Origin of the sequence: Streptomyces sp. NPDC005761 (assembly GCF_040630635.1) — a bacterium.
Lineage (GTDB): Bacteria > Actinomycetota > Actinomycetes > Streptomycetales > Streptomycetaceae > Streptomyces.
This window is the reverse complement of record NZ_JBEXXX010000002.1, coordinates 1-57671: the sequence shown is the minus strand read 5'-3', so window position 1 is coordinate 57671 and position 57671 is coordinate 1. Positions and strand designations below refer to the sequence as shown.

48 protein-coding genes, 1 tRNA gene and 1 pseudogene (1 of these 50 running past the window's edge) are annotated in these 57671 nt (G+C 70.7%); 26 read left to right on the top strand and 24 right to left on the bottom strand.

Features of this window, described 5'->3' with window-relative positions; genetic code table 11:
• From ABZ434_RS02375 to ABZ434_RS02365, 3 genes are all read right to left on the bottom strand, one after another.
• On the bottom strand, positions 1-1405 hold the 5' portion of the coding sequence (locus ABZ434_RS02375; protein ID WP_359131502.1) for a Stp1/IreP family PP2C-type Ser/Thr phosphatase. It extends 89 nt beyond the left edge of the window; only the first 1405 of its 1494 coding nucleotides appear in the window; the start codon lies at positions 1403-1405; its stop codon lies beyond the left edge, outside the window.
• Positions 1406-1534: 129 nt separating this feature from the next.
• Positions 1535-2050, bottom strand: a complete 516-nt coding sequence (locus ABZ434_RS02370) for an FHA domain-containing protein (RefSeq protein ID WP_266780367.1) — start codon at positions 2048-2050, stop codon at positions 1535-1537.
• A gap of 10 nt (positions 2051-2060) precedes the next feature.
• Entirely contained in the window at positions 2061-2954 is an 894-nt protein-coding gene (locus ABZ434_RS02365) for a DUF3662 and FHA domain-containing protein (protein WP_359131500.1), read from the bottom strand.
• A gap of 314 nt (positions 2955-3268) precedes the next feature.
• On the opposite strand from ABZ434_RS02365, the gene ABZ434_RS02360 reads away from it, so the two are divergent.
• Positions 3269-3351: transfer RNA gene (locus tag ABZ434_RS02360), tRNA-Leu, on the top strand.
• Positions 3352-3543: 192 nt separating this feature from the next.
• Here the strand turns inward: ABZ434_RS02360 and ABZ434_RS02355 are convergent.
• Positions 3544-4155: an NAD(P)H-dependent oxidoreductase gene (locus ABZ434_RS02355; RefSeq protein WP_359131499.1), complete on the bottom strand. Its 612-nt coding sequence runs from the start codon at positions 4153-4155 to the stop codon at positions 3544-3546.
• 123 nt (positions 4156-4278) lie between these two features.
• Between ABZ434_RS02355 and ABZ434_RS02350 the strand changes: the two genes are divergently transcribed.
• The 4 genes from ABZ434_RS02350 to ABZ434_RS02335 all read left to right on the top strand — a co-directional run bounded on the left by ABZ434_RS02350 (position 4279) and on the right by ABZ434_RS02335 (position 7776).
• Entirely contained in the window at positions 4279-4626 is a 348-nt protein-coding gene (locus ABZ434_RS02350) for a helix-turn-helix domain-containing protein (RefSeq protein ID WP_359131497.1), read from the top strand.
• 232 nt (positions 4627-4858) lie between these two features.
• Positions 4859-6313: a DUF2252 domain-containing protein gene (locus ABZ434_RS02345; protein WP_359131496.1), complete on the top strand. Its 1455-nt coding sequence runs from the start codon at positions 4859-4861 to the stop codon at positions 6311-6313.
• 58 nt (positions 6314-6371) lie between these two features.
• Positions 6372-7385, top strand: a complete 1014-nt coding sequence (locus tag ABZ434_RS02340) for a J domain-containing protein (RefSeq protein ID WP_359131493.1) — start codon at positions 6372-6374, stop codon at positions 7383-7385.
• A 46-nt stretch (positions 7386-7431) separates the two neighbouring features.
• A complete protein-coding gene (locus ABZ434_RS02335; RefSeq protein ID WP_359131492.1) occupies positions 7432-7776 on the top strand; it encodes a rhodanese-like domain-containing protein in 345 nt (114 codons plus the stop codon).
• Positions 7777-7931: 155 nt separating this feature from the next.
• Here the strand turns inward: ABZ434_RS02335 and ABZ434_RS02330 are convergent, their stop codons facing one another.
• The 6 genes from ABZ434_RS02330 to paaA form a co-directional block, all read right to left on the bottom strand.
• Entirely contained in the window at positions 7932-9176 is a 1245-nt protein-coding gene (locus ABZ434_RS02330) for an acyl-CoA dehydrogenase family protein (protein ID WP_359131491.1), read from the bottom strand.
• A 130-nt stretch (positions 9177-9306) separates the two neighbouring features.
• Complete coding sequence (locus ABZ434_RS02325; protein WP_359131490.1) at positions 9307-10365, bottom strand: 2Fe-2S iron-sulfur cluster-binding protein; 1059 nt, start codon at positions 10363-10365, stop codon at positions 9307-9309.
• Entirely contained in the window at positions 10366-10872 is a 507-nt protein-coding gene (paaD, locus tag ABZ434_RS02320) for a 1,2-phenylacetyl-CoA epoxidase subunit PaaD (protein WP_359131489.1), read from the bottom strand.
• Complete coding sequence (paaC, locus tag ABZ434_RS02315) at positions 10866-11567, bottom strand: 1,2-phenylacetyl-CoA epoxidase subunit PaaC (protein ID WP_359131488.1); 702 nt, start codon at positions 11565-11567, stop codon at positions 10866-10868. Before paaC ends, paaD begins: the two co-directional genes overlap by 7 nt.
• The gene (gene paaB, locus ABZ434_RS02310; RefSeq protein WP_359131487.1) at positions 11564-11854 is read right to left on the bottom strand and encodes a 1,2-phenylacetyl-CoA epoxidase subunit PaaB; all 291 of its coding nucleotides are present in this window, start codon (positions 11852-11854) and stop codon (positions 11564-11566) included. The genes paaC and paaB overlap by 4 nt, the downstream gene beginning before the upstream one ends.
• Positions 11851-12882 (bottom strand): 1,2-phenylacetyl-CoA epoxidase subunit PaaA, encoded by a 1032-nt coding sequence (paaA, locus tag ABZ434_RS02305; RefSeq protein WP_359131486.1) that lies wholly within the window; start codon positions 12880-12882, stop codon positions 11851-11853. The genes paaB and paaA overlap by 4 nt, the downstream gene beginning before the upstream one ends.
• A gap of 114 nt (positions 12883-12996) precedes the next feature.
• Between paaA and ABZ434_RS02300 the strand changes: the two genes are divergently transcribed.
• Genes ABZ434_RS02300 through ABZ434_RS02290 form a run of 3 tightly spaced genes read left to right on the top strand, consistent with a single transcriptional unit; the run spans position 12997 to position 15808 of the window.
• Entirely contained in the window at positions 12997-13812 is an 816-nt protein-coding gene (locus tag ABZ434_RS02300) for a DUF5819 family protein (protein WP_359131485.1), read from the top strand.
• Positions 13809-15086 carry an HTTM domain-containing protein gene (locus ABZ434_RS02295; protein WP_359131484.1) on the top strand — a complete coding sequence of 426 codons (1278 nt, stop codon included), beginning with the start codon at positions 13809-13811 and terminating at the stop codon, positions 15084-15086. The genes ABZ434_RS02300 and ABZ434_RS02295 overlap by 4 nt, the downstream gene beginning before the upstream one ends.
• A 59-nt stretch (positions 15087-15145) precedes the next feature.
• Positions 15146-15808: a TrmH family RNA methyltransferase gene (locus tag ABZ434_RS02290; RefSeq protein ID WP_359131870.1), complete on the top strand. Its 663-nt coding sequence runs from the start codon at positions 15146-15148 to the stop codon at positions 15806-15808.
• A 291-nt stretch (positions 15809-16099) separates the two neighbouring features.
• Here ABZ434_RS02290 and paaN read toward each other — a convergent pair whose 3' ends face one another.
• A complete protein-coding gene (paaN, locus tag ABZ434_RS02285; protein ID WP_359131483.1) occupies positions 16100-17800 on the bottom strand; it encodes a phenylacetic acid degradation protein PaaN in 1701 nt (566 codons plus the stop codon).
• 123 nt (positions 17801-17923) lie between these two features.
• Between paaN and ABZ434_RS02280 the strand changes: the two genes are divergently transcribed.
• On the top strand, positions 17924-18517 hold the full coding sequence (locus ABZ434_RS02280; protein ID WP_359131482.1) for a TetR/AcrR family transcriptional regulator: 594 nt from the start codon (positions 17924-17926) through the stop codon (positions 18515-18517).
• 230 nt (positions 18518-18747) lie between these two features.
• Here ABZ434_RS02280 and ABZ434_RS02275 read toward each other — a convergent pair whose 3' ends face one another.
• Entirely contained in the window at positions 18748-19269 is a 522-nt protein-coding gene (locus ABZ434_RS02275) for an Lrp/AsnC family transcriptional regulator (protein ID WP_359131480.1), read from the bottom strand.
• 247 nt (positions 19270-19516) lie between these two features.
• Between ABZ434_RS02275 and pdhA (ABZ434_RS02270) the strand changes: the two genes are divergently transcribed.
• From pdhA (ABZ434_RS02270) to ABZ434_RS02240, 7 genes are all read left to right on the top strand, one after another.
• On the top strand, positions 19517-20680 hold the full coding sequence (pdhA, locus tag ABZ434_RS02270) for a pyruvate dehydrogenase (acetyl-transferring) E1 component subunit alpha (RefSeq protein ID WP_359131479.1): 1164 nt from the start codon (positions 19517-19519) through the stop codon (positions 20678-20680).
• Positions 20677-21708, top strand: coding sequence for an alpha-ketoacid dehydrogenase subunit beta (locus tag ABZ434_RS02265; protein WP_359131478.1), 1032 nt, complete (start codon positions 20677-20679; stop codon positions 21706-21708). Before pdhA (ABZ434_RS02270) ends, ABZ434_RS02265 begins: the two co-directional genes overlap by 4 nt.
• Positions 21708-23114: a dihydrolipoamide acetyltransferase family protein gene (locus ABZ434_RS02260; RefSeq protein WP_359131477.1), complete on the top strand. Its 1407-nt coding sequence runs from the start codon at positions 21708-21710 to the stop codon at positions 23112-23114. Before ABZ434_RS02265 ends, ABZ434_RS02260 begins: the two co-directional genes overlap by 1 nt.
• 134 nt (positions 23115-23248) lie before the next feature.
• A complete protein-coding gene (locus ABZ434_RS02255) occupies positions 23249-24097 on the top strand; it encodes an NTP transferase domain-containing protein (RefSeq protein ID WP_359131475.1) in 849 nt (282 codons plus the stop codon).
• A complete protein-coding gene (locus ABZ434_RS02250; protein ID WP_359131473.1) occupies positions 24094-25974 on the top strand; it encodes a molybdopterin-binding protein in 1881 nt (626 codons plus the stop codon). The genes ABZ434_RS02255 and ABZ434_RS02250 overlap by 4 nt, the downstream gene beginning before the upstream one ends.
• Before the next feature lie 20 nt (positions 25975-25994).
• Positions 25995-27068 (top strand): potassium channel family protein, encoded by a 1074-nt coding sequence (locus tag ABZ434_RS02245; RefSeq protein WP_359131868.1) that lies wholly within the window; start codon positions 25995-25997, stop codon positions 27066-27068.
• A 242-nt stretch (positions 27069-27310) separates the two neighbouring features.
• Positions 27311-28300, top strand: coding sequence for an NAD(P)H-quinone oxidoreductase (locus ABZ434_RS02240; protein ID WP_359131471.1), 990 nt, complete (start codon positions 27311-27313; stop codon positions 28298-28300).
• A 420-nt stretch (positions 28301-28720) separates the two neighbouring features.
• On the opposite strand, the gene ABZ434_RS02235 is transcribed toward ABZ434_RS02240, so the two are convergent.
• The 6 genes from ABZ434_RS02235 to ABZ434_RS02210 form a co-directional block, all read right to left on the bottom strand.
• Positions 28721-29269 carry a bacterial proteasome activator family protein gene (locus ABZ434_RS02235; RefSeq protein ID WP_359131470.1) on the bottom strand — a complete coding sequence of 183 codons (549 nt, stop codon included), beginning with the start codon at positions 29267-29269 and terminating at the stop codon, positions 28721-28723.
• Between the two features lie 131 nt (positions 29270-29400).
• A complete protein-coding gene (locus tag ABZ434_RS02230) occupies positions 29401-32244 on the bottom strand; it encodes an ABC transporter permease (RefSeq protein ID WP_359131468.1) in 2844 nt (947 codons plus the stop codon).
• A complete protein-coding gene (locus ABZ434_RS02225) occupies positions 32241-33008 on the bottom strand; it encodes an ABC transporter ATP-binding protein (RefSeq protein WP_359131465.1) in 768 nt (255 codons plus the stop codon). Before ABZ434_RS02225 ends, ABZ434_RS02230 begins: the two co-directional genes overlap by 4 nt.
• 144 nt (positions 33009-33152) lie before the next feature.
• Positions 33153-33764, bottom strand: coding sequence for a PadR family transcriptional regulator (locus ABZ434_RS02220; protein ID WP_359131463.1), 612 nt, complete (start codon positions 33762-33764; stop codon positions 33153-33155).
• A gap of 85 nt (positions 33765-33849) precedes the next feature.
• Positions 33850-34125 carry a hypothetical protein gene (locus ABZ434_RS02215; RefSeq protein WP_359131461.1) on the bottom strand — a complete coding sequence of 92 codons (276 nt, stop codon included), beginning with the start codon at positions 34123-34125 and terminating at the stop codon, positions 33850-33852.
• Between the two features lie 726 nt (positions 34126-34851).
• On the bottom strand, positions 34852-36510 hold the full coding sequence (locus tag ABZ434_RS02210) for a protein kinase (RefSeq protein ID WP_359131459.1): 1659 nt from the start codon (positions 36508-36510) through the stop codon (positions 34852-34854).
• Positions 36511-36804: 294 nt separating this feature from the next.
• Between ABZ434_RS02210 and ABZ434_RS02205 the strand changes: the two genes are divergently transcribed.
• Complete coding sequence (locus ABZ434_RS02205) at positions 36805-38451, top strand: protein kinase (protein WP_359131457.1); 1647 nt, start codon at positions 36805-36807, stop codon at positions 38449-38451.
• Between the two features lie 3 nt (positions 38452-38454).
• Here the strand turns inward: ABZ434_RS02205 and ABZ434_RS02200 are convergent, their stop codons facing one another.
• From ABZ434_RS02200 to ABZ434_RS02190, 3 genes are all read right to left on the bottom strand, one after another.
• Positions 38455-39444, bottom strand: a complete 990-nt coding sequence (locus tag ABZ434_RS02200) for a phosphotransferase (protein ID WP_359131866.1) — start codon at positions 39442-39444, stop codon at positions 38455-38457.
• A 63-nt stretch (positions 39445-39507) separates the two neighbouring features.
• A complete protein-coding gene (locus ABZ434_RS02195) occupies positions 39508-39936 on the bottom strand; it encodes a pyridoxamine 5'-phosphate oxidase family protein (RefSeq protein ID WP_359131455.1) in 429 nt (142 codons plus the stop codon).
• 117 nt (positions 39937-40053) lie between these two features.
• Entirely contained in the window at positions 40054-40713 is a 660-nt protein-coding gene (locus tag ABZ434_RS02190; protein WP_359131453.1) for a response regulator transcription factor, read from the bottom strand.
• Between the two features lie 339 nt (positions 40714-41052).
• Between ABZ434_RS02190 and pdhA (ABZ434_RS02185) the strand changes: the two genes are divergently transcribed.
• From pdhA (ABZ434_RS02185) to ABZ434_RS02175, 3 genes are read left to right on the top strand one after another with little or no spacing between them, the layout of a single operon-like run.
• Entirely contained in the window at positions 41053-42204 is a 1152-nt protein-coding gene (gene pdhA / locus ABZ434_RS02185) for a pyruvate dehydrogenase (acetyl-transferring) E1 component subunit alpha (protein WP_359131451.1), read from the top strand.
• A gap of 2 nt (positions 42205-42206) precedes the next feature.
• Entirely contained in the window at positions 42207-43187 is a 981-nt protein-coding gene (locus ABZ434_RS02180) for an alpha-ketoacid dehydrogenase subunit beta (RefSeq protein WP_359131448.1), read from the top strand.
• 10 nt (positions 43188-43197) lie between these two features.
• Positions 43198-44610: a dihydrolipoamide acetyltransferase family protein gene (locus tag ABZ434_RS02175; protein WP_359131446.1), complete on the top strand. Its 1413-nt coding sequence runs from the start codon at positions 43198-43200 to the stop codon at positions 44608-44610.
• Positions 44611-44877: 267 nt separating this feature from the next.
• Here the strand turns inward: ABZ434_RS02175 and ABZ434_RS02170 are convergent, their stop codons facing one another.
• Positions 44878-45402: an ATP-binding protein gene (locus ABZ434_RS02170; protein WP_359131444.1), complete on the bottom strand. Its 525-nt coding sequence runs from the start codon at positions 45400-45402 to the stop codon at positions 44878-44880.
• Between the two features lie 159 nt (positions 45403-45561).
• On the opposite strand from ABZ434_RS02170, the pseudogene ABZ434_RS02165 reads away from it, so the two are divergent.
• The 3 genes and pseudogenes from ABZ434_RS02165 to ABZ434_RS02155 all read left to right on the top strand — a co-directional run bounded on the left by ABZ434_RS02165 (position 45562) and on the right by ABZ434_RS02155 (position 48385).
• A pseudogene (locus ABZ434_RS02165) lies at positions 45562-46443 on the top strand (helix-turn-helix transcriptional regulator).
• Between the two features lie 5 nt (positions 46444-46448).
• Positions 46449-46634, top strand: coding sequence for a DUF397 domain-containing protein (locus tag ABZ434_RS02160; RefSeq protein WP_356322858.1), 186 nt, complete (start codon positions 46449-46451; stop codon positions 46632-46634).
• A gap of 320 nt (positions 46635-46954) precedes the next feature.
• On the top strand, positions 46955-48385 hold the full coding sequence (locus ABZ434_RS02155) for a S41 family peptidase (RefSeq protein WP_359131442.1): 1431 nt from the start codon (positions 46955-46957) through the stop codon (positions 48383-48385).
• Between the two features lie 80 nt (positions 48386-48465).
• Here ABZ434_RS02155 and ABZ434_RS02150 read toward each other — a convergent pair whose 3' ends face one another.
• Positions 48466-49188, bottom strand: coding sequence for an alpha/beta hydrolase (locus tag ABZ434_RS02150; protein ID WP_359131440.1), 723 nt, complete (start codon positions 49186-49188; stop codon positions 48466-48468).
• Positions 49189-49482: 294 nt separating this feature from the next.
• Between ABZ434_RS02150 and ABZ434_RS02145 the strand changes: the two genes are divergently transcribed.
• The gene (locus ABZ434_RS02145; RefSeq protein WP_359131438.1) at positions 49483-53784 is read left to right on the top strand and encodes a S8 family serine peptidase; all 4302 of its coding nucleotides are present in this window, start codon (positions 49483-49485) and stop codon (positions 53782-53784) included.
• A gap of 45 nt (positions 53785-53829) precedes the next feature.
• Here ABZ434_RS02145 and ABZ434_RS02140 read toward each other — a convergent pair whose 3' ends face one another.
• Entirely contained in the window at positions 53830-54861 is a 1032-nt protein-coding gene (locus ABZ434_RS02140) for a helix-turn-helix domain-containing protein (protein WP_359131436.1), read from the bottom strand.
• Positions 54862-55522: 661 nt separating this feature from the next.
• Between ABZ434_RS02140 and ABZ434_RS02135 the strand changes: the two genes are divergently transcribed.
• Together ABZ434_RS02135 and ABZ434_RS02130 are read left to right on the top strand one after the other, a co-directional pair.
• Positions 55523-56185, top strand: coding sequence for a DUF4232 domain-containing protein (locus ABZ434_RS02135; protein ID WP_359131864.1), 663 nt, complete (start codon positions 55523-55525; stop codon positions 56183-56185).
• Positions 56186-56431: 246 nt separating this feature from the next.
• Positions 56432-57580, top strand: a complete 1149-nt coding sequence (locus ABZ434_RS02130; RefSeq protein WP_359131435.1) for a serine hydrolase domain-containing protein — start codon at positions 56432-56434, stop codon at positions 57578-57580.
• Positions 57581-57671 lie beyond the last annotated feature (91 nt).

Below are 57671 nucleotides of genomic sequence, written 5' to 3'. Positions count from 1 at the left end.
TGGCGTCGGACGTCGTGGACGTCTTGGTGGCGTCCTTGTCCGTACCCGCGGCCTGGCCCTCGTCGCTCGGGGCGTTCTTCTCGGCTGCGCGGCGCTGTGCGTCCTTCTTGCAGGCGGTCGCCTGGGTGGCGAGCTCGGTGATCTTCTTGCGGGCGGCGGCCAGGCTGCCCTCGGCGATGGTCGCCTCGACCTGCTTGCGCTGGTAGGGCGGGAGGTACTTGAGTTCGATCTCGGGGTGGTCCGTCTCGACCTTCGAGAGCGAGACCCACGCGAGGTCCTGGCTGATGCCCCGGTACAGCGCGACGTTGTCGCTCTTCGCTCCGACGAAGTACTGGGTCTGGGTCCAGCGGTAGCCGCCGTACACACCGCCGCCGATGACCGCCAGGGCGAGCACGATGTACAGGGACCGCTTGAGCCACTTGCGGCCACCGGGCTTCACGAAGTCGTCGTCGGAGTAGGAGCCGAAGGCCCCGTCCGGCATACCGTCGTAGCCGACGTCGTCACCGCTGCCGGGAGGACCGAAGCCGCCCGAGGGCGGTGGGACGGGGCGGCCGAGGCCGGCCGCGCGTCCGGCGGGGGTCTCCATGGCGCCGCCGTCGTTCAGCTGGGCGGCCTGGTTCTCCGCGACGGCTCCGACGATGACCGGGGTGTCGTTGAGCTGACCGGCCAGGGTGTCGTTGCTGTCGCCGTCCAGGACGTCGGCGACGATGCAGGTGATGTTGTCCGGACCGCCGCCGCGCAGGGCGAGCTGGATGAGGTCCTGGATGGTCTCCTGGGGGCCCTGGTAGCTGGCGAGCGTCTCCTCCATCGTCTGGTGGGAGACGACGCCGGAGAGGCCGTCGGAGCAGATCAGATAGCGGTCGCCGGCCCGGACCTCACGGATGGAGAGATCGGGTTCGACGTGGTCGCCACTGCCCAGCGCGCGCATCAGCAGGGAGCGCTGCGGATGGGTGGTGGCCTCCTCCTCGGTGATCCGGCCCTCGTCGACCAGTCGCTGGACCCACGTGTGGTCCTGCGTGATCTGCGTCAGGACGCCGTCCCGCAGCAGATAGGCGCGCGAGTCGCCGACGTGTACGAGGCCGAGGCGCTGCCCCGTCCACAGGAGCGCGGTGAGCGTGGTGCCCATGCCCTCCAGCTGGGGGTCCTCCTCGACCATCATGCGCAGCTGGTCGTTGGCCCGCTGGACCGCCGTGCCCAGCGAGGTGAGGATGTCCGAGCCGGGCACGTCGTCGTCGAGCTGGACGAGCGTGGAGATCACCTCGGAACTGGCGACCTCACCGGCTGCCTGGCCGCCCATGCCGTCGGCGATGGCGAGCAGACGCGGCCCGGCATAGCCGGAGTCCTCGTTGCCCTCCCGGATCATGCCCTTGTGCGATCCGGCGGCGAAGCGCAGGGAAAGACTCATGCGCACCTCGCCCGTCGGCTCGGGGTACAGCCGGTCTCGAGCCACACTGCCCACCCTCCGGTCGGGAGCCTGCCCGGGTCCGTTGCCCGGGCCGCCGCGGCTCGCTCGCTCCGCTCGCTCATTGTCGTACTACTTCCGCAGCTCGATGACGGTCTTGCCGATCCGGATCGGCGCGCCCAGCGGAACAGGCGTCGGGGTGGTGAGACGGGTCCGGTCCAGATACGTGCCGTTGGTGGACCCGAGATCCTCGACGATCCACTGGCCGTCACGGTCGGGGTAGATCCTGGCATGCCTGCTGGACGCGTAGTCGTCGTCCAGCACGATCGTTGAATCATGGGCCCGGCCCAGCGTGATGGTCTGCCCCTGGAGTGCCACCGTGGTGCCGGTGAGCGTCCCCTCGGACACGACCAGTTTGGTCGGTGCTCCCCGGCGCTGGCGGCCGGGCTGCTGGCGTTGCTGCGGCGGCGCCGCAGCGGTCTGGCGTGCCTGTGGAGGCCGCGCGTCGGCGGCAGTGCGGCGTGAGCCGCGCTGCGTCACGCGCGTTCCGAACAGGTCACTTCGAATGACCTGGACGGCCACGATCACGAACAGCCACAGAACAGCCAGGAATCCTAGCCGCATGACCGTAAGGGTCAGCTCTGACATTGCCCCCGCTTCACCCTTCGGCTTGCCGGTAAACGATGGTGGTGCTGCCCACGACGATCCGCGAGCCGTCGCGGAGCGTAGCGCGGGTTGTGTGCTGCCCGTCTACCACGATGCCGTTGGTAGACCCGAGATCCTGGATCGTCGAGGGCGTTCCGGTCCTGATCTCACAGTGCCGGCGGGAGACGCCGGGGTCGTCGATCCGCACGTCCGCTTCGGTGCTGCGGCCCATCACGAGCGTCGGACGGGAGATCTGGTGGCGGGTGCCGTTGATCTCGATCCAGCGTCGCACCTGCGCGTTCGGCAGGGGGCTGGGGGTGGCCGGCGGACGCCGGTCGGGCCCGGCCCCGCCGCCGTGCCTGCCCGGCGGCGGGGCCGCGGGCATGGGCGGTGCGGAGGTAGGAGGGTAGCCGTAGCCGCCGGGGGCCTGGGGCCGCCCGGGTCCGGGGCGGGCGGGCGGTGCGGCCTGCTGTCCCGGATGGTTCTGGAACGCCTGCTGACCCTGCTGACCGTGCTGGTCCTGCTGTGACGAACTCGACGCCAAGGTGCGGCTGCGTACCCGGTAGAGACCCGTGTCGAGGTCGTCCGCCTTCTCCAGATGAACCTTGATGGGGCCCATGAAGGCGTACCTCTGCTGTTTGGCGTAGTCCCTGACCAGCCCGGAGAGCTCGTCGCCCAGCTGTCCGGAGTACGGGCTGAGACGCTCGTAGTCGGGTGCGCTGAGCTCGACGATGAAGTCGTTGGGGACGACGGTCCGCTCGCGGTTCCAGATGGTGGCGTTGTTGTCGCACTCCCGCTGGAGGGCGCCGGCGATCTCGACGGGCTGGACCTCGGACTTGAAGACCTTGGCGAAGGTGCCGTTGACCAGACCTTCGAGACGCTGCTCGAAACGCTTCATGACTCCCATGGGGCACCTCCTCCGGTGTCGTCGTCCCTGTACTGCTTACTGATCGTATCCACGCGTAGGGAAATCGGCTGGTTCCCCTTGTCTGCCCTGTGGAGGAGTGTCCCCCCTCACACGGATCGTAGAGGCGGCCTCCTGACAGTGTCCCGCACCTTGGGTGCACTCAGGAGGAGTGGGGGTCAGCGGCTCCGGGTTCCCGGTTCCCTCCGGACGTTCGGCGAAACAAACGGATGTGAATCCACCCTGTCCAGCGTGCTAATCTTCCGTTTGTCGCCAGGCGCTCGCAGAACAAGCGAGAGTCTGGAAACACCACTCATGCGCGAGTGGCGGAACGGCAGACGCGCTGGCTTCAGGTGCCAGTGTCCTTAGGGACGTGGGGGTTCAAATCCCCCCTCGCGCACAAGAGAGAAGCCCCACAGGCCCATGGCCTGTGGGGCTTCTTCGGTTCTGGGCCGGTGTGGATTCCGGATGGTTTGGTTTCACGTGAAACGCCCGGTTCCGGCCCGCGGCCGAGGTGTGAGACCGAGGCCGTCACAGAGGAAGGGCCGAGGTCTGCGGACCCCGGCCCTTTCCGGCTGTTGTGCCCTGTTCGTCAGGCGGCGAGGCGGGAAGCGAGGGCCTTGGCCTTCTCCGAGGCGTCGGTGAACGCCTTGGCGCGGGAGGAGTCGGCGAGCGGGATGAGATCGGCCATCTCCGGCTTGCTGTGGGCCAGGGTGAGCTCCGGCACGATGAAGTCGACCTCGGCGGCAAACATGGACGTGAGCAGCGTCGCCAGATAGTTCTGCACGAACTCGGCGCCCTCGCGCGGGGTGCCCGCGGCGTACGAGCCGCCACGGCTGGCGACGACGGTGATCGGGGTGCCGGCCACCGGGCTGTCGGGGCCGACGTTGTGGCCGGCGATGATCACGTGGTCGAGCCATGCCTTGAGCGTCGACGGAATCGAGAAGTTGTACATGGGGGCGCCGATCAGGACCGCGTCGGCGGCGGCGAGTTCCGCGGCGAGCTCTCCGCGCAGGGGGTGGGCGACACCCGCTCCGGCGGCCTCGGCGTCCAGGTGCGGCAGGGGCTCGGCGGCGAGGTCGCGGTAGATGACCTTTCCGTCGGGGTGCTGCTCGCGCCAGGTCTGCACGAATGCGGCGGTGACCTCGCGCGACGCTGAGCCCTGGGGGAAGACGGCGGAATCGAGGTGCAGGAGGGTGGCCATGAGGGTCTCCACGGTTCGGTGAGGGGTGGGCCGGTGAGCGGTCCAATATTTCGTACGTCCCTAGTAATAACATAGTGCCTTACAAATAGTAAGCTCCTCACGTGCACGCAGTACCCTGGACGGATGGCGGAACACAGCGAGCAGGCGTGCAGGCGGGTGGACGTGGGCATCAGTCGCGTCTTCGAGCTGTTCGGTAAGCGCTGGACGGGGCCGATCGTCTCGGTACTGATGCAGCAACCGGTGCACTTCGCCGACCTGCGGCGGGCCATTCCGGGCATCAGCGAGCGCATGCTCTCGGACCGCCTGACCGAACTGGGGGCGGCGGGGCTGGTGGTCCGAGAGGTCGACGAGGGACCGCCGCTGCGGGTGTCGTACCGCCTCACGCAGGCCGGTGCCGCGATGGAACCCGCGCTCAAGGAGCTGGGCAGCTGGGCCGAGACCCACCTGAAGGACGGCCTCGGCGGCTGTTAGTCCGTCTCCTCGGACCGCCCCTCATGCGCCGCTCTGCCTCGTCCCTGTCGCGAGGCGGTCTGCACGGTCTCTTCCGGGTACCGGTCTGCCGGGGTCGGTCATGTGCCGATGGCTCGCGCCGGACTCCGGGCGGGGGTGAGCGGAGAGCGGTACCGTCTTCGCCACGTGATGTTGGACCGGGACACCGGACGCCGACGGGGGCGCCGGGTGCGGTCGGGGGAGGCTGCGCGCCATGAGCGAGACCGAAGCGAGCGTGCCCGTGCAACGGGCCGCGAAGGCCGGTTCACGCATTCCGTCCGTGCCCGGGTTCGCCCCGCGTACGGACCCGACGGGCGGCGGGAGCGCGCCGCTGTCGCCGAAGGAGGCCGGCAAGGCGCTGCGCCGACGTGTGCCCCGCTCCTCCCACGCCTCGCTGGTTCTGCCGGCGGGGCGGCCGGATGCGGTGCGGGCGGTCGAGGAGTCGAATCAGGGCCGGGTCCCGGGGCTCACGCCGATACGGGTGGGGCGGATGGCTGCCACGCCGTTCGCCTTTCTGCGGGGCTCGGCGGGCCTGATGGCCCACGACCTGGTGGGGACGCCGGTCACCGGGGTGGCCGCCCAGCTCTGCGGCGACGCGCACGCGGCGAATTTCGGGCTGTACGGCGACGCCCGGGGCAGTCTGGTGATCGACCTGAACGACTTCGACGAGACCGTGGTCGGCCCATGGGAGTGGGACCTCAAGCGCCTCGCCACCTCGTTGGTGCTCGCGGGCCGCGAGGCCGGTGCGGACGAGGAGACCTGCCGCAGGGGTGCGTACGACACGGTGGGCGCCTATCGCCGGACGATGCGGCTGCTGGCCCGGCTGCCCGCGCTCGACGCCTGGAACGCCATCGCCGACGAGGAACTGGTCTCGCACACCGACGCGAAGGACCTGCTGGGCACCCTGGAGCGGGTGTCGGAGAAGGCGCGCAACAACACCAGCGCCCGCTTCGCCGCGAAGTCCACGGAGGACTGCGGGGACGGGGGCCGCCGGTTCGTCGACGCGCCGCCGGTGCTGCGCAGGGTGCCGGACGCGGAGGCGGCAGCCGTGGCGGCGGGTCTGGGCGACTACCTGAGCACCGTCTCGGAGGACCGGGTGCCACTGCTGGCCCGGTACGCGATCCACGATGTGGCGTTCCGGGTGGTCGGCACGGGAAGCGTGGGTACCCGTTCGTACGTCGTGCTGCTGCTGGATCACCGGGGCGAGCCGCTGGTCCTGCAGGTGAAGGAGGCCAGGCCTTCGGTCCTGGCGCCCCACCTGCCCGCCGTGGGCTTCGAGGTGCCGGAGGTGGCGCACGAGGGGCGCCGGGTGGTGCTCGGGCAGAAACGGATGCAGGTCGTCAGCGACATCCTGCTGGGCTGGGCGACCGTGGAGGGCCGCCCCTTCCAGGTACGGCAGTTCAGGAACCGGAAGGGCAGCGTGGACCCGGCGGCGCTGGCGGCCGACGAGGTCGACGACTACGGCCGGATGACCGGGGCCCTGCTGGCGCGGGCTCATGCGCACAGCGCCGACCCACGCCTGATCGCGGGGTACTGCGGAAAGAACGACGAGCTGGACGAGGCGGTCGCCGCGTTCGCGGTCACCTATGCCGACCGCACGGAAGCCGACCACGCGGACCTGGTGCGGGCCGTCGCAGCAGGGCGGACAGCCGCCGAACCGGGGGTGTGACGCCCGCTGCGCCGACCGTGCGTCCTCGGCACCCGGGCCATGGCCATACGCTGGACGGGTGACCCACGAAGCCGCCGGGGTGCCGACCACCCGGAACGACGATGCCCGGCAGGACGACGCCCTGCAGGACGAGCAGCCCGGCTCCCCGGCCGAGGCGCGAGCGGAGGGCCCCGGCGCCGGACACGATGCCGGCGCGCCCACTGAAGGCGGCGGCGCTGCGGCAGGCGCCGACGCCGGTGCGACCGCCGGTACGCCCGACGAGGCGGATGCTGCCGGGGGCGGCGCCACAGGTGAGCAGGCGCGCCCCGAGGCACGGCTGGCGCATGCGGTGCGGGTGGCCGAGCAGGCTCTGATCGAGTTCGAGATCGCCGTGGAGACGTTCCGGGTCGAGGTGGAGAACTTCTCCCGGCTGCACCACCAGCGGCTGGGCCCGATGTACGCACGGCTCGACGAGCTCGACGCACAGATCGCGGAGGCCCGGGCTGCGAAGTCGGGCGATCCGGAGGATCTGCGCAAGGCACAGGACGCGCGGGCGATCGTGATGCCCATGCCTGGGGTCGACGAGCTGTTCCACGACTGGCTCGACTCCGACGGTCTGTCCCCCGAGGCCGCGGCCATGCTGACCGAGCAGCCGGTCCGGCCGCCGAAGCGGGTCCGGCCGACGGACGAGGCCCGCAAGCTGTACCGCGAGCTGGCCCGCAAGGCACATCCGGACCTGGCTCAGGACGAGACCGAGCGGGCCCGGCGGGACGAGTTCATCACGCGTGTCAACGCCGCCTACGGGCGCGGGGACGAGGCGCTGCTGAGGGAACTGGCTCAGGAGTGGGCGGCCGGCCCGGTCGTGCCCGAGGCGGAGCTCAACGAAGCCGATGAGCTCTACGCCCGGCTGAACTGGCTGACCCAGCGCAAGGAACTGCTGACGGTGCTCGCCCAGGAACTGGAGCAGAGCGCGATCGGTGCCATGTTGCGGATGGCGCCGGACGACCCGGATCACCTGCTGGAAGAGATCGCCGAGCAGTTGCTGGGCGAGGTCTCGCGGCGTGAGGCCGAGCTGTCAGGTCTGGTGCAGTAGCGTTTCCGGTGACTTCGGTGCGCATTTACGAGAGAAGGCATGACCCATGAATTTCGCTCCGCTTCCCGCGGTCGACGTCACGGCGGTGCCGGCGGACGGCTTCGTGCTGGACGTCCGGGAGGACGACGAATGGGCGGCCGGGCATGTCGACGGCGCCCTGCACATTCCGATGAGCGGCTTCGTGGGCCGGTTCGGGGAACTGACCGAGGCGGTGGAGGACGGCCGGCGCGTGCACGTGATGTGCCGGGTCGGCGGCCGGTCCGCCCAGGTCACCCAGTACCTGGTGCAGCAGGGCATCGACGCCGTGAACATCGACGGCGGCATGCTCGCCTGGGACGGGGCGGGGCGTCCGATGGTCACCGACAGCGGGGCTCCCGCCTTCGTCGCCTGACCTCGTCGGTCCGCGTCGCGCCTGCCCGTGTCGGTCCGCGTTGCGCTTGCCCTGTCGGTCCGCGTCGCGCCTGCCCGCGTTCGATCGCGCGACGCGTGCCGCCTGCGCCCGCTGCCGGTGATCGCTCGGCCGCCCCTGTCGGGCCGGTGGTGGTGTCAGTCGAGGGGGTGGGCGGCCAGCAGGTCACCCAGGGCCTCCTCGTGGGCCGCTGCCGGACCGAGGGAGAGCTCGATCTGCTTCGCCCAGGCGTGGAAGCGGTGCAGGGGGTAGTCGGTGTCCGCGCCGAAGCCGCCGTGCAGGTGCTGTGCCGTCTGCACGACCCGGCGGACCCCGTCGGACGCCCAGATCTTCGCCACGGCCACGTCGCCTGCCGGTGGCAGCGCGCCGGCTCCGCCGACGTCGATCCGCCAGGCCGCCTGCCAGAGGGTCACCTCCATGGCCCGCAGGTCGATGTAGCGGTCCGCGGCCTGCACGGCGACGGCCTGGAAGGTGGCGACGGGAAAGCCGAACTGCTCGCGCTTGCCGGTGTACTGACTCGTCATGGCCAGCACTGCCTCGCCGAGACCCAACGCGAGGGCGCACGTGCCGGTGGTGAGTACGGAGCGCAGCCACTCCCAGGCGCCGGCGGCGTCGATCAGCCGGCGGGCCTCGATCCTCACCCCTTCCAGCCGTACCTCGCCGAACAGTTCACCGTTGGTGGAGACCTGCTCCGCGACGGTGACGCCGTCGTCGTCGCGGCGGATCAGAGCCAGCACGGCGCGGCCGTCCACGGCGTGGGCGGGCACCGCGATCCAGTCCGCGGCCTGCGCCCAGGGCACCCCCGACTGCATACCGTCGAGCACCCAGGACCTTCCTGCGCTGCCGCTGCCGCTGCCGCTGCCGCTGCCGCTGCCGCTGCCGCTGCCGCTGCTTTCGCTTCCGCCGCTTTCGCTTCCGCTTCCGCTGTCGCTGTCGCTCAGTTCGCCGTCCGGCCGTGCGGTGACGGCGAGTTCCGCCGGGTCGTGGCCGGTGCGGCCGTTGGCGCCGACTGTGAGAACCAGGTCCCCGCGGCCGATGCCCGGCAGCAGTTCCGCCGCCAGATCCCGGTCACCGAAGCGCTGGAGCGCCATCGCGACCGCGCACGTCTCCAGCAGGGGGACCCGGGCGAGAACCTTCGCGGACTCGCGCAGCACCAGGCACAGCGCGACCAGATCGAGGCCGGCCCCGCCATGCTCCGGAGACAGCGTCAGGCTCAACAGGTCGCCGGTGGCGAGTGCGGCCCACAGCGGCCGGTCGATGTCCTCAGCCACCGCTCCCGGGACCAGAGAAGGGCTGGGTACCGCATCGGGGGCGACGCCCGAGAAGACTGCCCGAGCCGCCTCGACGGCTGCCGCTTGTTCCTCGGTGAAGGTGAAGTCCACTGTCCTGACCTCCCGCGAACCGCTGTGCCCGTACCCGGACCTGACGGAGCGTCAAGATAGAACAGGTTCTACGAGAAGGGAACAGGCCGGGCGCGGTGCGGCGCGTAGCGGGGTGCCGCGCCGCCCCGGGTCAGCGGTCGAAGTCGAGCTCGACCTCCCCCGTCACCGGATGGGACTGACAGGCGAGCACGTACCCCGCGTCCGTTTCCTCCGGTTCCAGCGCGAAGTTGCGGTCCATCCGCACCTCGCCCGAGACCAGGAAGGCCCGGCAGGTCCCGCACACTCCGCCCTTGCAGGCGTACGGGGCGTCGGAACGGCTGCGCAGCACCGTCTCCAGGAGGGACTCGCCCTCCTGTACCGGCCACTTGCCCGAGCGGCCGTCCAGAGTCGCGGTGAGCGTGCTGTGCGCGGAAGCCTCGATCCGTGGACGGACCGGGGCGTCGGGGACGTCCTCGACGTGGAAGATCTCCTGGTGGATACGGGTCCGGTCGACACCCAGGCCGTGCAGCGCGCCTTCAGAGGCCCGGACCAGGCCGAGCGGCCCGCAGAGGTACCAGCCCTCGACGTCGGTCACCGGGAGCAGCGCCGGCAGCAGCCCGGTGAGTCTTTCGTGGTCGAGCCGGCCGGAGGGGAGACCCGCCTGCTGCTCCTCGCGGGAGAGCGCTGTGACCAACTGGAATCGGTCCGGGTAGCGGTCCTTGAGATCGGCGACCTCGTCCAGGAACATCGTCGACGCGGCGGTCCGGTCGCTTCGGATCAGGCAGAACGAGGCATCGGCCTCCCGGGCCAGCAGGGTCGCCGCGATGGAGAGCACCGGGGTGATGCCGCTCCCGCCGACGATCGCCGCGAACTGCCCGGCGCGCGGTGCGAGTACGAAGCGGCCCATCGGAGGCATCGCCTCCACCTCGTCACCGACCGCCAGCTCCTTGAGCGCGTACGTGGAGAAGGCGCCGCCGTCGACGAGCCGGATGCCCACGCGGAGCACGGGGTCGGCCGGTTGCGCGGTGGCCGGTGCGCAGATCGAGTACGAGCGCCGGATCTCCTCTCCGCCGAGGGTGTAGCGGACATTGAGGTGCTGGCCGGGCTTGTGGCGGAAGGTCTCGCGAAGCTTCGCCGGCACGGCGAAGGTGACGGCCACCGAATCGTCCGTGAGCCGTTCTATCGCGCTGACCCGGAGCGGATGGAACATCTACAACTCCTTGAAGTGGTCGAACGGTTCGCGGCATGAAACACAGCGGCGCAGCGCCTTGCAGGCAGTGGACGAGAACCGGCTCAGAAGCTCCGTGTCGGTCGAGCCGCAGTGCGGACAGCGCACCGACAGGGCCAGGGGTACGGGCCCCGCGGCGGGGGCCACCCCATCGTGCGGCCGCGGGGGCGCGATACCGAACTCGGCGAGCTTGCGCCGGCCTTCCGCGCTGATGTCGTCCGTGGACCAGGCCGGGGCGAGGACGGTGACCACGGAGACCTCGGTCATGCCGTGGTCGTGCAGCACCCGCTCGATGTCCGTGGACATGGTCTCTATCGCGGGGCATCCGGTGTAGGTCGGAGTGAGCCGGACCGTGACGCGGCCGGGTGCGAGGACTTCCACGCCCCGGAGCACACCCAGCTCCTCCAGGGTCAGTACGGGTAGCTCCGGATCGGGGACGGCGCCCGCGAGGCTCCGCAGTTCCTCCTCCAGGGATGTCCACGTCACCATGACGCCCCCGGGTGGCTGCGGTGCAGATGCTGCATCTCGGCGATCATCCGGCCGAAGGGTTCCGTGTGGATGCCCTGCCGGCCGGCGCCTGCCGTCCAGGCCCCGGTCTGCGGTCCTGACGGCACGGTCAGCGTGGCCCGTTCCAGCACGGTGGTGACGGAGTCCAGCCAGCGACTGTGCAGGGCCTGCCAGTCGACGTCGACGCCTTCGACGGGCTGGAACAGCTCGCCGGTGTAGCGCCACAGGGCGTTCACCCCGCGCTGCATGCGCTCGTGGCTCTCGGCGGTGCCGTCGCCGAGACGCAGGGTCCACTGCTCGGCGTGGTCCCGGTGGTAGGCGACCTCCTTGACCGCCTTGGCGGCCAGACCGGCGAACTCGCTGTCCCCCGTCGCCAGCTGCTCGTACAGGCCGTGCTGGTGGACCGAGAAGTACAGCTGGCGGGCGATGGTGTGGGCGAAGTCGCCGTTGGGCTGCTCGACCAGCTGGACGTTGCGGAAGGCGCGTTCCTCGCGCAGGTACGCCAGCTCGTCTTCGTCGCCCGCCAGGGAGAGCAGGATCCGGGCCTGGCCCAGGAGGTCCAGGGCGATGTTGGCGAGGGCCACCTCCTCCTCCAGCACGGGGGCGTGGCCGGCCCACTCCCCCAGCCGGTGCGAGAGCACCAGTGCGTCGTCGCCGAGAGCGAGGGCCGCGGTCACAGGTGCTTCACCCCGTCCGGGATCGCGTAGAAGGTCGGGTGCCGGTAGGGCTTGTCACCCGCCGGTTCGAAGAATGTGTCCTTCTCGTCCGGCGAGGATGCCGTGATCTGGTTCGACGGCACCACCCAGAGGGAGACGCCCTCGGAGCGGCGGGTGTACAGATCGCGTGCGTTGCGCAGGGCCATCTCGGCGTCCGGGGCGTGCAGGCTGCCGGCGTGGGTGTGGGAGAGCCCGCGCCGTGAGCGCACGAACACCTCCCACAGCGGCCATTCGGTCGAGCTGCTCATGCTGTTGCCTCCCCGTTCGGTACAGCCGTGTTCACTGCCGCCGTATGCGCGGCTGTGTGCTTCTGTGCGTATGCGGCGGCTGCGTCCCGGACCCAGGCGCCTTCCTCGTGCGCATGGCGACGCTGGGTGAGGCGCTGCTCGTTGCACGGCCCGTTGCCCTTCAGGACCTCCTGGAACTCCGTCCAGTCGATCGCCCCGAAGTCATGCTGACCGCGCTTCTCGTTCCACCGGAGGTCCGGGTCGGGGAGGGTGAGGCCCAGGACCTCGGCCTGCGGTACGCAGATGTCCACGAAGCGCTGGCGCAGCTCGTCGTTGGAATGCCGCTTGATCTTCCAGGTCATCGACTGCGCCGAATGCGACGAGGCGTCGTCGGGAGGGCCGAACATCATCAGGGACGGCCACCACCAGCGGTTCACGGCGTCCTGTGCCATCTCGTGCTGTGCCGGCGTCCCGTGGCTGAGGGCGAGCAGCAGTTCGTAGCCCTGGCGCTGATGGAAGGACTCCTCCTTGCAGATGCGGACCATGGCCCGGGCGTAGGGGCCGTAGGAGCAGCGGCAGAGAGGGACCTGGTTGGTGATCGCGGCGCCGTCCACGAGCCAGCCGACGGCACCGACGTCCGCCCAGGTCAGAGTGGGGTAATTGAAGATCGAGGAATACCGCTGGCGACCCGCGTGCAGCTTGTCGAGCAACTCCTCGCGGCTTGTGCCGAGGGTTTCCGCCGCGCTGTACAGGTAAAGGCCGTGCCCGGCCTCGTCCTGCACCTTGGCCATCAGGATGGCCTTGCGGCGCAGGGAGGGCGCGCGGGTGATCCAGTTGGCCTCCGGCTGCATGCCGATGATCTCGGAGTGGGCGTGCTGGGCCATTTGCCTGACCAGCGAGGCGCGGTAGGCGTCGGGCATCCAGTCGCGTGGCTCGATGCGCTCGTCGGCCGCCACGGCGGCGTCGAAGACCGCCTCCAGCGCCCCGTCCGCCCCATCGGTACTGCCTGCTGCCGCCTGCGCTGTCTGGCCCGCAGTCACTGCCGCCATCCCGGACTCCCTACCGACCGATCGTTCGGTTCAATGTCTTCAATGGTGAGTCTGCGGCCCGTAGGGTGTCAACCCTGTGGATAACTGACCGGGATCGACGGGGATCGGGGCGGGATGGATTCGTACGACGACAGGGGCGTCGGCGGGGGCGGCGGTGGGAGCGTCGACGAGGGGGACGAGAGCGTGGCGGACCCCGGTTCGCGTCCGGTTCCCGAGCTTCCCGCCCAGGCGGGCCCCCGCCCCGATCCGGCCCTCCGCCCGGGTCCCGAGCCGCGCGTCGGTATGGCCGGGCTCTCGTTTCCGTACCAGGTCGTCGCGGCTGTGGCGCTGTCGGTGATCGGGCTGCTGGCCTGTGTGCAATTGGCCATGGTGTTCCTGCACGTCGCCCCCTCCAACACGCTGACCAAGCAGCACGGCGAGGCGGTCGACCAGTGGATCTACCCCGAGTTCGAGCAGAACTGGAAGCTCTTCGCGCCCAACCCTCTGCAGCAGAACATCGCCGTGCACGTGCGCGCCGAGATATCCGGCCCCGACAAGCGTCGGACCACGCCCTGGATGAGCCTGTCGGGTGAGGACGGCAAGGCGATACGCGGCAATCTGCTCCCCAGCCACGTCCAGCAGAACGAACTCCGCCGGGGCTGGGACTTCTACCTCGGCTCCCACGACAGCCAGAACAGGGCCAACGGACTGCGCGGCACACTCTCCGAGCAGTACATCCGGCGCATCGTGATGCTGCGCCTCAGCGAGCACGACTACGGTGGCGACGTCCTGAGGATCCAGGTCCGGTCCGAGATCCGGTCCGTGGCGGCCCCCGTGTGGAGCGACGAGAAGATCAGCACCAAGCCGTCCTACCGGGTTCTGCCCTGGTGGACCGTCACCGCGGCCGACCTCCCCGAGGGCTCGGCCGACTCCAAGGAGGCGGACCAGTGAGCACACCTGGATCCGAGCACACGCTCGCCCGCGGTATCCAGCGCATCACGGCCTCTTCCCTGGGGCCGTACCAGAGCGCCGTCATCCGGATCGGCGTCTCCGCCACGTACTTCCTGTTCCTGCTGCGCGAGATTCCGCACCGTCACGAGATGTACGGCCCCGACGCCCCGTGGCGCTGGGACATGGCGGACCAGCTCATCTCCGGCAACCAGGCCTTCACCACACTGATGTGGTCGGACAGCGCTGTCTGGTTCGAGGTCGTGTACGCACTGGCGCTGGTCGCCGCCGCGCTGCTCATGGTGGGCTGGCACACCCGGGCCATGTCCGTCCTGTTCATGGCCGGTGTGCTCTCGCTGCAGAACCGCAGCATCTTCATGGGCGACGGCGGCGACAACGTCATCCACCTCATGGCGATCTACCTGGTGGTGACCCGGTGCGGACAGGTCTGGTCCCTGGACGCCCGTCGTGCGTGGCGTACGGCCGACGCGGACGCCGGCCCGGGTGGCTTGGTGGGGCCGCTGCTGTGGGTGGCTTTCGGCGCGGTCCTCTGCGGGGCCACCGTGACGGGCGGCCTGGGCGGGACCGCCTGGCTGCCGGTGTTCTTCTGGATCCTGTGGATCGGCCACGGCGTCTGGTGGGCCGTGAACCGGTACGCACCGCACAGCGAGCCGCGCACTCTGCTCGACGTCATCGCCAATCTGGCTCACAACGCCACGCTCGTCGTGATCATGGCCGAGGTCTGCCTGATCTACGCGACGGCGGGCTGGTACAAGATCCAGGGGTCGCGCTGGCAGGACGGCACGGCGCTGTACTACCCGCTCAATCTCGATTACTTCACGCCCTGGCCCTGGCTTTCGGACCTTCTCGCGTCGAGCGGTGTGATGGTGATGGTGCTGACGTACGCCACCGTCATCGTGCAGGTCGCCTTCCCCTTCACCCTGTTCAACCGGCGAGTCAAGAACGTCCTGCTCGTCGTGATGATCGGCGAGCACGCGGGCATCGCCCTGCTGCTGGGGCTCCCCTTCTTCTCGATGGCCATGATCGCCGCGGACGCGGTCTTCCTGCCGACCGTCTTCCTGGTGTGGCTCGGCGGGCAGGCGGTTCACGGCCGGGACCTGCTGCTCCGGCGGCGCGGCACGGTGCCGGGGCCGCGAGACGGCGCGGGGGCGCAGGACGCCTCGGTTGCGGGGGCGGGGGCCGGTACGGAAGCCGGAGCCGAGGACCGGGAGGCACCGCAGCGCCGTGACGGTGAGGGTCATACGCTCGTCGGGTGAGCAGCGATCCAGGCAGTACAGGCAGCACCGATGGGGCGGGCGCAGCGGGCGACCCGTCCGTGGATTCGGCGACGGGCGAGCCGGCGCAGTACGACGAGGGGTTCGGGACGGAGATCGGCGTCGGGCCGCATCCGTTGCCCTGGCCCGTGGGGGAGCGGTACGACCCCGAGCTGCTCGCCCACGGCGACCGACGCAACGTGGGCGATGCGTATCGCTACTGGACCCGGGAGGCGATCGTCGCCGATCTCGATCTGCGGCGGCACGACTTTCACGTGGCGGTGGAGAACTGGGGGCACGACTTCAATATCGGCTCCGTCGTGCGCACCGCCAACGCCTTCCTCGCCAAGGAGGTGCACATCGTGGGGCGGCGGCGCTGGAACCGTCGCGGAGCGATGGTCACCGACCGCTACCAGCACGTCCGTCACCACTCGGACACCGCGGATCTGACCGCCTGGGCGGCGTCCGAAGGGCTGCCGATCATCGGCATCGACAATCTTCCGGGGGCGGTGCCGCTGGAGCGGACCGAGCTGCCGCGGCGCTGTGTGCTGCTCTTCGGGCAGGAGGGGCCCGGGCTGACCGAGGAGGCCCGCAAGCACGCCTCGATGGTGTGCTCGATCGCTCAGTTCGGGTCGACTCGGTCGATCAATGCGGGGGCTGCGGCGGCGATTGCGATGCATGCGTGGGTGCAGCGGTACGCGGATATCCCGGGGGACGGGGCGTAGGGGGTGTGGGTGCGCGTGGGGTGGCTGCGGGTGGAGAGTTTGCGGCTGGAGAGCCTGCCGCGGGGACTGTCCCCTGCTCGCCCCTTCCCGTAACCGGGGGCTCCGCCCCCGGACCCCCGCTCCTCAAACGCCGGAGGGGCTGAAGAGGGGAGCCGAAGGGCTGAAGAGGGGAGCGGAGGGTCGGAGTGCGGGCGGAGGGGTTGGGCCGAGGGTGGGCCTGGCCCGAGGCCCGGAAGGGCTGGGGCGGGCCAGGCTGCGGCGGAGTGGGATCGGCCTGCTGAGGGGGCTGTCTCAGCGTTGGCGGCGGACTTCTACGGTGCGGAACCGGTTGGAAACGAAAGCACCGTCGCACAGGGCCGCGTTCGCCGCCGGGTTTCCTCCCGAGCCGTGGAAGTCGGAGAACGCCGCCGTCTGGTTGACGTACACCCCACCGGTCAGGTTGAGGGAGAGCTGGGCCGACTCGTCCAGGCAGACGTCCTCCACCGCGCGCTCCACCTCCGGTGAGGTGGTGTAGGCGCCCACCGTCATCGCCCCCTTGTCGCGGATCGTGCGCCGCAGCAGCTCGACCGCGTCCACCGTCGAATCGACCGCGACCGCGAACGAGACCGGGCCGAAGCATTCCGACAGGTAGGGGGACTCGTCGTCCGGCTTGCTGCCGTCGAGCTTGACGATCAGCGGCGTACGGACGACTGCCTCGGGGAAGTCCGGGTTGGCCACTTCCCGCGAGGGCAGAGCCACCTCACCCAGCTGTGCGGCCGCCTCCAGGCGGGCCTTCACCTCCGGGTTGACCAGGGCGCCGAGCAGGCCGTTCGCCCGGGCGTCGTCTCCCAGGAGCCCGGTGACGGCTGCGGCGATGTCGGTGACCACGTCGTCGTACGACTTGTCGCCGACGTCCGTCGTGATGCCGTCCCGGGGGATCAGGAGATTCTGCGGGGTGGTGCACATCTGGCCGCTGTAGAGGGAGAGCGAGAACGCCAGGTTGGCCAGCATGCCGCGGTAGTCGTCCGTGGCGTCGACGACGATCGTGTTGACCCCGGCCTTCTCCGTGTACACCTGCGCCTGGCGGGCGTTGGCCTCCAGCCAGTCACCGAATTCGGTGGAGCCGGTGTAGTCGATGATCCTGATCTCCGGACGGACCGCCAGGGCCTTGGCGATGCCCTCGCCCGGATGCTCGGCGGCCAGGGCGACCAGGTTGGGGTCGAAGCCCGCCTCGGTGAGCACCTCACGCGCCAGCTGAACGGTGAGGGCCAGCGGGAGGACCGCCCGGGGGTGGGGCTTGACCAGGACCGGATTGCCGGTGGCGAGGGAGGCGAAGAGGCCGGGGTAGCCGTTCCAAGTGGGGAAGGTGTTGCAGCCGATCAGCAGCGAGATGCCGCGTCCGGCCGCGGTGAACGTCTTGTGCAGGTCGATCGGGTCGCGCTTGCCCTGCGGCTTCGACCAGTCGGCGGCCCGGGGCGCGCGCATCTGCTCCTCGTACGCATACGCCACCGCCTCCAGGCCGCGGTCCTGGGCGTGCGGTCCGCCGGCCTGGAACGCCATCATGAAGGCCTGCCCGCTGGTGTGCATCACCGCGTGGCCGAACTCATGGGTGCGGGCACTGATCCGCGCCAGGATCTCCAGGCACACCAGAGCTCTGGTCTCCGGGCCCGCCTCGCGCCAGGCAGGCATCGCGGCACGCATGGCCGGAAGCAGCACGTCGAGGTCGGCGTGCGGGTACTCGACGGCCAGCTCCGGGCCGTACGGAGAGACCTCGCCGCCCGTCCAGCCGTCCGTGCCCGGCTGGTCCAGCTCGAGACGGGTGTGGAGCACGGCGTCGAAGGCGGCCTTGCCCTCGGCGGCGCCCAGGCTGCCGGGCGCGCCGCCCTCGCCGTAGGCCTTCGGGTGCTCGGGATGCGGCGACCAGTAGGCACGCGTGCGGATCGCGTCGAGGGCCCGGTCGAGCGTGGGGCGGTGCTTCTCGGACAGCAGGTGCGGGGAGAGCTCGGCGGCCATGACGGACCAACTCCTCATCGAGCTGGGCAGGGACGGGCGGACAGAGTTAGAGTAACCGAACGATCGGTCGGGACAAGGGGGCCCACGGAACCTGTGGACAACTCGTAGGGGAGGATCGCGGGCATGACCACGGCCAAGCGGGACACGTACACCCCGGAGACTCTGCTCACCGTCGCCGTCCGTGTCTTCAACGAGCGCGGCTACGACGGCACGTCGATGGAGCACCTGTCGAAGGCGGCGGGCATCTCGAAGTCATCCATCTACCACCATGTCGCCGGCAAGGAAGAACTGCTCCGGCGTGCGGTCAGCCGGGCGCTGGACGGACTCTTCGGGATCCTCGACGAGCAGGGTGCGACGCGGGGCCGCGCGATCGAACGGGTTGAGTACGTCACGCGCCGCACCGTCGAGGTGCTGATAGCCGAACTGCCCTACGTCACGCTGCTGCTGCGCGTACGGGGCAACACGAAGACCGAGCGCTGGGCCATGGAGCGGCGGCGCGAGTTCGACCAGCGCGTGGCCGATCTCCTCAAGGCGGCGGTCGCGGACGGTGATCTCCGCTCCGACGTGGACATACGGCTTGCGACGAGGCTGCTGTTCGGGATGGTCAACTCGCTCGTCGAGTGGTTCCGGCCGCTGCCGGACGGGGGCGCGGAGGGGGAGCGGCTCGCCGACACCGTGGTGCAGCTGGCCTTCGAAGGCATGAAGTCGAGTCGCTGATCCGTCGCCCGGAGGGGCGCTGATCCGTGGCCCGGAGGTGGCTGATCCCCGCCCGGAGGGGCGCTGATCCCTTGCCCGGAAGTCGCTGGTCTCGCGCCTCGAAGCCGCGCTTTCCTTCGCCCGGAACTCGCTGATCTCGCGCCTCGAAGCCGCCCTTTCCCTGTCCCCGCATGCGCTGATCCGCTCCCTCCGGCCGCTGGTCTCTCCCGCTCCGGCCGGGGCGCCCCGGATCAGGTGAGTTCGGCGGGCCGGTCCGAGCCCGGGGCCAGGTCCGTCTCCTCGAAGACCAGCAGGGTCCGCGTGGAAAGCACCTCAGGAATGGCCTGGATCCTCGTCAGGACCAGCTCGCGCAGTGACCGGTTGTCCGGGGTGTGCACCAGCAGCAGGACGTCGAAATCGCCGCTGACCAGCGCGATGTGGGTCGCGCCGGGCAGTGCCTGGAGCTGCTCCCGCACCGTGCGCCAGGAATTCTGGACGATCTTGAGCGTGATGTACGCGGAGGCCCCCTGCCCCGCCCGCTCATGGTCCACCCGCGCACTGAAGCCGCGGATCACGCCGTCGTCGATGAGCCGGTTGATCCGGGCGTACGCGTTGGCCCGCGACACATGGACGCGGTCGGCCACCGACCGTATCGAGGCGCGGCCGTCCGTCTGGAGCAATCGGAGGATGGCGCTGTCGATGGCGTCGAGGGGGCGTGCCGGGGGAATCCTGCCCGGCTCCGCGCCTTCGTCGGCCATTTGTTCAGCTGCCATGTTCCCGTGCCTCCCCGTCCTGGACGACCTGTTCCCATCCCAGGCTGTGGAGAACCGTTTGTCCACAGGCTGAAGGTGCCTGTAGCCAAAATGCGCTCGCGACCGAACAATCGGTAGGTGAGGCGCACCACATTCGCGCCTCGCACGGCTTTCGTTATTTCGACATATATCAATACCCCTCGGCACCGGGCACCCCCGGTGCCGCCGGATGTCGTTCGATACCCCTCGACGCCAGGAGGTGCTTGTCATGACGGTCCAAGAGCTGCCCGGCGCGGCCGCCTACCGGCCCACGCCGCCCCCGGCCTGGAAGCCGCTCACCGATCCCGCGCCCCTGCTCCCGGACCCCGAGCCGTACCGCGTGCTCGGTACGGATGCCGCGGCCGACGCAGACCCGGAGCTGCTGCGGCGGCTCTACGCCGAGCTCGTGCGCGGGCGGCGGTACAACGCACAGGCGACCGCCCTCACCAAGCAGGGCCGGCTCGCGGTCTATCCGTCGAGCACCGGGCAGGAGGCCTGCGAGATCGCGGCCGCACTGGTGCTGGAGGAGCGGGACTGGCTCTTCCCCAGCTACCGCGACACGCTTGCGGCCGTGGCACGGGGACTGGACCCGGTCGAGGCCCTGACCCTGCTGAGGGGCGACCGGCACACCGGGTACGACCCGCGTGAGCACCGCATCGCGCCCCTGTGTACCCCGCTCGCCACCCAGCTGCCGCATGCCGTGGGCCTGGCCCACGCGGCGCGGCTCAAGGGGGACGACGTGGTGGCGCTCGCCATGGTCGGCGACGGCGGCACCAGCGAGGGCGATTTCCACGAGGCGCTGAACTTCGCAGCCGTCTGGCGGGCCCCGGTCGTCTTCCTCGTGCAGAACAACGGCTTCGCCATCTCCGTGCCCCTGGCCAAGCAGACCGCGGCACCGTCCCTGGCCCACAAGGCCGTGGGGTACGGGATGCCCGGCCGGCTGGTCGACGGCAATGACGCGGCCGCCGTGCACCAGGTGCTCTCGGAGGCCGTGGCAAGGGCCAGGAGCGGTGGCGGCCCGACGCTCGTGGAGGCCGTGACCTACCGGATGGACGCGCACACGAACGCCGACGACGCCACGCGCTACCGCGGTGACAGCGAGGTCGAGGCCTGGCGCGCCCACGATCCGGTCCAGCTTCTGGAACGCGAGCTGACCGGGCGCGGGCTGCTCGGCGACGACGGCATCGAGGAAGCGCGCGCGGCCGCGGAGCGGATGGCCGCACAGCTGCGGGAGCGGATGAACGCGGACCCGGTGCTCGACCCGATGGACCTCTTCGCCCATGTGTACGAGGAGCAGACGACACAACTGCGCGAGCAGGCGGCCCGCCTGCGGGTCGAGCTGGACGCGGAGCACGACGAGCACGGCATGGACGACAGGGGTACAGGGCGATGACCACCGCAGCGGCCACGGCCGGGGAACGGACGGCGAAGGCCAAGCCCGCGACCATGGCGCAGGCACTCGGGCGCGCGCTGCGCGACTCGATGGCCGAGGACCCCTCGGTCCACGTCCTCGGTGAGGACGTCGGGACGCTCGGCGGGGTCTTCAGGATCACCGACGGCCTGGCCAAGGAGTTCGGCGACGAACGGTGCACGGACACCCCGCTGGCCGAGGCCGGAATCCTCGGGGCGGCCGTCGGCATGGCGATGTACGGTCTCCGCCCGGTGGTGGAGATGCAGTTCGACGCCTTCGCCTATCCGGCGTTCGAGCAACTCATCAGCCATGTCGCCAAGATGCGGAACCGGACCGGGGGCGCGATGCCGCTGCCGATCACGGTCAGGGTCCCCTACGGCGGTGGAATCGGAGGCGTCGAGCACCACAGCGACTCCTCGGAGGCGTACTACATGGCGACCCCGGGTCTTCATGTCGTCACACCCGCCACGGTCGAGGACGCCTACGGGCTGCTGAGGGCGTCGATCGCGTCCGATGATCCGGTGGTCTTCCTCGAGCCCAAGCGGCTCTACTGGTCGAAGGCCGACTGGTCGCCGCAGGCGCCGGCCGCCGTCGAGCCCATCGGGCGGGCGGTCGTGCGCCGCCCCGGGCGCAGCGCGACGCTGATCACCTACGGACCGTCGCTGCCGGTCTGCATGGAGGCGGCGCGGGCCGCGGTCGAGGAGGGGTGGGACCTCGAGGTCGTCGACCTGCGCTCGCTGGTGCCGTTCGACGACGAGACCGTCGTGGCGTCCGTGCGGCGTACGGGTCGCGCGGTCGTCGTCCACGAGTCCACCGGCTTCGGCGGCCCGGGCGGCGAGATCGCCGCCCGGATCACCGAGCGCTGCTTCCACCACCTTGAGGCACCGGTGCTGCGGGTCGCAGGATTCGACATCCCGTACCCGCCGCCGATGCAGGAGCGCCACCATCTGCCGGGCGTGGACCGGGTGCTCGACGCCGTCGCGCGACTGCAGTGGGAGGCGGACAACTGATGCCTCAGGTACTCGAATTCAAGCTTCCGGATCTCGGTGAAGGGCTGACCGAGGCGGAGATCGTGCGCTGGCTGGTGGAGGTCGGCGATGTCGTCGCCATCGACCAGCCGGTCGTCGAGGTCGAGACGGCCAAGGCGATGGTGGAGGTGCCGTGTCCGTACGGAGGCGTGGTCACCGCGCGGTTCGGCGAGGAAGGGACGGAACTACCCGTCGGGGCGCCGCTGATCACGGTCGCCGTCGGGACCGTGGAACCGTCGGAGACGTCCACCGGTGCGGGTTCCGGTCCGGGGGCCGCCGACGCGGAGCCGTCCGGGTCGGGGAACGTGCTGGTGGGGTACGGGACGGGTGCACCGCCGGTGCGGCGGCGCCGGGTCCGGCCCGAGGGGCTCACGACTCCCGCAGTAGCCTCCGGTGCCCCTGCCGTCGCGTCGCCCGTCGCCGGAGCTCCGGCCGGGACCGCGGTCCCGGCACGGGTTCCGGACGGCGTACGGGGGCCGGTCGCCGTCGTCTCCCCGCTGGTGCGCAAGCTTGCGCGGCAGCACGATCTCGATCTGCGGCAACTCGCGGGATCGGGGCCCGACGGGTTGATTCTGCGCGCCGATGTCGAGTCCGCCATCCGCTCGGCGACGTCGGCTCCCGTCGCTGCCCCGGCCGTGACGTCGGGGGCGCGGCCCGCGACGGCTTCCGGCCCGTCGCCGGCTCCGGGTGCCGAGCGGATTCCGTTGCGCGGTGTGCGGGGCGCGGTCGCCGACAAACTGGCGCGCAGCCGGCGTGAGATCCCCGACGCCACGTGCTGGGTGGATGCCGATGCCACCGAGCTGATGGCGGCCAGGGCGGCGATGAACGGCTCCGGTGGTGCCGGGGCGGGCCCGAAGGTGTCGGTGCTCGCGCTCCTCGCCCGTATCTGCACGGCGGCCCTGGCCCGGTACCCCGAGCTCAATTCCACGGTGGACATGGAGGCGCGCGAGATCGTGCGGCTGCCGGAGGTCCATCTGGGTTTCGCGGCCCAGACCGAGCGCGGTCTGGTCGTCCCCGTCGTCCGGGACGCGCAGACCCGCAACGCGGAGTCGATCGGGGCGGAGATCGCCCGGCTCACCGAGGCGGCGAGGGCCGGGGCGCTGAAACCGGCGGACCTGACCGGCGGGACGTTCACGCTCAACAACTACGGGGTCTTCGGGGTCGACGGGTCGACGCCGATCATCAATCACCCGGAGGCGGCGATGCTCGGGGTCGGCCGGATCGTCCCCAAGCCGTGGGTGCACGAGGGAGAACTGGCCGTGCGACGGGTTGTCCAGCTCTCTCTCACCTTCGATCACCGGGTCTGCGACGGCGGAACGGCGGGAGGCTTCCTGCGTTACGTGGCCGACTGCGTGGAACAGCCGGCGTTGCTGCTGCGGACGCTGTAGGCGGGCGCGGGCAGGAGCCGTGCGCGCGTCCTCCGGCGCCCCGGTGATGAGGTGCTCCCCGTTCACGTTCTGCGTCGATCCATGGAACGTGGACGGGGAGGGTCGTCGGACGGCGGGGCACGCATACTCGGGGCATGACCGCGTATGACGCCATCGTTCTCGCCGGAGGGGCCGCCAAGCGGCTCGGCGGCGCCGACAAGCCGGGGGTCCGGGTCGGTGGCCGCGCGCTGCTCGACCGTGTCCTCGGAGCCTGTACGGGTGCCACGACCACCGTGGTGGTGGGGGGACGGCGGCCCACCGCGCGCACGGTGACGTGGACGCGCGAAGAGCCGCAGGGCGGCGGCCCGTTGGCCGCGCTCGGTGCGGGGGTGCGGCACACGGCGGCTGAGCGCGTACTCGTGCTCTCCGCCGATCTGCCGTTCCTGGGCCCCGACACGGTGGGCACGTTGCTGGAAGCGGCAGGGCAGGGCGGCGTCGAGGGCGCGGTCTGCACCGACCCCGACGGCCGGGACCAGCCCCTGGTCGCCGTCTACCGTGCGGAGCCGCTGCGCCGTGAACTGGCGCTCATCGCCACCGAGCACGGCAGCCTGGCCGGTCTCCCCCTGCGGTTTCTCACCCATGAACTGAAGCTCTCCAGAGTGGCGGCGGACCCGCTCGCCTCGTTCGACTGCGACACCTGGGAGGACATCGCTTCGGCCCGGGCCCGGATCAGGGAGCATGGGACCGTGCTGGACGAATGGATCACCGCAGTCAAGAACGAACTGGGCATCGAACTCGACGTCGACACCGGCGTCCTGCTCGACCTCGCCCGTGATGCCGCCCACGGTGTCGCCCGCCCTGCCGCGCCCCTGACGACCTTCCTGGTCGGCTACGCGGCGGCAAAGGCGAGCGCTGACGGTGGCGGGCCGGACGCAGTGGCCGAGGCCGCGAGGAAGGCCGCCGCGCTCGCCCTCCGGTGGGCGGACGAGACCGAGACGCCATGACAGGCCACAGCGGCAACGCCGAACGGCCACGCGCGTCGGACCGGTTGCCGCCCCGTGCGGACTGGCTGCTGCCTGCGTCGGACCGGCTGCTGCCTGCGTCGGACCGGCTGCTGCCTGCGTCGGACCGGCTGTCGCCCGCTGCGGACCGGCTGCCGCCTGCGTCGGACCGGCTGTCGCCGCGTGCGGACCGGCACCCGCCCGCGTCGGACCGACACCCGCCCGCTGGTGAGCCGCTCCCGCCCGAGGTGGGTGGTGCGGCGCCAGGGTCCCGGGGAGCAGCTCCGGAGCCCGGCCGGGCGGCCGCACGCGACCGGGCTGCCGAGGCCGAGGCCGAGGCCGAGGCCGAGGCCGAGGCCGAGGAGGAGCGGGCCGTGGCGCAGGCCCTTGCCCTGGTCGGCCGGCAGGCGCCCAAGGAGGCAGACGCAGGGGGAGAGCCCGACCCCGGGCCCCGGGCTTCCGGCCGGCCCCAGGGCCGCCCCGGTCCCACGGACCCGGCCGGGCCCGAGGCGGCCGCCTTTCCGCGGCGCGACAGCCCCACTTCCGCCGCCCTCCGCACCGGACCGGACTCCCCCGTGCCCCACGACCGGGCCCATCACCGGGCGACCCCGTGGCGCGAGGCCCGCGCCGTCGCAGCCAGGTCCGGGCGGGCCGTCCCTCCCCGTACCGTGCGGCTTCCTCTTGACCAGGCGCTCGGGCAGGTGCTCTCCGAGCCGCTGGGCGCGCTCACCGATCTGCCGTCCTTCGACACCTCCGCCATGGACGGGTGGGCCGTCGCCGGGCCGGGACCATGGGCCATCAGGGACGACGTGGGCATCCTCGCCGGCCACGCCCCGCCCTCCCCGCTCCCCGACGGCGAAGCGGTCCGCATCGCCACGGGAGCCCGGATCCCGGCGGACGTCACCGCGGTCATTCGCAGCGAACATGCCTTCGCCGACGAGGCCAAGGGGCTGCTGCACGCACAGAGGCAGGTCAATCCCGGGCAGGACATCAGGCCGCGCGGCCAGGAGTGCCGCTCCGGCGACCAACTCCTGCCCGCCGGAGTGCTGGTGACGCCCGCCGTACTCGGACTGGCCGCAGCCGCCGGTTACGACGAACTGCCGACCCGGCCCCGGCCGCGCGTCGACGTCCTCGTCCTGGGGGACGAACTCCTCACGGCCGGGCTGCCGCACGACGGGCTGATCCGGGATGCTCTCGGCCCGATGATCGGCCCCTGGCTGCGCGCTCTGGGCGCCGAGGTGTCCGCCCCGCGCCGCCTCGGCGACGACGCGGAAGCCCTTCGGCAGGCCGTCACCGCTTCCGAGGCAGACCTGATCGTCACCACCGGCGGTACCGCCGCAGGACCCGTCGACCATGTGCACCCGGTCCTCGCCCGGATCGGTGCCGAACTGCTCGTCGACGGGGTCGCCGTGCGCCCCGGCCACCCCATGCTGCTGGCCCGGCTCGGCGCCGCGGGCCCCTATCTCGTCGGGCTGCCCGGTAACCCACTGGCTGCGGTCTCCGGACTGCTCACCCTGGCCGAACCACTGCTCAGAGAGCTGTCGGGCCGCCCCTCCGAAGCTCCTTACCGAGTGCCGGTACGCGACGACGTGCACGGCCATCCGCACGACACCCGTCTGATCCCCGTGGTCCATCGCACGGCCGGTGCCCCCGGGCCGGCCTCCGGTTCCGCAACTCACCGCGCCGACACGGGAACCGGAAGGGACACGGACCACGTCGTACCCCTGCATTACAACGGTCCTGCCATGCTGCGCGGCGTCGCTGCCGCGGACGGGTTGGCCGTTGTGGAGCCGGGCGGGGTACGGTCCGGCACCGAGGTGGAGATCCTCGATCTACCGTGGGCCCCGGCGACGCCGTGGACTGAAGGGTGTTTCACGTGAAACTTCCCGGCCATGACGCGATGGCCAGGCGCGCCGACGAACAGGTCGTCCCGACCCGGGTGATGCTCCCGCGCAGGGTCGTCGACGGGCCGGCTCGTCAGGTCGCCAAGCGGCTGATAATGGCTCTGATGGTGCTCGCTGTCACCGTGCTGATCGTCTGGCTCGACAACGGCGGCTACCACGATGCGGCCGACGGCAGGGTCGACCTGCTGGACGCGTTGTACTACGCGACGGTCACCCTCTCCACCACCGGATACGGCGACATCACCCCGTACAGCGACAGCGCCCGGCTCGTGAATGTGCTGCTCGTGACACCGCTGCGCGTGCTCTTCCTCATCATCCTGGTCGGCACCACCCTTGAGGTCCTCACGGAACGGACCCGCGAGGATTTCCGGCTGAAGCGTTGGAGAACCAACTTGCGTGACCACACCGTCGTCGTCGGCTTCGGCACGAAGGGCCGTTCGGCCATTCAGACCCTCTGTGCCACGGGGCTGCGGAAGGACCAGATCGTCATCGTCGATCCGGCGTCCAAGGTGATAGAGATCGCCAACGCCGAGGGCTTCACCGGCGTGCTCGGGGACGCGACGCGGAGCGATGTGCTGCTGAGGGCAGAGCTCCAGAAGGCACGTCAGGTCATCATCGCCACCCAGCGCGACGACACGGCCGTCCTGGTCGCGTTGACCGCTCGCCAGCTCAACCGTGGCGCGAAGATCGTGGCCGCGGTGCGCGAGGAGGAGAACGCCCCGCTGCTACGGCAGTCCGGAGCGGATGCCGTGATCACCAGCGCCAGTGCGGCGGGACGGTTGCTCGGTCTCTCGGTGCTCAGTCCCAGTGCGGGCACGGTGATGGAGGACCTGATCCAGCAGGGCAGCGGGCTCGACCTCGTTGAACGGCCGGTGATAAAGGCCGAGGTGGGCAAGAACGTCCGGGAGACGGAAGACCTGGTGGTCAGCGTCCTGCGCGGCCATCGGCTCCTGGGCTACGACGATCCGGCGGCCAGTCCGCTGCAGCTGACGGACCGGCTGATCACCATCGTGCGCGCCTCCAACGAACCGCCTCTGAACCACCCGCCGCACACGGCCCCGCGCGCCTGAACGAGGCGGGCCGCGATCAGTTTGCGCCTCCGGACGAGGGCCACTTCGTTCAGTGTGGCAGCCTGAACGAGGCAACCCTGCCCGGCCCCGGGCGGGCGCGAGGCGCACCCCCCATCAGCCCGCGCGGCTGCACCAGCGGTCCTTAGGCGGACCGGCTCCTGGACGGGCCGGTCCGTCGGCCGCTGCGCGCCGCACCACCGCGCATCGTGGCCGTCCGCCTTCCACGGAGTAGCCTCGCGGCCATGTATGCGATCACGATCCCCGAACCCGGTGGCCCCGAGGCGCTCGTGTGGGCCGAGGTGCCCGATCCCGTACCCGGCGAGGGTGAGGTCCTCGTCGACGTCGTGTCCAGCGCGGTCAACCGGGCCGATGTGCTCCAGCGGCAGGGCTTCTACAACCCGCCGGCCGGCGCCTCCCCCTACCCGGGCCTGGAGTGCGCGGGCCGGGTCTCGGCCCTCGGCCCCGGGGTCGTCGGCTGGTCGGTCGGCGACGAGGTGTGCGCGCTCCTCGCGGGCGGCGGCTATGCGGAGAAGGTCGTCGTCCCCGTGGGCCAGCTGCTCCCCGTACCGGAAGGGCTGGACCTCACCCTCGCCGCGGCGCTGCCCGAAGTGACGGCCACCGTCTGGTCCAACGTGTTCATGGTGGCCCATCTGCGCCCCACCGAGACCCTGTTGGTCCATGGAGGCTCCAGCGGTATCGGCACGATGGCGATCCAGCTCGCCAAGGCGGTCGGTGCCCGGGTCGCCGTGACAGCCGGCGGTCCCGAGAAGCTGGCGCGCTGTGCCGAGCTCGGCGCCGACATCCTGATCGACTACCGGGAACAGGACTTCGTCGACGAGCTCCGCAAGGCGACGGACGGGGCGGGCGCGGACGTCATCCTCGACATCGTCGGCGCGAAGTACCTGGACCGGAACGTGCGGGCACTGGCCGTCAACGGTCGGCTCGCGATCATCGGTCTCCAGGGCGGCGCCAAGGGGGAGCTGAACCTCGGCGCCCTGCTGAACAAGCGGGCCGCCGTCACGGCGACGTCGCTGCGCGGGCGCCCGCTCGCCGAGAAGGCCGCGATCGTCGCCGCCGTACGCGAGCACGTGTGGCCGCTGATCGCGGACGGCGTCGTCCGGCCGGTCGTGGACCGCACGCTGCCGATGCGGGAGGCGGCGGAGGCGCATCGGGTGATGGAGTCCAGCACCCACGTCGGCAAGGTGCTCCTGCAGTCGCCCGCAGCGACCTGATCGCGCCCTGCGCAACCGCGGAGCGTCGCAGTGGCCGCCACACGCACGTGCCCGGTCACTGCACGCTCAGCGACCTGATGGAGCCGGTTCCGGTGCGGCGCCCTGTGCAACCGCAGAGCGTCGCGGACCGGCACACGCACGTGCCGGTCAGTGCACGCGTCAAGCAGCTCGACACGCCCCCGCGCATCCGCGGAACGTCGACGGGCCCGGCCTTCGCACCTGTGGCGGTCCCTGCACGCGTACCGCGGCCTGACGCCCCGTACAGCAGCAGAACGTCGCAGGGCCCGGCACGCGTGCGCCGCTGCCCTCACGGGTGCCGCGGCCTGATCCCGTCGAGCACGGCCGCGGAACGTGGAAGGGCCCGGCACGCACACGTGCCGGGCCCTTCACGCGAAACAGTGGATACGGATCGGGCCGGAACTACAGGTACGGGCCGGAGCGAAGCGCCCCGTGCGGGTCCACGCCGCCGTCCTCCTCCTCGTGACCGCTGCCGGGAGGCAGTGCGCGGCGCATCTGCTCCAGCTGCGCCCGGGCCGCCATCTGCTGGGCGAAGAGCGCGGTCTGGATGCCGTGGAAGAGGCCCTCCAGCCAGCCGACCAACTGGGCCTGTGCGATCCGGAGTTCTGCCTCCGAGGGAACCGACTCCTCGGTGAACGGCAGCGAGAGCCGCTCCAGTTCCTCCACCAGTTCCGGCGCGAGGCCGTCCTCCAGCTCCTTGACCGAGCTGGCGTGGATCTCCTTCAGGCGCACTCGGCTCGCCTCGTCGAGGGGAGCCGCCCTGACCTCCTCCAGGAGTTGCTTGATCATGCTGCCGATGCGCATGACCTTCGCGGGCTGTTCGACCATCTCTGTCACCGGGACCTCACGCGACTCGTCGTCAGTGCCACCGCCGCCGATCGCCATTCCGTCCTGCCCCACTACGAGGACCTGGGGGTGCTCCTGCGACCGTTCATTCCTCGGCATCTCCATGCCGTCCATTGTCTCGCACACACGGCGTACAACTCTGTGGTGCCCCCGGAAACGGATGATCCACCGTTTCCGGGGGCACCGGATGTGCGTCGAAGCTGCCGGTCAGGCCGACATCGCCGCCTTTCGCCGGTTCACCCGGCGCGGCGGGCCAGCGTCAGGCGGGAACGGGTGAACGCCGCCGCCAGCACTCCGGCCAGCAGTGGAACGACCACGGCCAGCAGCCCGATGGTCGCCCAGGGCAGCACGATCGGCGTGAAGGCGGACTCCATGGGCTCCTTCCGCATCGCGGCCATCGCGTGGCGAAGGTCGACCAGACGCAGCGCCACCGCGGGCACCAGGCCCGCCCCCGTGCCGAGCAGCACCCCGGTGAGCGCCACCACCACGCACTGGAAGCCCGAGAGGGTGCGCCGCACCCGCGGAGGTGCGCCGACCGCGCTGAGCGTGGTGAGGTCGGCCTCGGCGTCGGCCTTGGCGAGGCCGGTGGTGATGGCCGCCGCACCCAGGGTCACCACACCGGCGAACAGGGTGAGGATCAGCAGAACGGTGCTCATACGGTCGCTCGGACCGTGTTCGGCCTGGAGCCAGAGCCCACCGCCGGCCTGGTCGAGGGCGGCCGCGACGCGCTGCTGCTCGGCGTCCGATGGCGGGTGCGGGACGGCGTACACGCTGCCGGTCGGCCGGGTGTGCAGGCCGAGCCGCTCGGCGGTCCGCTGGGGAAGGATCATGCGGATGCCGGGAGTGGCGGCGTACCGGGCGTCCGCGACGTACACCTTCAGCCGGTCCGTGGACTTGCGGGCCGGGCCCGGATGCAGCTTGCGGTTCTTCTCGTCCTTGGGGTCGTACCTGTGGACTGCCTTGAGCGTGACCTCACCGTTCTTCGCGTACGCCTGGTTCAGCAGGACGGGAGTGCCGGCCGTCAGCGCCGCGGCGGCCGCGGGGTCGTCGAGCTTCGCGTAGGTGCGGAGCAGGTCGGGTCCCCCCACCACGATGTTGTTCGCCTCCGAGCTGAAACTGCCCGAGGAGATGTACTCGTCCGTGCAGGCGGGGGAGCGCATCATCCGGCGGTGCTCCTCCGAGGAGAGCCGTGCGGCGAGCTCCTTGGCACCCTTGGTGTTGAGCGGGCACGTGTGGCCCTTGCCGGTGGGCTTGACCAGCTTCATGCTGCCGCAGCTGTTCTCGTCCTCGTAGTAGACGTTGCAGTCACTGCCTGCCCAGACCTGGGAGAAGTCGGCGTGACCGCCGGTCACGGCGATGTTCCGCTCGACGGAGGTCCGGGCCAGCGGGAGCCGCTCGGCCGACTTCGCGTCGGTGGACGACAGGACCATCGTCCCCTCGGCCAGCATGGGCGTGTAGTCCTGGTCGGACTCGGCCAGACTGCTCGACATGTACGTCGCGATGGCCACCGAGCCCGCGACGGCCGCCATCACGGCGGCGACCGCAGGAGCCGTGCGGCCGCGGTTGCGGGCGGCATCGCGCAGCGCCATCCGAGGGGAGAGCGGCAGCCTGCGGCCGAGCCGGCCCAGCAGGCCCACGATCACCGGGATACAGGCGAGCAGCCCGATCTCGGCGACGACCGAGCCGCCGGCGACCAGCGTCGACTCGCCGCTGGTACCGCCGTAGACGGCGACCGCGATGCCGAGGGCCAGCACACAGGCGCCCACGGTGGGCAGCACCCGGGAGCCACGGCGCACCCCACGCCGGCCGGTGAGCGATTCCAGTACGGACTGGCGGGCGGCCACGATCGCCGGGGCCAACGCAGCGAGGAGGCCGGTGACCAGACCGAGCGCGGCGATGACGAGGAGCTCCGCCGGCTTCAGGACCAGCGAGCCGAAGCGCTGCCCGGCCCACTCCTCGATCAGCGGCCGGAACGCGATCGTGAGCAGCAGCCCGGCCGCGACGCCGGTCACCGCTCCGATGGCGCCCAGGACCAGTCCGCCGGAGAGAACGACGGCGCGTACGTGACGCCGGTCGCCACCGCAGGTGCCCACGAGGCCGAGCTGACGGCGGGAGCGGCGCGCACCGACGGCGAAGGCCGGCCCGGCGAGCAGCACGATCTCCAGGAGCGCCATGGCGACCACGGTGACGAGCGCCGCGCTCGCCTCGGCGGAGTCGTCGGAGTAGTAGCCGCTCACCGACCGCGCCATCGGGATCTCGGAGTCCGGCGGAGGGTCCAGGACCACCTGGCGGGACACGACCAGGGCGCCCGACTTATTGGCCGCGAGCACATCGTCCCAGTTGACGCCGGACCCGCCGGGCCCCTTGACCAGCCACTCGGTCGAGCCGGTGTTGGGCGGCAGCACCTTCTTGTCGCGGTCGGCCGCGGCCTGCCACGGGGCGATGACGGCGTCCGGGTCGGCGTACAGCTTCTGCGTCTTCAGATCGGCGGGCTCCTCGACCACACCGGTGATGGTGTACGTCCGCCCGGCGCTGTTCACGGTGGTGCGGGAGCCGATGTGGAGCCCGGACGACTCCAGGAACGGCTTGGTCGCAGCCATCTCCCCGGTGCCGCCCGGGAACTCGCCCTCGACCAGGTCGACCTTGCCGCGGGCCATCGGGTCCGAGGTCCGGAACTCCACGATGTCGGTGTTGGTGAGCCCGTACGCGGTCGTGACACTCGCGGGCACGGACCGGATGCTGATCGCCCGCGCACCCCCGGGGAAGGCGGTGCGCATGTCGATCGGCGGCACCTCCCCCTCGGGCGGTTCGTCACCGGCGATGTCGTACGCGTTCCCGTCGGGCATCTGCTGGAGCGGTCCCATGCCCGGGTCGCTGAACAGCGCGTCGGCCGCGCCCATCCGGGCCGTCAGCTGTTCGGCCTCGGTGGAGTCGATACTGCGGTACGTGACGTCCGCGGCCGTCACCCCGAGCACCGGCAGCGCGATCATCGCGACCACCAGGGCGCTGCGGCCCTTCGCCCGCACGGCGTCGCGGCGGGCTATCCGGAGGGCGGCGCGCCACCCCGTGAAGGGGCTCACTCGGCGCTCCCGGCGGCCAGCAGCGAGTCGGCGCCCGCCGTCAGCGTCTGGTCGACGATCGAGCCGTCCCGCAGGAAGACCACCCGGTCCGCCCAGGCGGCGTACCGCGGCTCGTGCGTGACCATCACCCCGGCGGCGCCCTGGTCGCAGCGGTTGCGGAGCAGTGCGAGGACGGCCTCGCCGGTTTCGGAGTCGAGCGCTCCGGTCGGTTCGTCGGCGAGCACCAGGCGCCGGTCCCCCACCAGCGCGCGGGCGATGGCGACACGCTGCTGCTGGCCGCCGGACATCTCGTCCGGGAAGCGGTCGGCGACGTCCAGGAGGTTCATCTCCTCCAGGGCGGCCCGGGCTTCCTTGCGCGCCTTGCGGACCGAGACCCCGTCGAGTTCGCGCGGCAAGGCGATGTTCTCGGCGGCGGTGAGGGCGGGGATCAGGTTGTAGTCCTGGAAGACGTAGCCGACGCTGCGGCGGCGCAGAGCGGCGATGCCCTTGCGGCCGAGCGTGGAGATGTCCTGGCCCTCGATGATGATCTGGCCGCCGGTCGCGGTGTCGAGACCGCCGGCGAGGGTCAGCAGGGTGGATTTGCCGGAGCCGGAGGGGCCCATCACGGCGACGAGCTCACCGGGGTGAACCGCCAGGTTGATGCCTCGTAGGGCGTGCACCTGGGCGATGCCGGTGCCGTGGGTGCGGGTGAGGTCACGGAGTTCGAGCACCGGGGCATCCACCGACAGGGGCGGAGCGGCCGGGGACGGGACGTGCGGGGACATGACGGTGGGTTCCCCCTAGGAACAGGTCTGTGGTCGGTGTCCGGCGGGCAGCCGGGCCGGGGTCGAGCGGTGTGCGGTGCGGGCCCCGGCCGAGCGTGTGGGTCGCAGGCCGCGGGGCCGGGCGGTGCGGGACGCAGTCCCGGCTCAGCGGCGCGCGCGGGGCCGGGAGGCGCTACGGGAGGCGGTGCGCGGGGACGTGCTCGCCCCGGGCTCGGTGGCGGCGGCCTCGGCGAGCCGGACCAGCCGGGACTCGCAGTGGTCCAGCCAGCGGGCCTCGGCCTCGGCCTGGAAGATCAGCTGTTCCAGGACGAGCAGCCAGGCGACCTCGTCGCGGTTGGCCGGGACATCGGTGAGGGCCTGCGCCTTGAGGCGGGTGTAGTCCTGCATCGCCTTCACCGTGTGGTGGCGCTGGGACTGGATGACGGCCCGGATGTCGACGCCGGGGGCGCCGACGGCCATGGCGAGTTTGATGGCCAGCTCGTCCCGGGGCGGGCTGCTGCGGTCGACCGGCGTCTCGAACCAGGCGCGCAGCTCGGTGCGTCCGTCGTCGCTGATCGAGTAGAGGGCGTGCCCCTGGTCGTCCTCGCCGTCCTGGACGACCAGTCCGTCACGCTCCAGTCTGCTCAGCGTCGTGTACACCTGCCCGACGTTGAGGGGCCAGGTGGAGCCGGTGCGCGACTCGAATTCGGTGCGGAGCTGGGAGCCGTACCGGGGCCCCCGCTCAAGGAGGGCCAGCAGCCCATGACGGATCGACATACTGAGTATGTATACCGAGTATGTTGCACAGCGCAAGTCCCGTCGGCCTGCCACAGCCGCGGCCGGTACCTCGGTCGTACGGCGCTCAGCCGGGTCGGCGCATACGGAAGGCGAGGAAGGCGAGACCCAGCCCGACCAGGGCGATTCCCGCACCGAGCGACACCTGCTGGACCTGTTCGACCGCCGGTCCGTCAAGGGCCTGCTGCGACATCCGGCCCGTTCCGGGGGACGTACTCGCGGCGGGAGTGAAGGCGGGGAAGACGGCGGGCGCGGTCGTCTCGGCCTCCGCCTCGGCTTCCTCCCGGGCCTGCTCCTCGGCCTCGTCCAGCGCGTCCGCCCGGGCGAGTTCCTCGGGCGTCATCGTCCGTCCGGGCCGCAGTCGCCCCTCCCCGGCAGGCCGCCCGGCCAGCGGCGAGCGAATGGCGTCCGGGAGCTTCGATCCGGCGCTCGACGAGGGCGACGGCGATGCGGAGGAGGCGGACGCGGGCGAGGAGGGGGCGGACGGGGAGGAGGGGGCGGACCGAGGCGGCGCGAGATGCGCGGGCGGAGCCGGCGGGCGGACGGACGCGCCCGGTCGCGCAGCGGAGGGGGACGCCGACGACACGGCGGACGACACGGTGGATGGCTGCGTGGAGGACGGAGCCAATGGCGAACCGGACGGGAGCGGCGGCGCCCAGGGCGTCACAGGTGTCACGGGCGCCCCGACTGTCGCCGGGCCCCGGACGGGTGCGCGCCGGCCGGTTGCCTGCGCCTCCCCGGCCGTCATGGCCCCCAGTGCCGCGGCTGCCGTCAGTGCCAGGCAGGCCACGCACCTTGAGGGCCGTGAGGCGAGGTGTCCTGAAGCCATGAGGTCAGCGTCACATGTGACGGTATGTCCGGCATCTCAGGTAACGCGGACGGATGGTGCAGAGACGGGACGAGCAGCGCCCCACGGGGCCGTCACTCGTTCGAGCGGCGTCCCGACGCGCGCGTGCGTGGCCGCGCGGCCACGCCGGGCCGCCCCTCGTTCGGGCAGCGCCCCCGCACCCGCCCGCCCCGGATGCAGGCGGCGCCCAGACGCCCGCTCGTCCTCGTGCGGGCCGCGTCCCTAGGCCGGGTCGCCCGTCGCGATGCGCAGTTCGAAGTGGGCACCCGTCTTGGACACAGCCGCCCCGGAGGTGGGGAACTGGTCGATGACCTGGTCCTCCGCGTACGCGTTGCCGGGGACCTTGATCTGCTTGATGGTCCAGCCCGCCGCGTCCGCGCAGGCGCGGGCCGAGAGGATGTCCTTGTAGAGGAAGCTCGGAGCGTCGACCTTGTTCGGGTCGTCGTTGTTCTCCAGCGCGTCCGTGCAGTCCTCGGTGTCCATCGTCCGGTTCCGCTCCGGATCCTTGTGCTCACCGGCCGGGGACTCGCTCGACGAGGCCTCGGTGCCACCCTTGCCGGGGTCGTCGTCGTTCTGCAGCGAGAGCGCCGTGATCAGGCCGCCGATCGCGATCAGGGCGACCACGATCGAGCCCACGATGACCGGCATGTTCCGCTTGGAGCCGCCGCCCGGCGACGAGGCATGTGTCTGCGGCGAGACCGAGTACGGCGGCGGGGTCTGCTGCTGCATCGGCGACATCGCCGCCGGCGCCTGGTACGCCGGAGCCGACTGCGGATAGCCGTAACTCGGAGCCGTGGCGGGCGCGGGGGTCGGCGAGCCGTAGGGGCCGGGCTGCTGCTGCGACTGGTAAGGGCCCGGCTGGTACGGCGTCTGTACGTTCTGCGGCGCGGGGGTCGACTGGTCGACGGGCGGGAAGACCGCCGAACCGACACCCGAGCCGCTGTTCGCCGGAGCACCCGCACCACTGACGATCACGGGGGCGCCGGTGTGGCCGCTCGCGCTCAGCACACGCGCGATCTCGTCCTGCATCGCGGCGGCGCTCGGGAAGCGCTCGTTCGGATTCTTCTTCAGGGCGCGGGCGACGAGGGCGTCCATCGCCGGGGTGATCGACCGGTTGATCGTGGACGGGGCGACCGGCTCCTCCTGCACGTGCGCGTACGCGATGGCGAGCGGGGAGTCCGCGTCGAACGGGATGCGGCCGGTCAGCAGCTGGAACAGCATGATGCCGACCGAGTAGAGGTCGGAGCGGGCGTCCACGCCACGGCCCAGGGCCTGTTCGGGGGAGAGGTACTGGGGCGTGCCGACGACCATGCCGGTCTGCGTCATCGACGTGACGCCCGACTGCATGGCCCGGGCGATGCCGAAGTCCATGACCTTCACGACGCCGCGCTTGGTCACCATCACGTTGCCGGGCTTGATGTCGCGGTGGACGAGGCCCATCTCGTGACTGGTGTCCAGTGCGGCCAGCACGTCGGCCGTCACCTTGAGCGCCTTGTCGGCGGGCATCGCGCCGTAGTTGCGGATGTCCGCCTGGAGGACGGAGCCGAGCGGCTGGCCCTCGACGTACTCCATGACGATGTACGGCATGAGCGCGCCGCCGAGTTCGTCCTCGCCGGTGTCGAAGACGGAGACGATGTTGGTGTGCTGCAGCTTGGCGACCGCCTGCGCCTCGCGCCGGAACCGCTCACGGAAGGACTGCTCGCGGCCGAGCTCCGTGTGGAGCGTCTTGATCGCGACCTGCCGGTCGAGGGCGGAGTCGTACGCCAGATATACGGAGGCCATCCCGCCTTCGCCCAGCAGGTCGCGCAGCTGGTAACGGCCGCCGGCGACCGAACCGCCCGCGTAGCGACCCTGGGCACCGTGTGCGCCGTCCTGGCTCATGACTTGCTTCCCCCTAGGGCGCGCGACCGCGCGAAGATCCGTATTACTGGCCAAGTCTGCCCGAGGGGTACGACACGTCAAGCCAGGTGCCCGTTCCGTGACCCTACGCACAAGAAGCGTCTCGGAAGCGTTACAGGAACCGCATCGAATTTGCGCCGGTGGTGCGCCAGCCGGTTGGATGGCCCGTCCCTCTCGAAAACGGTGTGTCCGACAGAGGCTGTAGCGTGACGTGGCAATGCAGCTAGGCACCGTGAGAACCCGCGGACGCGCGGACAGAAACGACGGCGAGGACTGATGGCACCCGAACCCGAAGCAAACGGCGGCGGAGTTCCGGATGGCACCGAATCCTGGGGCATCGGTGGTGTCGTCGGCGACGGACGCTACCGGCTGACCGGCCGTCTCGGCCGGGGCGGCATGGCCGAGGTCTTCGCGGCCGAGGACGTCCGGCTGGGCCGTACCGTCGCAGTGAAACTGCTGCGCTCCGATCTTGCCGAGGACCCGGTCTCCAAGGCCCGGTTCACGCGCGAGGCGCAGTCGGTCGCCGGTCTCAACCACCATGCGGTCGTGGCGGTGTACGACTCCGGCGAGGACACCGTGGCGGGTCAGACCGTCCCGTACATCGTGATGGAACTGGTCGAGGGCCGCACCATCCGCGACCTGCTGCTCAACGCCGAGGCCCCGCCTCCCGAGCAGGCGTTGATCATCGTCTCCGGGGTGCTGGAGGCGCTGGCCTACTCGCACCAGCACGGGATCGTCCACCGGGACATCAAGCCCGCCAACGTGATCATCACGCACTCCGGTGCGGTCAAGGTGATGGACTTCGGCATCGCCCGCGCGCTGCACGGCGCGCAGTCGACGATGACCCAGACCGGCATGGTCATGGGGACGCCGCAGTACCTCTCCCCCGAGCAGGCGCTGGGCAAGGCCGTCGATCACCGTTCCGACCTGTACGCCACCGGCTGTCTGCTGTACGAACTCCTCGCGCTGCGACCCCCGTTCACCGGCGAAACGCCGCTTTCTGTGGTGTATCAGCACGTTCAGGACATTCCGGTCCCGCCTTCGGAGATCTCGAGCGGGGTGCCGCCGGAGCTCGACGGGCTCGTGATGCGCTCGCTCGCGAAGGACCCGGACGACCGGTTCCAGAGCGCGGAGGAGATGCGCGGGCTGGTGCAGTACAGCCTGCAGATGCTCCAGGTGCAGGGTGGTCACACCGGTACGTGGAACACCGGCCCGGTCGTGCTGAACGACGGCCCGGGAACGCCGCCCCGGGGCATGACCGGCTCCACCAGGGCCATGGGCTACCAGCACCACGGGGACACCTCGCAGGGCCCGATCCTGCCGCCGATGAACCCGGACGACGGTGGCTACGACGGCGGCAGCACCCGGCAGGGCGGTGGCGGCCGCGGCAAGCTGTGGCTGTTCGTCGTGCTCGCCCTGATCGCGATCGGGGTGGGTGTCGCCTTCGCGGTCAACGCGGCGAAGGGCGGCGGCGAGAAGCCGAAGGCGCCGGTCACCTCGACGTCCAGCTCCCCTTCTCCGACGGAGACATCGGCTTCGCCGACCGAGGAGGAGACGACCGAGGACACCGAGCAGCCGGGCAACTCCAGCGGTGACCAGCAGGAGACGCCGGAACAGCCGACGTACACCCCGTCGTACACCCCGAGCGAGACGGCGGAGCCGACGAAGCCCACGGACACGCCGACCGAGACGGACACGGCGGGTACGAGCGAGGGCAACACCGGTACCAGCGAAGGAAACACCGGTACCAGCGAAGGCAACACCGGTACCAGCGAAGGAAACACCGGCACGAGCGAGGGCAACACCGGTACCAGCGAAGGCAGTACCGGCACCAGCGAGGGGACGGACGCGGGCGCGGACGCCGGCGCGGTCGCGGGCAACGCCGCTGCCGGAACGACCCAGGGCGCCGGCACCACCCCCTGACCCTCAGCCCGTGAAGGCGTCGCGCACCGCTTCGTACTCACGGGTCCACCAGACCGCCAGGGCCGACACCGCAGGAAACTGCGGGTCGGCCCTGCGGTCGTTCAGGCAGTAGCGCCAGTGCAGTATCCAGAAGTCGTTGAGCCGCTCCCACCACACCCGGTGGACCGCGGCGGCCAACTCGTCCGCCCCGGCGCCCGCCGCCCGCCGGTAGGCGCGTGCGTACGCCCGCACCTTGCCCAGCTCCAGCTTTCCGGCGGGCTGCACGAAGAAGATCACCGCGGCCCGTACCGCCTCCTCCGCGCGCGGCTGCACCCCCAGCCGGTCCCAGTCCAGGATCGCCACCGGGTCGGCGCCCCGGTAGAGCACGTTCAGCGGGTGGAAGTCGCCGTGGACCCAGCCGGTGGCCGGGCCGTCCGGGGTGGGCGGGCGGCGGTCAGCATGCTGTTCCAGCAGGGTGCGCCGTTCCAGGAGCCGGTGCTCGGCCAGTTCGTCGAAGGAGTCCCGGGGACGACGGCCGCGCGCGGCCGCCAGCAGCTCGTCGATCAGCGCGAAGGTGTCGGCGGGGTCGCGGCTCGCGTGAGCGGACCGCCCGCCGGCCACCGCGCCCTCACCCATCACCAGTTCGAGACCTGTGTGTACGGCTCCGAGCAGCGCCCCGAGACGCAGCGACTGGGCGAGGGTGAGCTGGGCGCCTGCCCGGTGCAGCCCGTCGACCCAGGGGTGCAGGGCGTAGCAGCGGCCGCCGATCTCGGTGACGGTGTCCCCGTCGCCGTCCACGACGGGTGGTGCGACGGGCACTCCGAGCGACTGGAGCCGCTGGGTGGCCCGGTGCTGTCGGACGATCGTGGCGCGGTCGCCGGTGGACGCGTCCAGGTGGTGCTTGAGGAAGTAGGAGCCGCGGGTCGTGGACACCCGGTATCCGTGGTTGAGCAGGCCCTGGTCGAGGGGCTCGCAGGTGAGGGGTTCACCGGCGTCCGGATAGCGGCGCAGCACCTCGCCGACCGGGGGAACAGGCGGGAAGGATACAGATGAGCGCGGCACCCGACAGATGTTAGATCACGCTGCGTCGCGGATCTGCGGAGTTGCGTGGAAGTCCAGAGTGTGCACAGTGACGAAGTGCGGGTCGAGCCGGATGTAGGCCGGTTCGAAGGGCTCCCCGTTCACCTCGACGGGAGCGGGACCGAAGTGCTCGCGCTGGGCGCAGGTCGGCTCGACGATCCGCGCGGGCCCGGTGAACTGCACGGACCACAGGTCGCGGCTGCCGGCCGAGGTGGCCGCGTTGTAGTTGTCCGCCCCGTACGCCACGACCGCGCCGTCGCACGCGGCGTGGTGGCCGAGGCCGCGGTGGACGCGCAGGAAGACGCGGCCGTCCGTGACGATGTGCCGGGCCACCGTCAGGATCGGGAGGGCCCGCATGCTCGTCGCCAGCCGGCCGTAGGGCACTCGGCCGAGCAGTTCGATCGCGTGGAGTTCCTCGGAGGACATGTTCTCCACTGTCCGTCACCGCCCGAGGCGGCAGAAGAGGCCGCGGCCCCGGGTGGCACGGGACCAAAGTCCCGAGGATCACCGGAGGCCGCGGCCCCTTCCGCGCGGCCGTGCGGGTCAGCGCTTCTCGGCCTGGAGCCGTGCCACGTACGCGGCGGCCTGCGAGCGCCGCTCCATGCCGAGCTTGGACAGCAGGCTGGAGACGTAGTTCTTGATCGTCTTCTCGGCGAGGTGGAGCCGTTCGCCGATCACCCGGTTCGTGAGCCCCTCGCCGATCAGATCCAGGATCTTGCGTTCCTGGTCGGTGAGGCCCGCGAGTTTGTCGTCGCCGCGGCCCTTCTTCCCGTCGCGCAGCCGTTCCAGTACCCGCGCCGTGGCCACCGGGTCGAGCAGCGATTTTCCCGCCGCCACATCCCGTACCGCACTCAGCAGTTCATTGCCGCGGATCGCCTTGAGCACATATCCGGACGCGCCCGCCATGATCGCGTCGAAAAGGGCTTCGTCGTCGGCGTACGAGGTCAGCATCAGACAGTGGATGGACTCGTCCTGCGAACGGATCTCGCGGCAGACCTCCACTCCGCTGCCGTCCGGCAGCCGGACGTCGAGAACGGCCACATCGGGCCGGGTCGCGGGGATCCGTACCAGCGCGTCCGCCGCCGTGCCGGCCTCGCCGACCACTTCGATGTCGTCCTCGGACGAGAGCAGATCGTGGACTCCGCGGCGGACGACTTCATGGTCGTCCAGCAGAAAAACAGTGATTTTTCCTTCTTTGCGCACAAACGCAGTCTCACACACTCCCCTCTTCCCTGCCGCTGTCCGGCGGGATAACGTGCCGTTGTTCCGGCGGCCTGCAAGGCTGTTACCAGTGCTGTGACCAGCGAGAGTTCCCGAATTCTTCGATTTACTTGGATATCCAAGCAAAATCGCAGGTCAGGAAGGGTTTCGCAGTTATGCGAAGCACTGGGTAACGTGCCTTTGACAGGGCGCTCGCCGGGGCACCTGTCACGCCTGTTCCCGGACCGAGCGGCACCCACCCCGTGCACGGGTACGGACACAGGCGAGCCGCACTGGTCTCCCGGCAGACCCCGGGGGCCGGACCGACGGAGGAGCACGCACGTGACCGTGGAGAGCACTGCTGCCGCGCGTAAACCGCGACGCAGCAGCAAGCGGACCAGCGCCGCGAAGACGCCACAGAGTTCCGGATCCGAGCTCGTACAGCTGCTGACGCCCGAGGGCGAGCGCGTCGAGCACCCGGACTACTCGATCGACCTGACCGCGGACGAGCTGCGCGGTCTGTACCGGGACATGGTCCTGACCCGGCGCTTCGACGCCGAGGCCACCGCGCTCCAGCGTCAGGGCGAGCTGGGCCTGTGGGCCTCGCTGCTGGGGCAGGAGGCCGCGCAGATCGGCTCCGGCCGGGCGCTGCGCGACGACGACTACGTCTTCCCGACCTACCGCGAGCACGGCGTCGCCTGGTGCCGCGGCGTCGACCCGACCAATCTGCTCGGGATGTTCCGCGGTGTGAACCACGGTGGCTGGGACCCGAACACCAACAACTTCCACCTGTACACGATCGTCATCGGCTCGCAGACCCTGCACGCCACCGGTTACGCCATGGGCGTGGCCAAGGACGGTGCGGACTCGGCCGTGGTCGCGTACTTCGGGGACGGCGCCTCCAGCCAGGGTGACGTCGCCGAGGCGTTCACCTTCTCCGCGGTCTACAACGCCCCCGTCGTGTTCTTCTGCCAGAACAACCAGTGGGCGATCTCCGAACCCACCGAGAAGCAGACCCGGGTGCCGCTCTACCAGCGCGCCCAGGGCTTCGGCTTCCCCGGCGTCCGGGTCGACGGCAACGACGTCCTGGCCTGCCTCGCCGTCACCCGCTCCGCCCTGGAGCGGGCCCGCCGCGGCGAGGGCCCCACGCTCGTCGAGGCGTTCACCTACCGGATGGGCGCCCACACCACCTCCGACGACCCGACGAAGTACCGCGCCGACGAGGAGCGCGCCTCCTGGGAGGCCAAGGACCCGATCCTGCGCCTGCGCACGTACCTGGAGAACGAGGGCGCCGCGGACGAGGCGTTCTTCACCGGTCTCGACGAGGAGAGCGAGATCCTGGGCAAGCGGGTACGCGAAGCGGTACGGGCGATGCCCGACCCGGAGCGGCTGGCGATCTTCGACCACGCCTACGCCGACGGGAGCCCGCTCGTCGACGAGGAGCGCGCCCAGTTCGCCGCCTACCAGGCATCGTTCGCCGAGGAGGGCAAGTAGCCATGGCCATGGAAAAGATGTCCATTGCGAAGGCGCTCAACGAGTCGCTGCGCAAGGCCCTCGACACCGACCCCAAGGTCCTCATCATGGGTGAGGACGTCGGAAAGCTGGGCGGGGTCTTCCGGATCACCGACGGTCTCCAGAAGGACTTCGGCGAGGACCGGGTGATCGACACCCCGCTCGCCGAGTCCGGCATCGTCGGCACGGCCATCGGCCTCGCGCTGCGCGGCTACCGGCCGGTCGTCGAGATCCAGTTCGACGGCTTCGTCTTCCCCGCGTACGACCAGATCGTCACGCAGCTCGCGAAGATGCACGCCCGCTCGCTCGGCAAGATCAAGCTGCCGGTCGTCGTGCGGATTCCGTACGGCGGCGGCATCGGGGCCGTGGAGCACCACAGCGAATCGCCCGAGGCGCTGTTCGCGCACGTCGCGGGCCTGAAGGTCGTCTCGCCGTCCAACGCGGCGGACGCGTACTGGATGATGCAGCAGGCCGTCCAGAGCGACGACCCGGTCATCTTCTTCGAGCCGAAGCGCCGCTACTGGGACAAGGGCGAGGTCGACACCGAGGCCATCCCCGGCCAGCTGCACCGGGCATCCGTCGCCCGCACCGGCACGGACCTCACGCTCGTCGCGTACGGCCCGATGGTGAAGGTCTGCCTGGAGGCCGCCGCGGCCGCCCAGGAGGAGGGCAAGTCGCTCGAGGTCGTGGACCTCCGCTCGATGTCCCCGATCGACTTCGACGCCATCCAGACCTCCGTCGAGAAGACCCGCCGACTGGTCGTGGTCCACGAGGCGCCGGTGTTCTACGGATCCGGCGCGGAGATCGCCGCTCGCATCACGGAGCGGTGCTTCTACCACCTGGAGGCACCCGTGCTGAGGGTCGGGGGCTACCACGTCCCGTATCCGCCGGCGCGGCTGGAGGACGAGTACCTGCCGGGTCTCGACCGTGTGCTCGACGCCGTCGACCGCTCGCTGGCGTACTGAGGACGGGGACGTGACAACGATGACCGACACTTCCAATGCTGCTCGCTTCCGTGAGTTCAAGATGCCCGACGTGGGCGAAGGACTGACCGAGGCCGAGATCCTCAAGTGGTTCGTCCAGCCGGGCGACACCGTCACCGACGGCCAGGTCGTCTGCGAGGTCGAGACGGCGAAGGCGGCCGTCGAGCTGCCGATCCCGTTCGACGGGGTGGTGCACGAGCTGCGCTTCGCCGAGGGCGTGACCGTCGACGTCGGCCAGGTGATCATCGCGGTGGACGTGGCACCGGGCTCCGGTGACGAGGCCCCCGTGGCGGCCGAGCCCGCCCCCGCTGCCGCCGCCGTGCCCGAGGCGGAGCCGGAGGCCGAGGCGCCCAAGGGCCGCCAGCCCGTGCTGGTGGGCTACGGCGTGGCCGAGTCCTCCACCAAGCGGCGCGCCCGCAAGGGGACGGAGTCGGCCCCCGCGGCCGCTTCCGCCGCGATCCAGGGTGAGATGAACGGGCACGGCCCCTCCGCCGTCCCCGAGGCCCGTCCGCTGGCCAAGCCGCCGGTGCGCAAGCTCGCCAAGGACCTGGGTATCGACCTCGCGACGGTCACCCCGACCGGCGAGGGCGGCGTCATCACCCGCGAGGACGTGCACGCGGCGGCGACGCCGACGCCCGCTCCGGCGCCGGTGCAGGCCGAAGCCCCCGCCCCGGTCGTGGCCCCCGTCCCGGTGGCGGCGGGTGCGCGCGAGACGCGTATCCCCGTCAAGGGCGTACGGAAGGCCATCGCGCAGGCGATGGTGGGCAGCGCGTTCACCGCGCCGCACGTCACCGAGTTCGTCACCGTCGACGTGACGCGCACGATGAAGCTCGTGGCGGAGCTCAAGGAGGACAAGGACATGGCCGGGGTGCGGGTCAACCCGCTCCTGATCATCGCCAAGGCCCTCCTGGTCGCGATCAAGCGGAACCCCGAGGTCAACGCCGCCTGGGACGAGGCGAACCAGGAGATCGTGCAGAAGCACTACGTCAACCTGGGCATCGCCGCGGCCACCCCGCGCGGGCTGATCGTGCCGAACATCAAGGACGCGCACGAGCAGACGCTGCCGCAGCTGGCGGCGTCCCTGGGCGAGCTGGTCTCCACGGCCCGCGAGGGCAAGACGTCCCCCGCCGCGATGGCGGGCGGCACGGTGACCATCACCAACGTCGGCGTCTTCGGCGTCGACACGGGTACGCCGATCCTGAACCCGGGCGAGTCCGCGATCCTCGCGGTCGGGGCCATCAAGCTCCAGCCCTGGGTCCACAAGGGCAAGGTGAAGCCCCGCCAGGTGACGACCCTGGCCCTGTCGTTCGACCACCGGCTGGTGGACGGCGAGCTCGGCTCCAAGGTGCTGGCGGACGTAGCCGCGATCCTTGAGCAGCCGAAGCGGCTGATCACCTGGGGGTAGGTGCCCCAGAGTTACGTGTACGAGGTGGGCCCGTGCGAAGTTCGTGCGGGCCCACTCGTGGTCTCGATGCACCTGGTGATGGACGGCAAGTCGTCAGGACGGCACGGCGGGGCAGACGGCGCCCCGTGGTCGTTGGCCTTGCGGCGGGCCACGGGCAGGTCGATCCTCGGCCCGGCCGGTCGGGCCCAGTCAACCGGCGCCGAAGTTCCAGCTCTCCGCCGCTGCCGCCGTGGACGACGTCGGGCGCTGCGGGGCGGGCCGTTCATGTCACGGAGTCGCCGGCGTGTCCGCCCTCTGCCGCACGATGAGTTCGGCGAAGACGGTCTTGCCGACGGTGCGCGGCTCGACGCCCCAGCGGTCGGCGATCTGGGCGACGATGAGGAGCCCGCGCCCGTAACAGTCGTCGGCACCCGCCTCACGCAGCCCGGGGAGTCGCTCACCGCGGGGATCGCTGACCTCGATGCGGAGGGTGGTGGCGGTGAGGGCGATGTGTACCCGGAAGAGACGTCCTCGCATGGAGCCGTGCAATAAGGCGTTGCTCGCCAACTCGCTGACCAGTAGCGCGACTTCACCGGCACGGTCGGGGTGCCCCCACTCGGTGACCAGTCGTGCGGCGCGGCGGCGGCAGAGAGTGACGCTGCGGGCGGTGGGGGTGTAGTCGAGGCGGTCCTCGTGGAGTGGGGGGTGGGGATCGGGCTCGGGAGCGGGGGCTTCTTGGGGTGCGGTAATGGTCGCGCTCCTCCGTTGTACGGGCGGTGGCGATGTCGCGCCTGCGTGGGCAGAGCGGTGCACTTCCGCCGGTTGTTACCGATTGGTGATTGGCGTGCAACCGAAAGTAGCGGAACTCATTGATGGGCAGCAAGTAGTTCGGGCAGAGAAATCTCTGCCCTAGTTTGGTGTTCGATGGATCAGAGCCCCAGACTGAGGCGGATGACCGGGAGGGAGTTGGCTGTGGCAGGTAACAGCCCGGATCGCGGGCGGACGGTCTCCACTGTGCTCGGACGCCGTCTCGGCGGTGAACTGCTTCGGCTACGGGAGGCACGCTGCCTGCGTCAGTCGGACGCTGCGGAGGCGCTGACGGCGTCGGTTGCGAAAGTGGCGAAGATCGAGCGAGGTCTCGTGCCGATAAGGGACCCCGATGTCAGGGCCCTGTGCCACCTGTACGGCGAGACGGACGAGGTCGTGGTCGGGCGGCTGTTGGCGCTTGCCAAGGCCGACCGTGAACGCCGCAAGGCGAGTGGCTGGTGGAACCAGTACCCGGGACTTCAGTCGATGGTCGAGTACGTGGCGCTGGAGGACATCGCCACAGGCCTCCGCACCTGACAGCTCGCGATCGTGCCCGGCCTGCTCCAGACGCCTGACTACGCCCGGGCGCTCGCCGTGGGAAACGGCTCCTGGGAGGACCCCGACGAGATCGAGCCCTTCGTCGAATCGAGGATGGCCCGGCAGGCGCGTTTGACCGGTGACCGGCCGCTGGAGCTTTGGGCTCTCGTGCAGGAAAGCGCGCTCCGCCAACTGGTGGGAGGGCGCGAGGTGATGAGGGGACAGCTCGGCCACCTGCTGGAGATGGCCCGCCGTCCGAACGTGAAGCTACAGGTGATGCCGTACCTGGTGGGCGCGCACCCGGGCATGACCAGCGCCTTCACTATCGTGTCGTTCGCCGAACCAGGCGCGCTTGACGTGGTCCACATGGATACCACCTCGACCACCCTCTGGTTGGAGAGCGATACTGATGCGGAGCGTCACGACAGGATCTTCGATCGCATGACGCGTCTTGCGCTCGCTCAGCGCAACTCGGTCGCACTGATCGACGGAATCCTCAAGGAGATGTAGACCGCGTGCCCGCGTATACGTTCGTGAAGTCCAGCTACAGCGGAGGCAACGCCGGGCAGGAATGCGTCGAAGTGGCCCGCAACGTCCCCGGCACCGTAGCCGTGCGCGACTCCAAGACCCCCGCCGGCCCAGTCCTCCTCCTCGCTCCCGCCGCGTGGGACGCCTTCCAGGCGGGACTGCGCCGGGCATAGGTGTCGGCCGGCCGGGACCTGGCCGGCGCGGACCCGGGACGGCAGATCGAAGTTGCCACGCGCAGCGATGCGCGACGCCCGGCCCCCGTTGCTCGAACGGGGCTTGCAGCGCTGTCCGTTGATGTCCCGACAGGCGGTTGCCCGAGAGGCGTGCTGCCCCTCTCCGACAGGGGCCATTCGGGGATACCCCCCTGTCGATTCACCGGCCCACCGGATGTTCCCCCGGCCCGCGGTCGGCGATCGTCGATCCTCTGACGCAGATCGCGTACGGGGAGAGGAACACCTTGCGACACGGGATTTCCAGGGCAACAACGGCGCTCGTGACACTGGCCCTTGGCGGTGGAGCGGTGGTCCCCGCCGCAGCGGCGCCACGGCCCACCATCGACGGTGTCTGGCGCGTGAACGGCTACGGCACCGTCCTGTCGATCGCGGACGGGCGACTTCAGGAGTACCAGACCACCGCGCTGGGCTGCCTGAAGGGCGAGTCCGCGCAGCAGACGGCGCCGGGCGTGTACAGGTCCGGCGACGGGACGCTCCTCAGCGTACGGGCGTCCGGGTCCTTGCGGCTGTCCGGTTCGGCCGGGTACCGGGAACTGCGCCGGCTGGGCAGGCTTCCGGTGGCGTGCGAGCAGCCGACGTCCACGGACGACCCGGTGACGACGTTCGACGTCTTCTGGCAGTCCTTCGAAGAGAATTACCCGTTCTTCGCCGCCAAGGGCATCGACTGGCATGCCGTACGCGACACGTACCGGCCGAAGGTGCACGCCGACACGACCAGGGACGAACTCTTCACCCTCTTCAGCGACATGGTGAAGCCGCTGTACGACGCACACGTCACCGTCTTCGACGGGGAGCGCCGTTACTCCGAGGTCCGTCCGGGCACGGCCGTGATCGGCGGGGACCTGGACACGAAGGTCAAGGACTACATCGTGCGGAGTGATCTCCACGGCAGGAGGTTGCGGGAGTTCGCGAACGGGCGGATCAGCTACGCGGATCTGCCCGGCGGGCAGGGCTATCTGCGGCTCTCCGGGTTCGCCGGGTACAGCAGCGCCGACGAGCCCTCGTACGCCGCGGAGCTGGCCGAGCTCGACGAGGCGCTGGACACCGTGTTCACCGCCGAGCGCACGGCCTCGCTCGCCGGCCTCGTCATCGACCTGCGGATCAACGGCGGCGGCGCGGACGCCCTCGGCCTGCACCTCGCCGAGCGCCTGACCGACTCCTCGTACACCGCCTACCGCAAGCGCACCCGGTACACCCGGCCGCAGCCCGTCCCGGTGAAGCCCGCTCGCGGCGTCCCCCGCTACGGCGGTCCGGTCGCCGTGCTGACGGCCGCGACCACGTTCAGCGCGGGTGAGACGTTCACCCAGGCCCTCATCGACCGGCCCGGCCGGACCGTCCGCGTCGGGGAGAACACGCAGGGCGTCTTCTCCGACACCCTGGACCGCACGCTGCCGGGCGGCATGGCGGTCTGGCTCCCGAACGAGGAGTTCCTCACCCGCCGGGGGCAGACCTTCGACGGCGCGGGCATCCCGCCCCACATCCGTACGCCGGTCTTCACCGAGGAGGAGTTCGCGACGGACCGCGACTCGGCCTTCGACGCGGCGGTCGCGGCGCTGCGCGCCCAGGGCCCCTCGTTCGGACAGCGCCGGGCTCGCGGGGTTGCGGGTATTCGGGAGACCCGTACCCCCGAAAAGGGCGGTGGACGTCTTGCGTCGGTCACGCTTCCCCGCCCCGATCCGTCAGGGCACTGACAGCAACCGGAAGCCGTGCTCCAGCCGCCCGTGGCCGGGGAGGGGGGCTCCGACGAGCTGTACGGGCCGGCAGCCGGGCACTACGAAGTGGGGCCACCCGGGGCCCGGTGCGCCCCCACGGTGAGTTCGAGCAGCAGCCGGGTCGTCCCGACCGGGTCGACGGTCTGGTGCAGGTGCTCTCCGGGCAGGTGCGCGACCCGCCAGCCGCGTGCGTGTGCGTCGGCCGCCGCTTCCTCGTACGGGGGGCCGAAGAGCAGGTACGAACAGGGGTGGTCGTCCCAGCCCGCCGGAACCGGGATGTCCTGCTCGTAGTACGAGAGCGGCAGCCTCGGCTGTTCGGCGACGAGCTTCTGCCGCATGGCCGGGTCGGAGAACAGGGGCGCGACGTCCTTCTCGTCCCACCAGTCCGTCCAGCGCGGCAGCGTGCCGTCCACCGCCAGCGGGCGCAGGAACTCCAGCAGTTCGGGCGGGGCGACGGGCGTTGACCCGGTGCGGGCCGGCAGGGCGGCGTCGACGAACACCGAGGCGGCGATCGGGTGATCGAGTCCGGCTCGGACGGCGGGGAGGAACAGCCCGGCGTTGCTGTGGGCCACCAGGACGAGGGTGCTTTCCGAGGGGATCTCCGTGAGGTCGTCCCGGACGGCTTCGGCGGCCCGGGGCCAGAACGGCGGTTCGCCGGCGCCCACGTGGAGCAGGGACGGCACGCGCACCTGGTGACCCGAGGCGACCAGCAGGTCGGCCACCGGGTGCCAGGTGGCGGGGCCCACCGAGGGGCTGTGGACGAGAACGAAGGTCGATGGCATACGGGCATCGTGTCGCCGGGCCGCCACCGGTCGCGACCGGCTCGGCTGTCGGCGAACGGTGCGGGTGCGAGTCCCGGACGTAGGCGCCCAGGACTCAACGCGTGCTGAGGGCCGGGTGCGTTGCGGCAGGCGGGATGCCGCCATGTCGCACATCCGCCGTGCCCGGCCCATTGCTGCTCGCTGGTGGGGACTGCCAGATTCCGGGACGGGCTCGCGACTGAGCCGGGACACGTCATCAGAAGGAGCAGCGTGAGACGTAAGCGACTCCAACCACTCACTACGATCGGCGCAGCGGTGTTGGCCGCTGCGGTCCTGGTCACCGGTCAGCCGACCGTCGCCGCGGCGGCGACGGACGGTCCGGGGACGAGCGGGACGCGGGTGCCTCTTGCGGATCCGTCGCAGGCGGCCGACGACCCGTATCAGCCTTCCACGGACGTCAAGGGATTCCAGCCGCTGGACGGCGCTGCACCGGCCGGCAGGAGTTCGGAGAAGCTCGGCTCCCACGACACCCAGGTGCTGCAGCAGGCGCAGGCCACCGAGACCAAGACCGTCACGGTCATGCTGCTCGCCACGTCAGGCAACACCGAGGAGGTGGCGGCGGCCGTCGCCAAGGCCGGCGGAACCGTAGGCAAGGTCCGGTCCGAGATCGGCTATGTACGGGCCACTGTCCCGACCGGCAAGGTCCAGGGCCTGGCCGCGCTCCCGGCGGTGAAGGCTGTCGATCTGGACAAGACGTTCCGTGTCCCGGGCCCGGAGCTGGGCAACGCGGTCAGTCCGGCCGGAGCCGGGGCGAGGGCTGCTCATCCGGCGGCGCCGAACGCGACCACGCCGGCCGACAATCCGTATATGCCGGTCAACGACATCGGTGCCGTCGATTTCGTTGCGGAGCATCAGAAGTGGGACGGGCGCGGGATCACTGTCGGGGTGCTCGACACCGGCGTCGACCTTGATCACCCGGCCCTGCAGAAGACCGTTGACGGGCGGCCGAAGGTGGTCGACTGGGTGACGGCCACCGATCCGGTGACGGACGGCGACGGAACCTGGGTCCGGATGAGCAAGGCGGTGACCGGTCCCCGGTTCAGTTACGCCGGCGCCGACTGGACGGCCCCGGAGGGTTCGTTCCAACTCGGGTTCTTCTACGAGATGACCACCACCCAGAGCGATTTCGGTGGCGATCTCGACAACAACGGTTCCACCGACGACAAGTTCGGGGCGCTGTACGACCCGCAGACCCACCGCGTGTGGGTGGATGCCGATGGCGACCACGACTTCACCGATGCGCCGGCGATGCTTCCGTACGGCCGGGAGCGGCAGATCGGCCACTTCGGCACCGAAGATCCGCATACCGCTGTCACCGAGCGGATTCCGTACGTCGTGGACTACCGGGACGACGTCGACCTGTCGCCGCTGGGCGGCAGCAACGTCGGCAAGGTGGCGAACTACGTGAACATCGGGTTGCCGTCGGGGTCGCACGCCACCCACGTCGCGGGAATCACCGCCGGCACGTCGTTGCTCGGCGGCGCGATGCACGGTGTGGCTCCGGGCGCGCAGATCGTCTCGTCCCGGGCCTGCACCTGGGGCGGTGGTTGCACGGAGGCGGCGCTCACCGAAGGCATGATCGACCTGGTCGTCGATCGCGGTGTCGACGTGGTCAACCTGTCGGTCGGCGGACTGCCGGCGCTCAACGACGGCTCCGACGTGATCTCCCAGCTGTACAACACGCTGACCAGCCGGTATGGCGTGCAGATCGTGGTGGCGGCCGGTAACGAGGGTGCGGGTACCAACACCGTCGGCGCCCCGGCGGTCTCGTCGTCGGTGTTGGCCGTCGCAGCGTCGGTGAGCAGGGAGACCTGGTGGGCCAACTACGGTTCCGCGGTCCGGGCACGGCAGGGACTGTTCGGGTTCTCCTCCCACGGCCCGTCCGAGGACGGTGCGCTCGCACCCGCGGTCAGTGCCCCGGGATCGGCGATCTCCTCGATTCCCGGCTGGTTGGAGGGTGAGGCCGTGCCGGAAGCGGGCTACTCGCTGCCGGCCGGATACGGCATGGCGAACGGAACCTCGATGGCGGCACCCCAGGTGGCCGGAGCCGCTGCCCTGTTGCTGTCGGCGGCGAAGTCCCGGAACGTCGAATCCGGTCCCACGGCGCTGCGCGCGGTGCTGACCGGAACGGCGACCCACATCGACGGAGTGCCGACCACCGCCCAGGGCACCGGGCTGGTCGACATCCCGGCCGCCTGGAAGCAGCTCTCGAAGGGCGTGAAGGTCGACAACTATGACGTCTCCGCCCCGGTGTGCTCGGCGTTGTCGGGCAATCTGGCCACCCCGGACACCGGCGCCGGAATCTACAACCGGTGCCTGCCCTGGAAGGGTGGGCAGCCGGTCGCGACCAGCAAGACCTACCCGGTGAAGGTGACGAGGACCGACGGGAAGGCCGGGAACAGCAGCAGCCGGATCGGCTGGATCGGCAACGACGGCACGTTCCGGGCGCCGAAGACCCTCTCGACGCCGCGCGGCACCTCGAACACCGTGTCGGTGACCGCCACTCCGGCGACCACCGGTGTGCACAGCGCGATCATGACGATCGACGATCCTGCGACGTCCGGCATCGACCGGTTCGTAGCGGTTACCGTGCTGGCGGCGGACAGGGTGCGCGCCCCGGCCTATCAGGTCAGGAAGACCGGAACCCTCGACCGCGCCCAGGCGACGTCGTTCCTGGTTGCGGTGCCGGAGGGCGTCGAATCCCTCCAGCTGAACCTCGGAGGACTGGCCAAGGGCAGCCAGTTGCGAGTCCTGCCCATCGCTCCCGACGGGATGCCGGCGGACTCCAACGCAAGCGATCACTGCTACACGGGATACACCGATCCGTCCGGATGCGATCCGCTGTCCAGGGCCGTGCAGCGGCCAAAGGTGGGCGTCTGGGAGTTCGTCGTGGAAGCCCGACGGACCTCCAAGACCGCCAAGAACCCTTTCACCGCATCGATTTCGTTGCAGGGAATGTCGTTCGCGCCGGACGTGACGACCTTGCCGTCGGCCACCGTGCACCAGAAGGAATCGGTCGAGTTCACCGGGACGAACACCTGGGGCACGGCGAAGCTCAAGGCCACCGACGGTGAGCTCGGGTTCGTCCGGAACCTGTTCTCCACCATCGACAACGGACAGGTCACGTCGAACCGGGTCGACGTGCCGCGGCAGTCGACGCGACTGGACGTGACGTTGACCCCGCGTGCCGACGACGCCGATCTCGACATGTACATCGTCGGAGCCCGCGGTATCGCTGCCACCAGCATGGACATCGGCCCGGGCGCGGAGCGCATCGTCATGGACGATCCGGCTCCTGGCACCTACTACGTGGTGGTGACCGGCGCCGATGTCGTGTCCGGCCCGGTGACCTTCGACTATCACGAGGAGATGTTCTCCCGCGGCCTCGGGACCATCACGGCGCAGTCCGACAAGGCGTCGCGGCTCGAGCCGGGACAATCGATGGCGGTGGCCGCCGACATCGACCTGAGCGCGGTCACCCCGACGAGCGAGCCGTTGATCGGCCGGGTCCGCGTGGCCAACGCGGACGGCACCGTCGTCGGCGCGGCGAAGGTCATGATCAAAAGCGTGGTCGCGCCGAAGCTGGCGGCGGTGAAGTGGGAGAAGCCCTTCGTCGGTGCCAAACTCACCAACAGCGGCGTCGTCGCGGGTGATCGGCAGTTCAACGCCAACATGACGCCGACAACCTGGACCAAGGAGACGGGGTTCACCGACCTGGCCCTGGGGAGCGCGAGGTACGGCTCGGCACTGGACGTGAACGAGCGCCGGGAATCGGCCGGGATGCTCTATTACGGTGCCGAGGGCACCCGGCCGGCCGTGTGGGCGGCCGACGGGAGTGTGACGGATCTCGGGCTGCCGGACGGGCGGGAGAAGGCCTACGACAGCGGGTACGCCACCGGTGTCAGCGACAACGGGACCGTCGTCGGGTTCGCGAGTCTTCAGTACCGGGAGAACGACCAGGGACACACCTACGTGGACCCGTTCAGCTGGACCGGAAGCGGCGGATACACGAAGCTGGCCCACCTGTCGGACAACACCGCGGAGACCCAGCCGAGAGCGATCAACGCCCAAGGCACCGCGGTCGGATCGTCGCTCACCACCGAGTGGCAGACGCGAGCCGTCAGCTGGAAGACCTCAACCGGGAAGATCACCGATCTCGGCACCCTTCCCGGGCAGTCCGACTCGATCGCCCTGGGCGTCAACGCCACCGGCTCGGTGGTCGGCGCCAGCGGGGACGACGCGTTCGTCTGGACGCCGACAGCCGGGATGAAGCGCCTGCCGGACTACGGGTTCAACGCCAAGGCGGAGAAGATCACCGCTGACGGCTGGATCCTCGGCACCGTGGAACTGCAGCCCGACTACGAGGTGTCGGCGATGTGGGATCCGCAGGGCCGGCTCTGGGATCTGTCGGCGATGATCCCCGGGGACGACTGGTTCCTGCCGACCTACAGCTTCGGCATCAACGGCAGGCACGATCTGATGGTCTACGGCGAAGGCGGGCCCGCCGGATCCTCGTCGAGCACTGTCCTGCTGCACATCCCGGAGCAGATCTCCTAGCAGCTCCTGCGTACCGACCGCGGCCGTGGCCGGCGCTGAGGCGACTCAGAGCCAGCCGCGGTCGCGTGCGTACCAGCCGAGCAGGATCCGTGAGTCGGTGCCCGCCAGATCCATCAGATGCCGCACCCGGCGCTGTACGGTCCGCAGGCTGACGCCGAGCCGAGCCGCCACGGCCGTGTCAGTCTGCCCGGCGAGCAACAAGGTCAGCACCTCCCGGTCCATCGGATCGCCCAGGTCGTCCGCCGACGCCGGATACGGCTCTACCCGCCGGCCCGGTGCCTCGCGCAGTTGGACCGAGCGCTCCCACAAGGACTCGAACAGTGTCGTCAGGGACGTGAGCAGACCGCCGGGCCGCACCACCGCCACCACGTCGTGAGCCGGGCCGCCGTCGTCGAGTTGCACCAGGGCCAAGGAGTCGTCGGCGATCAGGAGTTTGCTCGGCAGCGTCTCGGCCAGCCGGATCCGCTGGCCGCGGTCCAGGGACGCCAGCAAGTCCTTCTCGGTCTCCGGTTCGTCGAGCAACGACCGCTCGATGATCAGCCGTTCGACCAGGCCGCGGTCCGCCAGCACCTTCTCCTGCTCCGTCTCGGCGACCCCGACCACCGCGAACGGCGGCTTGGCGAACATCCGCAGCTGCTGCTCCGTGGAACGCATCAGGTGATTGACCCAGCCGCCGATGTTCGCCCGCCCGCGGACCACCTCAAGACCGCGGAACTCGTCCTGGTTGCGGATCGACCGATGCTGCTCGGCGAGTTCGTCCAGCGCCGAGCGGGCCATCCTGGCCTCACGTTCGCTGTGGGCAACCAGGTCGCCGAGTGCGATCAACGGGGAGACAGCGGTCAACGTGCCGCCGCTCCTGCCGACCAGGCCACGGGCGACGAGTGCCTCGACAGAGGCCGCAACACTGTCCATGGTCATTCCGGTCGCCAGGACGAGCCCATCCGGCCGGATCGCCGGCTGAGCGACAATCGACCGGTACACGGACTCCATGGCCTCCGTGAGACCGACGCCGGACAAAGACCCCAGCGGTTCTGGTGCCGGTCCCAGGGGCATCTGCGCGGCGGAGTCGGCACCCATGGTCCCTGACTGTATCCCCGAACCGGCGGGCTGCGTCGGCGTCGCACCAGCCGTCGGTGGTGTGCAGCTTCTGCGCAGGCTCTGAGGCAGGTCGAGGCCGGGGGCCTGTCCGGCACAGGCCCCGCTCCGCAGGAGCGCTCAGCGCTTCGGCAGGCGAAGTCGCCGGAGCGTTTGCCGCTCAGCCGGGCCGCCGGTATGGGGTTCCCCTCCGTCAGGAGCCTCTCGGCCTCGGTCGGTGAAGGACCGCACCCGTCAGCGATCAGGCGCGACGACCGGACGGGGTGGCACGCGGGCAAACCTTGGCTGACGCGGCATCGGTGGCGTGCAGGGATGCTGTTCCATCTCCCCCCACGCAGGTAAGCCACTGCTGCTGGTCAAGATGTCCGGGGTCACGGGTCTGTCCCGGCGGCCGTGTTCACGCACCGGTGCAAGGGCGGTGGAGGCAACCCCCTGTCCCGGCAGGCCGGGGGCGGGTCCTCGGCGTGGTGAGCCCGGTGGGGACGGGCACTTTGGGAGCCTGTGTGTGTAACAGGAATGTATGAAGCGCTGGTTGAACGGAACGGCTCGGCCGTGAGAGCCGCTCCTGATGATCAGAAACGCTCGCTCGTACTGCCCTGTACGCAGTGGACCGGGACTGACCAACCGATTCTGAGGACGAATGATGCGCGTTCGCAAGCTGACCTTCGTGACCCTGGCCGTTGCCGCCGGCCTTTCTCTCACGGCCTGCCAGAACGACGATGACGCCGCGGGGCAGCCCGCCCCGTCGTCGGCCTCGTCCGCGTCCTCCGCCGGCGGTGGTTCGGGCTCGGGCGGTTCGGATCAGGACAGCGGGAAGGGGGCCGCCGGGACGACTTCCGGGGGGAAGGACACCGCTGCCGGGTCCGGGTCCGACTCCAGTGGCAAGGCCCCCAAGTGCACCACCGACGGGCTGAAGATCACCGCGCAGGACACCTTCATCGACGGCGACCCCGACGGCAGCGTCGCGGTGGGGCTGACGAACGGCAGCGGTGCGGACTGCGTGATCTCCGGGTTCGCGGGCGTCGACCTGAAGACCGATGCGGGGGACATCTCCGCCACGCGCAAGGGTGACCCCGGTGACCCGTACATCCTCAGGAACGGCAAGGAAATCGACTTCAACGTCAGCTACCCGCTCAATGAATCGGGTGGCTCCGGCGTCCGCGTCACGGGGCTGGTGGTGACCCCGCCGAACGAGACGAAGTCGGTGACCCTCGCCTGGCCGGGCAAGGGCACGCTGCCCGTCACGGACGGCTCCGGGGCCCCGGTGACGGTCGGCCCGATCGGAAGCGCCGGTCAGGGCGGCTGACCCGTGGGCGGGGGTGCTGCTGAGGGCGCATCCGGGGAGGGAAGCCCCAGCCCTCCCCGCCGGGTAACCCCCGGGCCGCCCTGACGACAGCGCCTCCGAGGGCCGGGGGGAAGCCGGATGGGCCGGCCACCGATCCGCTGGTGGGATGGACCGACCACCGGCGCAGGGCTGCCGAGGTGCCGCGGGCCACGGCCCGGGCAGCAGCCTCCGGGCGCCTGGGCAACTCGGCAGAAGATGGGGTCCCTCATGCAGGTGTTACGAAAGCGTCGGCGTCGGCTGTTCGTCCTGACCGGCCTGGCCACGATCCTCCTGGCCGCATCGAGCGGGCTGACAGCGGCGGCGGGCCCGCGGCCGGCCGATGCGCTCCGACGAGAGGTGGAGGCGATCCACGACACCGGGGTCGTCGGAGTGGCTGCCGAGGTGACGTCACCGGGCACACGGGCCGGCGCGCGTGCCGGGGTGGCGGAGCGGGGCACCGGGAAGCCGATGCCACACGACGGCAGGTTCCGGATCGGCAGCGCCACCAAGACGTTCACCGCGACGGTCGTCCTGCAACTCGCCGGTGAGGGGCAGCTGTCCCTGGAGGACACCGTGGAGCGGTGGCTTCCCGGAGTGGTCCGGGGCGAGCGTGTCGACGGCCGCCGGATCACCGTGCGGCAGTTGTTGCAGCACACCAGCGGCATACCTGACGTCCTGCCGGAGATCGCGGCGCTGAGGGATGCCGCCGGCTACCGGGCCGAGCGGTTCCGTACCTACACCCCGGAGGAGCTGGTGGGGCTGGCGCTGCGGGGCCGGAAGGATGCGTCCGTGGATGCTGAGTGGTCGTACTCCAACACCAACTACATCCTCGCCGCGATGATCATCCGGGAGGTCACCGGCCGCAGCTGGGACCGGGAGGTGGAGGACCGGATCATCCGGCCGTTGGGCCTGAAGGGCACCAGCGTGCCCGGCACCTCCCCCTTCGTTCCGGTCCCGCACGCCCGGGCCTACGCCGCGTTCCGTACCGGCACCGGCATCGATGTCACGGCTCTCGACCCGAGCATGGCCATCGGCTCCGGTTCGATCATCAGCACCACGCACGACCTGAACCGGTTCTACGCCGCACTCCTCGGCGGACGTCTGCTGGCTCCGGCGGAGCTCGACGCGATGAGGGCCACGGTGTCCGCGCCGGAGCTGGGCGTGGGGTACGGACTCGGGCTGGGCGAGATCCCGCTGTCCTGCGGCGGCAGCTACTTCGGCCACCCGGGAGAACTGCTCGGCTATCGCAGCTGGAGCGGCGTCACTCCGGACGGCTCCCGGACCGCCGTGGTGTACGCCACGAGTGACGGCGGCCCCGGCACCCAGCAGGCGATGAGGGCACTCGTGGACCAGGAGCTCTGCCGGACCGGCTCCTAGGGCGTGTTTCGAAAGTCCCGCCTGTCCGGCGACGCCTGGCACGCACGCTCGCCGCGTTGTCGGGATCACCCCGATACGCCCAGTATCGGGG

Bases quoted from the DNA above. Each gene is read 5' to 3' on its own strand.
- ABZ434_RS02370 (WP_266780367.1), bottom strand. From the start codon at position 2,050: ATGTCAGAGCTGACCCTTACGGTCATGCGGCTAGGATTCCTGGCTGTT.
- ABZ434_RS02365 (WP_359131500.1), bottom strand. From the start codon at position 2,954: ATGGGAGTCATGAAGCGTTTCGAGCAGCGTCTCGAAGGTCTGGTCAAC.
- ABZ434_RS02355 (WP_359131499.1), bottom strand. From the start codon at position 4,155: ATGGCCACCCTCCTGCACCTCGATTCCGCCGTCTTCCCCCAGGGCTCA.
- ABZ434_RS02350 (WP_359131497.1), top strand. From the start codon at position 4,279: ATGGCGGAACACAGCGAGCAGGCGTGCAGGCGGGTGGACGTGGGCATC.
- ABZ434_RS02345 (WP_359131496.1), top strand. From the start codon at position 4,859: ATGAGCGAGACCGAAGCGAGCGTGCCCGTGCAACGGGCCGCGAAGGCC.
- ABZ434_RS02335 (WP_359131492.1), top strand. From the start codon at position 7,432: ATGAATTTCGCTCCGCTTCCCGCGGTCGACGTCACGGCGGTGCCGGCG.
- ABZ434_RS02325 (WP_359131490.1), bottom strand. From the start codon at position 10,365: ATGTTCCATCCGCTCCGGGTCAGCGCGATAGAACGGCTCACGGACGAT.
- paaD (WP_359131489.1), bottom strand. From the start codon at position 10,872: ATGGTGACGTGGACATCCCTGGAGGAGGAACTGCGGAGCCTCGCGGGC.
- paaB (WP_359131487.1), bottom strand. From the start codon at position 11,854: ATGAGCAGCTCGACCGAATGGCCGCTGTGGGAGGTGTTCGTGCGCTCA.
- paaA (WP_359131486.1), bottom strand. From the start codon at position 12,882: ATGGCGGCAGTGACTGCGGGCCAGACAGCGCAGGCGGCAGCAGGCAGT.
- ABZ434_RS02300 (WP_359131485.1), top strand. From the start codon at position 12,997: ATGGATTCGTACGACGACAGGGGCGTCGGCGGGGGCGGCGGTGGGAGC.
- paaN (WP_359131483.1), bottom strand. From the start codon at position 17,800: ATGGCCGCCGAGCTCTCCCCGCACCTGCTGTCCGAGAAGCACCGCCCC.
- ABZ434_RS02280 (WP_359131482.1), top strand. From the start codon at position 17,924: ATGACCACGGCCAAGCGGGACACGTACACCCCGGAGACTCTGCTCACC.
- ABZ434_RS02275 (WP_359131480.1), bottom strand. From the start codon at position 19,269: ATGGCAGCTGAACAAATGGCCGACGAAGGCGCGGAGCCGGGCAGGATT.
- pdhA (WP_359131479.1), top strand. From the start codon at position 19,517: ATGACGGTCCAAGAGCTGCCCGGCGCGGCCGCCTACCGGCCCACGCCG.
- ABZ434_RS02265 (WP_359131478.1), top strand. From the start codon at position 20,677: ATGACCACCGCAGCGGCCACGGCCGGGGAACGGACGGCGAAGGCCAAG.
- ABZ434_RS02260 (WP_359131477.1), top strand. From the start codon at position 21,708: ATGCCTCAGGTACTCGAATTCAAGCTTCCGGATCTCGGTGAAGGGCTG.
- ABZ434_RS02255 (WP_359131475.1), top strand. From the start codon at position 23,249: ATGACCGCGTATGACGCCATCGTTCTCGCCGGAGGGGCCGCCAAGCGG.
- ABZ434_RS02250 (WP_359131473.1), top strand. From the start codon at position 24,094: ATGACAGGCCACAGCGGCAACGCCGAACGGCCACGCGCGTCGGACCGG.
- ABZ434_RS02245 (WP_359131868.1), top strand. From the start codon at position 25,995: ATGGCCAGGCGCGCCGACGAACAGGTCGTCCCGACCCGGGTGATGCTC.
- ABZ434_RS02240 (WP_359131471.1), top strand. From the start codon at position 27,311: ATGTATGCGATCACGATCCCCGAACCCGGTGGCCCCGAGGCGCTCGTG.
- ABZ434_RS02235 (WP_359131470.1), bottom strand. From the start codon at position 29,269: ATGGAGATGCCGAGGAATGAACGGTCGCAGGAGCACCCCCAGGTCCTC.
- ABZ434_RS02225 (WP_359131465.1), bottom strand. From the start codon at position 33,008: ATGTCCCCGCACGTCCCGTCCCCGGCCGCTCCGCCCCTGTCGGTGGAT.
- ABZ434_RS02220 (WP_359131463.1), bottom strand. From the start codon at position 33,764: ATGTCGATCCGTCATGGGCTGCTGGCCCTCCTTGAGCGGGGGCCCCGG.
- ABZ434_RS02215 (WP_359131461.1), bottom strand. From the start codon at position 34,125: ATGACGCCCGAGGAACTCGCCCGGGCGGACGCGCTGGACGAGGCCGAG.
- ABZ434_RS02210 (WP_359131459.1), bottom strand. From the start codon at position 36,510: ATGAGCCAGGACGGCGCACACGGTGCCCAGGGTCGCTACGCGGGCGGT.
- ABZ434_RS02205 (WP_359131457.1), top strand. From the start codon at position 36,805: ATGGCACCCGAACCCGAAGCAAACGGCGGCGGAGTTCCGGATGGCACC.
- ABZ434_RS02195 (WP_359131455.1), bottom strand. From the start codon at position 39,936: ATGTCCTCCGAGGAACTCCACGCGATCGAACTGCTCGGCCGAGTGCCC.
- ABZ434_RS02180 (WP_359131448.1), top strand. From the start codon at position 42,207: ATGGCCATGGAAAAGATGTCCATTGCGAAGGCGCTCAACGAGTCGCTG.
- ABZ434_RS02150 (WP_359131440.1), bottom strand. From the start codon at position 49,188: ATGCCATCGACCTTCGTTCTCGTCCACAGCCCCTCGGTGGGCCCCGCC.
- ABZ434_RS02140 (WP_359131436.1), bottom strand. From the start codon at position 54,861: ATGGGTGCCGACTCCGCCGCGCAGATGCCCCTGGGACCGGCACCAGAA.
- ABZ434_RS02135 (WP_359131864.1), top strand. From the start codon at position 55,523: ATGCGCGTTCGCAAGCTGACCTTCGTGACCCTGGCCGTTGCCGCCGGC.
- ABZ434_RS02130 (WP_359131435.1), top strand. From the start codon at position 56,432: ATGCAGGTGTTACGAAAGCGTCGGCGTCGGCTGTTCGTCCTGACCGGC.